General features: G+C 43.9%; 59 protein-coding genes and 1 pseudogene (1 of these 60 only partly in view). 51 read left to right on the forward strand and 9 right to left on the reverse strand.

Annotation, left to right across the window (positions count from 1 at the left end; genetic code table 11):
- From ACRD7P_RS07560 to ACRD7P_RS07570, 3 genes and pseudogenes are all read left to right on the forward strand, one after another.
- Window positions 1-101 (forward strand): annotated as a pseudogene (locus tag ACRD7P_RS07560) (IS982 family transposase); the annotation flags it as partial.
- Window positions 102-2,168: 2,067 nt separating this feature from the next.
- Window positions 2,169-4,370, forward strand: a complete 2,202-nt coding sequence (locus ACRD7P_RS07565; protein WP_430906940.1) for a peptidase domain-containing ABC transporter — start codon at window positions 2,169-2,171, stop codon at window positions 4,368-4,370.
- Between the two features lies 1 nt (window position 4,371).
- Window positions 4,372-5,691 carry an HlyD family secretion protein gene (locus ACRD7P_RS07570; protein ID WP_430906941.1) on the forward strand — a complete coding sequence of 440 codons (1,320 nt, stop codon included), beginning with the start codon at window positions 4,372-4,374 and terminating at the stop codon, window positions 5,689-5,691.
- A gap of 80 nt (window positions 5,692-5,771) precedes the next feature.
- Here ACRD7P_RS07570 and ACRD7P_RS07575 read toward each other — a convergent pair whose 3' ends face one another.
- Window positions 5,772-6,680, reverse strand: a complete 909-nt coding sequence (locus ACRD7P_RS07575; RefSeq protein WP_430906942.1) for a thiopeptide-type bacteriocin biosynthesis protein — start codon at window positions 6,678-6,680, stop codon at window positions 5,772-5,774.
- A complete protein-coding gene (locus tag ACRD7P_RS07580; protein ID WP_430906943.1) occupies window positions 6,661-8,901 on the reverse strand; it encodes a lantibiotic dehydratase family protein in 2,241 nt (746 codons plus the stop codon). Before ACRD7P_RS07580 ends, ACRD7P_RS07575 begins: the two co-directional genes overlap by 20 nt.
- A 640-nt stretch (window positions 8,902-9,541) precedes the next feature.
- Between ACRD7P_RS07580 and rpsL the strand changes: the two genes are divergently transcribed.
- From rpsL to ctlX, 38 genes are all read left to right on the forward strand, one after another.
- Window positions 9,542-9,916, forward strand: a complete 375-nt coding sequence (rpsL, locus tag ACRD7P_RS07585) for a 30S ribosomal protein S12 (RefSeq protein WP_138853415.1) — start codon at window positions 9,542-9,544, stop codon at window positions 9,914-9,916.
- Window positions 9,917-9,989: 73 nt separating this feature from the next.
- Complete coding sequence (gene rpsG, locus ACRD7P_RS07590; protein ID WP_430906944.1) at window positions 9,990-10,466, forward strand: 30S ribosomal protein S7; 477 nt, start codon at window positions 9,990-9,992, stop codon at window positions 10,464-10,466.
- Between the two features lie 6 nt (window positions 10,467-10,472).
- Window positions 10,473-12,599: an elongation factor G gene (gene fusA, locus ACRD7P_RS07595; protein ID WP_430906945.1), complete on the forward strand. Its 2,127-nt coding sequence runs from the start codon at window positions 10,473-10,475 to the stop codon at window positions 12,597-12,599.
- Window positions 12,600-12,609: 10 nt separating this feature from the next.
- Window positions 12,610-12,915 (forward strand): 30S ribosomal protein S10, encoded by a 306-nt coding sequence (rpsJ, locus tag ACRD7P_RS07600; RefSeq protein WP_007094989.1) that lies wholly within the window; start codon window positions 12,610-12,612, stop codon window positions 12,913-12,915.
- A 222-nt stretch (window positions 12,916-13,137) separates the two neighbouring features.
- On the forward strand, window positions 13,138-13,755 hold the full coding sequence (rplC, locus tag ACRD7P_RS07605) for a 50S ribosomal protein L3 (protein ID WP_430906946.1): 618 nt from the start codon (window positions 13,138-13,140) through the stop codon (window positions 13,753-13,755).
- A complete protein-coding gene (gene rplD, locus ACRD7P_RS07610; protein ID WP_430906947.1) occupies window positions 13,755-14,384 on the forward strand; it encodes a 50S ribosomal protein L4 in 630 nt (209 codons plus the stop codon). The genes rplC and rplD overlap by 1 nt, the downstream gene beginning before the upstream one ends.
- Window positions 14,385-14,391: 7 nt before the next feature.
- Window positions 14,392-14,682 carry a 50S ribosomal protein L23 gene (rplW, locus tag ACRD7P_RS07615; RefSeq protein WP_430906948.1) on the forward strand — a complete coding sequence of 97 codons (291 nt, stop codon included), beginning with the start codon at window positions 14,392-14,394 and terminating at the stop codon, window positions 14,680-14,682.
- A gap of 9 nt (window positions 14,683-14,691) precedes the next feature.
- The gene (gene rplB, locus ACRD7P_RS07620; protein ID WP_430906949.1) at window positions 14,692-15,516 is read left to right on the forward strand and encodes a 50S ribosomal protein L2; all 825 of its coding nucleotides are present in this window, start codon (window positions 14,692-14,694) and stop codon (window positions 15,514-15,516) included.
- Window positions 15,517-15,528: 12 nt separating this feature from the next.
- Window positions 15,529-15,807: a 30S ribosomal protein S19 gene (gene rpsS, locus ACRD7P_RS07625; protein ID WP_430906950.1), complete on the forward strand. Its 279-nt coding sequence runs from the start codon at window positions 15,529-15,531 to the stop codon at window positions 15,805-15,807.
- Window positions 15,808-15,810: 3 nt separating this feature from the next.
- Window positions 15,811-16,218: a 50S ribosomal protein L22 gene (rplV, locus tag ACRD7P_RS07630; protein ID WP_430906951.1), complete on the forward strand. Its 408-nt coding sequence runs from the start codon at window positions 15,811-15,813 to the stop codon at window positions 16,216-16,218.
- A 1-nt stretch (window position 16,219) separates the two neighbouring features.
- The gene (rpsC, locus tag ACRD7P_RS07635) at window positions 16,220-16,933 is read left to right on the forward strand and encodes a 30S ribosomal protein S3 (protein WP_430906952.1); all 714 of its coding nucleotides are present in this window, start codon (window positions 16,220-16,222) and stop codon (window positions 16,931-16,933) included.
- A 20-nt stretch (window positions 16,934-16,953) separates the two neighbouring features.
- Window positions 16,954-17,379, forward strand: a complete 426-nt coding sequence (rplP, locus tag ACRD7P_RS07640; RefSeq protein ID WP_430906953.1) for a 50S ribosomal protein L16 — start codon at window positions 16,954-16,956, stop codon at window positions 17,377-17,379.
- Between the two features lie 12 nt (window positions 17,380-17,391).
- Window positions 17,392-17,583: a 50S ribosomal protein L29 gene (rpmC, locus tag ACRD7P_RS07645; RefSeq protein ID WP_430906954.1), complete on the forward strand. Its 192-nt coding sequence runs from the start codon at window positions 17,392-17,394 to the stop codon at window positions 17,581-17,583.
- A gap of 13 nt (window positions 17,584-17,596) precedes the next feature.
- Window positions 17,597-17,854, forward strand: coding sequence for a 30S ribosomal protein S17 (gene rpsQ / locus ACRD7P_RS07650; protein WP_430906955.1), 258 nt, complete (start codon window positions 17,597-17,599; stop codon window positions 17,852-17,854).
- A 2-nt stretch (window positions 17,855-17,856) separates the two neighbouring features.
- Window positions 17,857-18,225, forward strand: coding sequence for a 50S ribosomal protein L14 (gene rplN / locus ACRD7P_RS07655; RefSeq protein WP_013993867.1), 369 nt, complete (start codon window positions 17,857-17,859; stop codon window positions 18,223-18,225).
- A 10-nt stretch (window positions 18,226-18,235) separates the two neighbouring features.
- Entirely contained in the window at window positions 18,236-18,550 is a 315-nt protein-coding gene (rplX, locus tag ACRD7P_RS07660; protein ID WP_430906956.1) for a 50S ribosomal protein L24, read from the forward strand.
- 2 nt (window positions 18,551-18,552) lie between these two features.
- On the forward strand, window positions 18,553-19,104 hold the full coding sequence (gene rplE / locus ACRD7P_RS07665) for a 50S ribosomal protein L5 (RefSeq protein WP_430906957.1): 552 nt from the start codon (window positions 18,553-18,555) through the stop codon (window positions 19,102-19,104).
- 1 nt (window position 19,105) lies between these two features.
- The gene (rpsN, locus tag ACRD7P_RS07670; RefSeq protein ID WP_430906958.1) at window positions 19,106-19,375 is read left to right on the forward strand and encodes a 30S ribosomal protein S14; all 270 of its coding nucleotides are present in this window, start codon (window positions 19,106-19,108) and stop codon (window positions 19,373-19,375) included.
- Between the two features lie 54 nt (window positions 19,376-19,429).
- Window positions 19,430-19,828, forward strand: a complete 399-nt coding sequence (rpsH, locus tag ACRD7P_RS07675) for a 30S ribosomal protein S8 (RefSeq protein ID WP_430906959.1) — start codon at window positions 19,430-19,432, stop codon at window positions 19,826-19,828.
- 19 nt (window positions 19,829-19,847) lie between these two features.
- On the forward strand, window positions 19,848-20,390 hold the full coding sequence (gene rplF / locus ACRD7P_RS07680; RefSeq protein WP_430906960.1) for a 50S ribosomal protein L6: 543 nt from the start codon (window positions 19,848-19,850) through the stop codon (window positions 20,388-20,390).
- Window positions 20,391-20,400: 10 nt separating this feature from the next.
- Window positions 20,401-20,757 carry a 50S ribosomal protein L18 gene (gene rplR / locus ACRD7P_RS07685; protein ID WP_430906961.1) on the forward strand — a complete coding sequence of 119 codons (357 nt, stop codon included), beginning with the start codon at window positions 20,401-20,403 and terminating at the stop codon, window positions 20,755-20,757.
- A 9-nt stretch (window positions 20,758-20,766) separates the two neighbouring features.
- Complete coding sequence (gene rpsE, locus ACRD7P_RS07690; RefSeq protein ID WP_430906962.1) at window positions 20,767-21,291, forward strand: 30S ribosomal protein S5; 525 nt, start codon at window positions 20,767-20,769, stop codon at window positions 21,289-21,291.
- 105 nt (window positions 21,292-21,396) lie between these two features.
- Window positions 21,397-21,576 (forward strand): 50S ribosomal protein L30, encoded by a 180-nt coding sequence (rpmD, locus tag ACRD7P_RS07695; RefSeq protein WP_430906963.1) that lies wholly within the window; start codon window positions 21,397-21,399, stop codon window positions 21,574-21,576.
- Between the two features lie 14 nt (window positions 21,577-21,590).
- Window positions 21,591-22,043 (forward strand): 50S ribosomal protein L15, encoded by a 453-nt coding sequence (gene rplO, locus ACRD7P_RS07700; protein WP_430906964.1) that lies wholly within the window; start codon window positions 21,591-21,593, stop codon window positions 22,041-22,043.
- Between the two features lie 12 nt (window positions 22,044-22,055).
- The gene (secY, locus tag ACRD7P_RS07705) at window positions 22,056-23,399 is read left to right on the forward strand and encodes a preprotein translocase subunit SecY (protein WP_430906965.1); all 1,344 of its coding nucleotides are present in this window, start codon (window positions 22,056-22,058) and stop codon (window positions 23,397-23,399) included.
- A 51-nt stretch (window positions 23,400-23,450) separates the two neighbouring features.
- On the forward strand, window positions 23,451-23,666 hold the full coding sequence (gene infA / locus ACRD7P_RS07710) for a translation initiation factor IF-1 (RefSeq protein ID WP_013305172.1): 216 nt from the start codon (window positions 23,451-23,453) through the stop codon (window positions 23,664-23,666).
- Window positions 23,667-23,763: 97 nt separating this feature from the next.
- Window positions 23,764-23,880, forward strand: a complete 117-nt coding sequence (gene ykgO, locus ACRD7P_RS07715) for a type B 50S ribosomal protein L36 (RefSeq protein ID WP_013305171.1) — start codon at window positions 23,764-23,766, stop codon at window positions 23,878-23,880.
- A gap of 2 nt (window positions 23,881-23,882) precedes the next feature.
- Window positions 23,883-24,257, forward strand: a complete 375-nt coding sequence (gene rpsM, locus ACRD7P_RS07720) for a 30S ribosomal protein S13 (RefSeq protein WP_430906966.1) — start codon at window positions 23,883-23,885, stop codon at window positions 24,255-24,257.
- A gap of 99 nt (window positions 24,258-24,356) precedes the next feature.
- Window positions 24,357-24,749, forward strand: a complete 393-nt coding sequence (gene rpsK, locus ACRD7P_RS07725; protein WP_430906967.1) for a 30S ribosomal protein S11 — start codon at window positions 24,357-24,359, stop codon at window positions 24,747-24,749.
- A gap of 90 nt (window positions 24,750-24,839) precedes the next feature.
- Entirely contained in the window at window positions 24,840-25,445 is a 606-nt protein-coding gene (gene rpsD, locus ACRD7P_RS07730) for a 30S ribosomal protein S4 (RefSeq protein ID WP_430906968.1), read from the forward strand.
- A gap of 19 nt (window positions 25,446-25,464) precedes the next feature.
- Window positions 25,465-26,457, forward strand: coding sequence for a DNA-directed RNA polymerase subunit alpha (locus ACRD7P_RS07735; protein ID WP_430906969.1), 993 nt, complete (start codon window positions 25,465-25,467; stop codon window positions 26,455-26,457).
- 53 nt (window positions 26,458-26,510) lie between these two features.
- The gene (gene rplQ, locus ACRD7P_RS07740; RefSeq protein ID WP_430906970.1) at window positions 26,511-27,044 is read left to right on the forward strand and encodes a 50S ribosomal protein L17; all 534 of its coding nucleotides are present in this window, start codon (window positions 26,511-26,513) and stop codon (window positions 27,042-27,044) included.
- A gap of 94 nt (window positions 27,045-27,138) precedes the next feature.
- Entirely contained in the window at window positions 27,139-28,263 is a 1,125-nt protein-coding gene (gene carA, locus ACRD7P_RS07745; protein ID WP_430906971.1) for a glutamine-hydrolyzing carbamoyl-phosphate synthase small subunit, read from the forward strand.
- 241 nt (window positions 28,264-28,504) lie between these two features.
- Window positions 28,505-29,797: a phosphopyruvate hydratase gene (gene eno, locus ACRD7P_RS07750; protein WP_430906972.1), complete on the forward strand. Its 1,293-nt coding sequence runs from the start codon at window positions 28,505-28,507 to the stop codon at window positions 29,795-29,797.
- Between the two features lie 292 nt (window positions 29,798-30,089).
- Window positions 30,090-31,625, forward strand: coding sequence for a glycogen synthase (locus ACRD7P_RS07755; protein WP_430906973.1), 1,536 nt, complete (start codon window positions 30,090-30,092; stop codon window positions 31,623-31,625).
- A 117-nt stretch (window positions 31,626-31,742) separates the two neighbouring features.
- Complete coding sequence (locus ACRD7P_RS07760; protein ID WP_430906974.1) at window positions 31,743-33,029, forward strand: citrate synthase; 1,287 nt, start codon at window positions 31,743-31,745, stop codon at window positions 33,027-33,029.
- 81 nt (window positions 33,030-33,110) lie between these two features.
- Window positions 33,111-34,022, forward strand: a complete 912-nt coding sequence (locus ACRD7P_RS07765; protein WP_430906975.1) for a dimethylarginine dimethylaminohydrolase family protein — start codon at window positions 33,111-33,113, stop codon at window positions 34,020-34,022.
- A 262-nt stretch (window positions 34,023-34,284) separates the two neighbouring features.
- Window positions 34,285-35,235 carry a citrulline utilization hydrolase CtlX gene (ctlX, locus tag ACRD7P_RS07770; RefSeq protein WP_430906976.1) on the forward strand — a complete coding sequence of 317 codons (951 nt, stop codon included), beginning with the start codon at window positions 34,285-34,287 and terminating at the stop codon, window positions 35,233-35,235.
- A gap of 146 nt (window positions 35,236-35,381) precedes the next feature.
- On the opposite strand, the gene ACRD7P_RS07775 is transcribed toward ctlX, so the two are convergent.
- The 3 genes from ACRD7P_RS07775 to ACRD7P_RS07785 form a co-directional block, all read right to left on the reverse strand.
- Window positions 35,382-36,860 carry a BCCT family transporter gene (locus tag ACRD7P_RS07775; RefSeq protein ID WP_430906977.1) on the reverse strand — a complete coding sequence of 493 codons (1,479 nt, stop codon included), beginning with the start codon at window positions 36,858-36,860 and terminating at the stop codon, window positions 35,382-35,384.
- Between the two features lie 85 nt (window positions 36,861-36,945).
- Entirely contained in the window at window positions 36,946-38,370 is a 1,425-nt protein-coding gene (locus ACRD7P_RS07780; RefSeq protein WP_430906978.1) for an SDR family oxidoreductase, read from the reverse strand.
- A 143-nt stretch (window positions 38,371-38,513) separates the two neighbouring features.
- Entirely contained in the window at window positions 38,514-38,939 is a 426-nt protein-coding gene (locus ACRD7P_RS07785) for a hypothetical protein (protein WP_430906979.1), read from the reverse strand.
- A 293-nt stretch (window positions 38,940-39,232) separates the two neighbouring features.
- Here ACRD7P_RS07785 and argS point away from each other — a divergent pair, with 293 nt between their 5' ends.
- From argS to ACRD7P_RS07810, 5 genes are all read left to right on the forward strand, one after another.
- On the forward strand, window positions 39,233-41,017 hold the full coding sequence (argS, locus tag ACRD7P_RS07790; protein WP_430906980.1) for an arginine--tRNA ligase: 1,785 nt from the start codon (window positions 39,233-39,235) through the stop codon (window positions 41,015-41,017).
- Window positions 41,018-41,065: 48 nt separating this feature from the next.
- Window positions 41,066-41,854 carry a zinc-dependent peptidase gene (locus ACRD7P_RS07795; protein ID WP_430906981.1) on the forward strand — a complete coding sequence of 263 codons (789 nt, stop codon included), beginning with the start codon at window positions 41,066-41,068 and terminating at the stop codon, window positions 41,852-41,854.
- Between the two features lie 114 nt (window positions 41,855-41,968).
- Complete coding sequence (locus ACRD7P_RS07800) at window positions 41,969-42,202, forward strand: thioredoxin family protein (RefSeq protein ID WP_430906982.1); 234 nt, start codon at window positions 41,969-41,971, stop codon at window positions 42,200-42,202.
- A gap of 70 nt (window positions 42,203-42,272) precedes the next feature.
- Window positions 42,273-42,998 (forward strand): hypothetical protein, encoded by a 726-nt coding sequence (locus ACRD7P_RS07805; protein ID WP_430906983.1) that lies wholly within the window; start codon window positions 42,273-42,275, stop codon window positions 42,996-42,998.
- A gap of 356 nt (window positions 42,999-43,354) precedes the next feature.
- Window positions 43,355-43,960: a MarR family winged helix-turn-helix transcriptional regulator gene (locus ACRD7P_RS07810; RefSeq protein WP_430906984.1), complete on the forward strand. Its 606-nt coding sequence runs from the start codon at window positions 43,355-43,357 to the stop codon at window positions 43,958-43,960.
- A 1-nt stretch (window position 43,961) separates the two neighbouring features.
- Here the strand turns inward: ACRD7P_RS07810 and ACRD7P_RS07815 are convergent, their stop codons facing one another.
- The 3 genes from ACRD7P_RS07815 to ACRD7P_RS07825 all read right to left on the reverse strand — a co-directional run bounded on the left by ACRD7P_RS07815 (window position 43,962) and on the right by ACRD7P_RS07825 (window position 47,971).
- Window positions 43,962-46,487, reverse strand: coding sequence for a TonB-dependent receptor (locus ACRD7P_RS07815; protein ID WP_430906985.1), 2,526 nt, complete (start codon window positions 46,485-46,487; stop codon window positions 43,962-43,964).
- Window positions 46,468-47,382 (reverse strand): FecR family protein, encoded by a 915-nt coding sequence (locus ACRD7P_RS07820; RefSeq protein WP_430906986.1) that lies wholly within the window; start codon window positions 47,380-47,382, stop codon window positions 46,468-46,470. Before ACRD7P_RS07820 ends, ACRD7P_RS07815 begins: the two co-directional genes overlap by 20 nt.
- Window positions 47,383-47,464: 82 nt before the next feature.
- Window positions 47,465-47,971 (reverse strand): RNA polymerase sigma factor, encoded by a 507-nt coding sequence (locus ACRD7P_RS07825; RefSeq protein ID WP_430906987.1) that lies wholly within the window; start codon window positions 47,969-47,971, stop codon window positions 47,465-47,467.
- 386 nt (window positions 47,972-48,357) lie between these two features.
- Between ACRD7P_RS07825 and ACRD7P_RS07830 the strand changes: the two genes are divergently transcribed.
- From ACRD7P_RS07830 to ACRD7P_RS07845, 4 genes are all read left to right on the forward strand, one after another.
- Window positions 48,358-49,728 (forward strand): hypothetical protein, encoded by a 1,371-nt coding sequence (locus ACRD7P_RS07830; RefSeq protein ID WP_430906988.1) that lies wholly within the window; start codon window positions 48,358-48,360, stop codon window positions 49,726-49,728.
- 617 nt (window positions 49,729-50,345) lie between these two features.
- Entirely contained in the window at window positions 50,346-51,683 is a 1,338-nt protein-coding gene (ffh, locus tag ACRD7P_RS07835; protein WP_430906989.1) for a signal recognition particle protein, read from the forward strand.
- 157 nt (window positions 51,684-51,840) lie between these two features.
- Complete coding sequence (locus tag ACRD7P_RS07840) at window positions 51,841-52,725, forward strand: bifunctional 5,10-methylenetetrahydrofolate dehydrogenase/5,10-methenyltetrahydrofolate cyclohydrolase (protein ID WP_430906990.1); 885 nt, start codon at window positions 51,841-51,843, stop codon at window positions 52,723-52,725.
- Window positions 52,726-52,808: 83 nt separating this feature from the next.
- The gene (locus ACRD7P_RS07845; protein WP_430906991.1) at window positions 52,809-54,863 is read left to right on the forward strand and encodes a M13 family metallopeptidase; all 2,055 of its coding nucleotides are present in this window, start codon (window positions 52,809-52,811) and stop codon (window positions 54,861-54,863) included.
- Window positions 54,864-54,933: 70 nt separating this feature from the next.
- On the opposite strand, the gene ACRD7P_RS07850 is transcribed toward ACRD7P_RS07845, so the two are convergent.
- Entirely contained in the window at window positions 54,934-55,089 is a 156-nt protein-coding gene (locus ACRD7P_RS07850; protein WP_430906992.1) for a hypothetical protein, read from the reverse strand.
- Window positions 55,090-55,449: 360 nt separating this feature from the next.
- On the opposite strand from ACRD7P_RS07850, the gene ACRD7P_RS07855 reads away from it, so the two are divergent.
- Window positions 55,450-56,889 carry the 5' portion of an alpha/beta hydrolase-fold protein gene (locus ACRD7P_RS07855; protein WP_430906993.1) on the forward strand. 297 nt of this gene lie beyond the right edge of the window, so 1,440 of the gene's 1,737 nt are visible here — the first part of the coding sequence; its start codon is at window positions 55,450-55,452; its stop codon lies beyond the right edge, outside the window.

Genomic DNA, 56,889 nt, shown 5'->3' on the forward strand with positions numbered 1-56,889 from the left:
ACAATATTTTTGCTGCTTTAATAGCATACAGCTTCAAGGATAAAAAACCCTCCCTGAAAAATAACTTCGTGGATACCAAACAACTGTATTTGAACATATAGTTATATCGAACTCACGTTAAATATTTTATAAATAAATTCTTCTCAAAAAACTAATTACTTAATATTGCGTAATACAAATCCTATAATTATAAAAAATGAAAAAAGACAAAAAAATTAGTTTATCGTTGAAAAAAAATGTTATTTCCAAGTTTGATAAATATCATGAAGTAAGGGGTGGACGTAATGTAGCACATGAGCCCTCGGATTGGTGCGCACCCTCTCAATGGTGTGCCCCCAAACAATCTACAACACCTGGTTGTGAGGAATAATTAATGTTGAAAATGAAAAAGTTGCCTATTTCAGAGTTTAGGCTTCCAAATAACATTATAATATTTAGGTGATTGGATTCAGCTAACAAAATTATAGTCTTTGAAAGCACTTAATTCGAAATCATCGAATTACAATCATGGACTACAAAAAAGTGAAAGGAATTAGATGGCTTGGCTTGATTTTGAAGGCTTCCTTTAAGAAGGGAGCCTTCACTTGTGATGGGGAGGTACGTGACCATTTCTCTAAATATCACGTCTTTGTCCAAAAGAAGGTACACAAAAGGTTATTTTGTTTTGACTTATATTTCACAACACAATTCTCAATAACCCGTGCTTTCGATTAAAAAAAGTTTGAAAAGCTTCAATATGAAAAATTAAGAAAGTAGGGTTGTCGTTAAACAAAAAAATTATTTCACAATCAGATAAATGCAAGATTTAGGGGGGCACGAACTTCAGGCAATTGTGGTTCACCTAATTACACGTGGTGGACACCAGATTCTAACAAACCCGATTGTAAACAGTAATCAAGGTTGAAAATCATAAATTTAGATGAATTAACTTGAACATAGAGTTGTCTGTCCATTATATTTTACATATTAGTGTAATTTTAAAAAGGGGTAAGACATTAGGTTTTACATGTTACTCCCAATCTTTTTGTGAAGGTTGGGAATTCTTATTAGTTGTAATCTGTTTGCACCTATCAATCTAGATGGTGCAAACATTTTTTAGACTACCGGAATAATAGATAGTCAACAACTTCACTTGATGTTTATCTCAGATGGAATTGTTGAAAATAAATATCCGGAGTTGCTGCATTTATAAGGACACTAAGTAAAGGCCAAGTTAAATACCTTAACAATATGGATAAGACAAAGAGGAACTACAGCAGGGAGTTCAGGTTTAAAGTAGTTTTGAGGTGTTGAGTGAGCGTTTTAAGTCCAGGAGCTTGGGAGGAATTAGGCCTCATCTGACACAGATAACCAACTTGAAAAGTCAATTTCTGTGCGATAATCGACTTTTGCAGCCGTAACATGGTAGGTTGGTCGCTATCTAATGTGATGACATTGCAGTGATGCAAAAAAACCATGGAGATGGCCATCGAGAAGAATGGCGCATCCGAGATACAGAAAACCGACCATGGTAGTCGATTTACCTCAATCGAATTTACCGACTAACTAACCAAGTAGCGATATATTTGACTTACAGTGGACGGACGTAGTAGGGCTCTGGTCAACGTATTTGTCGAAAAGCTCCGGCGTAGCTTAAAATACGAGTAGGTATACCTGTTTCTTGCAGATGACGGGCTACAATGTTACTTTGGCCTCGGGGAATATTCCGAATATTATGACAATGGGCAGAGGCACCAAAGTTTGGACGACGAGACCCCGCGGGCAGTTAGTGGACAAAGCAAAAGAAAGCGACGTTATTGCACGAAAGGAAAATATAAGGTTTTCAACAAAACTAGCGATTTGCCAGTCTACCCAGCACCCCTCTTTTAAATTCATGATTAGACTTATTTTTTAGAAGTCTTGCCCTAGGGATAGGTGAAATTATAAGGAATGAATAGTTGCAGAAAACTTAACGGTTGTTTTAACATCGTATTAGGTTTTGACGAGTATGGGAATCTTACAGGAATGTTTTAGTTTTGATTTGAAGCCTAGTAATTGTTAGAATTGCGAATTTTTTAAACCATTGTTATTTGAATTATGAGACAAATATTTACTCTTAGCTATCTTTTTTAGGATAATTTGATGATTAAAGCTCACTTGTTCTTCTAAATAGCGACCTATATTTAACCATGCCTTTTAAGCAATTTCCTTTTTACAGACAGCTGGACCAAATGGACTGTGGTCCCACCTGCCTTCGTATGGTGGCCAAATATCATGGAAAGGCATATTCTCTCGATTTTCTTAGAAAGAAGGCCAATATTACACGGGAAGGGGTTTCCATGGGCGGTATCGCGGAGGCGGCCGAAGAAATAGGCTTTCATACCCTTGCGGTCAGTCTGGATTTTGAGACACTGGACGAAGAGGTTCCGTTACCGTGTATCGCCCATTGGCGGCAGCGGCATTTTGTGGTAGTGTATGAGATAAAAAAGGATACCGTATACGTGGCCGATCCCGCGCATGGGCTGGTAAAGTATAAAAAGGCCGATTTTCTGGAAGGCTGGCTGGGCAAAAATGCCGGGGAACGGACCGAAGGCTATTTACTGCTTTTGGAGACCACGCCGCGTTTTTTTGAAAATGATATTGAGGAAAAATCCGAATATGGCTTTAAGTTTTTGTTCTGGTACTTCAAGCCTTATAAAAAGTATATCGGGCAGCTGTTTTTGGGATTATTGGTAGGTAGCTTGTTGCAGCTTATTTTTCCTTTTTTAACGCAAGCTGTGGTCGATTATGGTATCAATTACCAAAACCTGCATTTTATCTATCTGATATTGGCGGCCCAGCTGATGCTGTTTATATCGCAGACCTCGGTCGATTTGATCCGGGGATGGATTTTGCTCCATATGACCAGTAGGATCAATATCAACCTGATTTCCGATTTTTTATTGAAACTAATGCGATTGCCCATTGCGTTTTTCGACTCCAAAAACACCGGTGACATCATACAGCGGATATATGATCATGACCGCATCCAGGATTTTCTGTCCAGTACAACGCTGAACACCTTGTTTTCAGCATTCAATATCGTCATTTTTGGGTTCGTTTTGGCCTATTACGATTGGACGATTTTTGCCATTTTCTTTCTAGGGTCGTTCATTTATATTGGATGGACCTTACTTTTTTTAAAGAAAAGGGAAGAGTTGGACTATAAGCGTTTCGATCAGGCGGCCGATAATCAAAGTAGTATCTATCAATTGATTTCCGGAATGCAGGAGATAAAGCTCAACGGTTCGGAACGACGAAGACGGTGGGAATGGGAGGCCATCCAGGTCAAACTTTTTAAGGTTTCCATCAAGAGCTTGGCATTGTCCCAAACCCAAAATACCGGAGGCCGTTTTTTTAATGAGCTCAAGAATATTCTCATCACTTTCGTAGCGGCGAAATCCGTGATCGACGGTAGTCTTACCTTGGGTATGATGCTTTCCGTACAATACATTATCGGTCAATTGAACCTACCCATCAATAATTTTATCACCTTCATCCAAACCGGACAGGATGCGAAAATTAGTTTGGAGCGCCTGGCCGAGATACATTCCAAGGAAGATGAGGAAGTTTCGGACGACACCCTGCTAAAGGAACTGCCGGAAAAGAAGGGAATAGCCGTTAAGAACCTAGGCTTTAGATATGGGGGAAGTGCATCGCCAATGGTGCTGGATGGCCTGAATTTTGAAATACCTGAAGGAAAGGTGACCGCCATTGTTGGTGCCAGTGGTAGTGGCAAAACCACCTTGATAAAGTTATTGTTGCGATTTTATGAACCGACAGCGGGCGAAATTACGGTGGGTAGTTCCAAGTTACAGTCGTTGGGAGTGTCCTTCTGGAGAAAAAACTGTGGAAGTGTCATGCAGGACGGCTTTCTGTTTAGCGACACCATCGCCAGAAACATTACCGAGTCGGATTCAGAGGGTGTTTTAGATAAAAAGCGACTGTTGCACGCTGTTGACGTTGCCAATATTGAAGATTTTATTACCCAATTGCCTACCGGTTTCAATTCAAAAGTGGGTAGCAGCGGTACCAATGTAAGTGGTGGGCAAAAGCAGCGGATATTGATTGCAAGGGCAGTGTATAAAAACCCGAATTATATTTTTTTGGACGAGGCGACCAGTGCACTCGATGCAAACAATGAAAAAGTGATCATGAACAAATTGGATGAGTTCTATAAAGGTAAAACCGTGGTTGTTGTTGCCCATCGGTTGAGTACCGTTAAAAATGCCGATCAAATTATTGTTTTGGACAAAGGGAAAATGGTCGAAATAGGGAATCATCAAGAACTGACCGCGAAAAGGGGGCTGTATTATACCTTGGTGAAAAATCAGTTGGAACTAGGAAGCTGATATGGAAGAAGAAGTGCCGGACATAGAACAAAAGATAGCGGGGCTCGATGAGCGTTCCGGTCAAGTGAAGGAAATTTTGGGAAAGGCACCCAATTGGGTGGTGCGTTCCGGTATTTCCGTTGTTTTCGTAATCGTATTGGGCGTGGTGACAGCCGCGGCATTGTTAGGGTATAACGATATTATTTCGGCTAACATCGTCATCACCAGTAAGAACCCCCCGGTGTATTTGGAAGCGAATCGAGAGGGAAGATTGACCCAGCTTTTTGTAGCCCCAAATCAAAACGTGACCAAAAACCAGGTGTTGGCCGAAATCGAAAACACCGCAAACTACGAGGACGTGGCTTATTTGCAAGAAAAGATAGCTGGTTTTAATAGTGGAGCGATGTCCTTGGATTCCTTAAAACAAGAGTATCCGCCATATCTGGATTTAGGGCCGGTGCAGCAGGCGTATGGCCGTTTTTTGACGGACTATCAAAACTATATTTTGTTCAACGCGCTGTCCCCAAATCAGAAAGAATCTGCCATGATCCAGCAGCAGTTGACGGAGCAAAGGCGTTTTTTGGAGAAGCAAGAACGACAGATGGGTATTTTCAAGGAGGATCTTCAGCTCTCAAAAAGTAGTTTTGAGCGCAATCAAAAACTATATGAAAAAGGAGTGGTTTCCAAGGCAGAGTTTGAAAATGCCTCAAGGGCCTATCTTTCCGATAAGCAGAACTATGAAGGGTTCTTGACCAGTATGTCCAATACACAGATCGCGATAGCCAATTTTAATAATTTATTGACCAAATCGGACATACAAGGGGCGGAATTTGAAAATAGCTATGCACAAAAATTGAATGAGGCCTTCCAGTTTTTAAAAAATGAACTTACCCTTTGGGAACAGCAATATCTGGTAAAAAGTCCCATAAATGGAAAAGTGACCGTATTCGACATCTGGAACCAATACCAAAACGTAAATGCGGGAGAGGTATTATTTACCGTAGTGCCCGAGAATTTGGATGGAATTGTGGGTAAGGTGACCTTACCGGTACGGAATTCGGGTAAGGTAAAAGTGGGGCAAAAAGTGCTTGTGAAATTGGCGAATTACCCTTTTGAGGAGTGGGGGAGCGTTACCGGTGAAATACAATCGATATCATTGGTGCCCAAACAGGGTGAAGAATCGTTCTATACCCTGTTCGTCAGCTTTGGGGATCTGACCACCTCCTATGGAAAGAAAATTGATTTCAAACAGGAAATGCAGGGTACCGCGGAAATCGTACTGGAAGAGCTCACTGTGCTCCAACGGATTTTCTACCAATTTAGAAAGGCGTTCGAACGGTAGTGTCGGCAACCCCTCGTTACTATTTACGTACTTGCCTTTGGCTTTGCCAAAGAAGAAGACGGGAACTAGGGGTTAACTGCTTATGCCCGCTTTTTTTGAATGGCTGCCGCCGTCCGATAATAGCGGTATAGAAAGTCGTAACAGACCATTTCGTTCAATCGGTTTTTGGATTTGAAAAGACGGTTCATCAGCATGTGTATATAACTGCCCAAAAGACCGTTCATTGGCATTTCCAATCGATTTTGAGCCACAATGGCCATGATGTCGTTCACTATCGGTGCAATGTGGGCGCTCTTGGTTTCCAACACTTCCAAGATCGGGGCGTGGTCCGGATCGGTTTCTTTGGTGAATGCCATAAACGAAGCAATACGAGGGCGGTGCGCGCGGTATTTGGCGTCCAACTGCTTCTTTAAGGGCCTTCCCATTCCAAATTCTGCTCCAAACCCTGTTTTCAAGTGGTCCAACAACACTAGTTTTTCATCCAAAGTGTAAGAGAAATGCGTCAGTAAGTGGTCTATCGATCGCAATCCGAACAACCATCGTAGCGTTTCGCCCTCATCTCCTTCGATCAGGTCCAAAAAAGAAGCGGTTGCCATGCTGTCAAACTGGAACAGACTTTCCGATAGGACAATGGTGTTGGTTCCATAACGCTCCAATTCCCTCTGATACGTATCCAACTGTATTTTCCAAATAAGGTCCCTTTCCAAAAAGAGGTTCAACGATTCGTGTAGGGCTCCCAGAATACTACCGATATCTGATGTTGATGCACTTAAAAACCGTACCCTTAAATGGTGTTCCGGATCGGCATAACGGATAAAAAACCATTTTGTAATACTGCCCGAAGCCAAAAACCGATCTGCAAGCGGTGCAATAACTTCGGTGAGAATGGTGTCGGCCGTTTTGTGTCCGGTGTAGATCTTGTAGTAAACCCACTCACTCCCGATGGCGAAACTACGTTTGGTGTTTTTTTTAGGATGGTCTTTCTTCATTGCTACGTTCGCTGCGGTTATAAAAGGATATGATCATTTGATTGGAATAGTGGCCTTGCGCCGAACTTACCGTTCCTTCTTTTGAAAAAAGGAACTCGGAGAGGGTGAATTGCGATTTGTTTTTTACGCTATCCAATAGCATTTGTACCGATGTGGCGTTGGAAAAATTGATCAGCAATTCGTTATCGCCTTCGGTGAGAACAACATACTGGGGAAGTTTTAGTTGCGATTGCCAAATTTTAATCTTTTGTAATAAGGCCTTTTCATCATCGATAACATTCGATAGGGTGGTAAGCTGTTCCTTATCAATTTTCCAGGTGGCACGATGAAATATAAGGTTACGATAGGTGACCCTTGGTAAAAAAGACCGGTTTTCTCCTAAATAACCATACCTAAAATAAAGTCCGCCCCGCAGGCCTTGGTTTTGTAGGTCGCATAAAAAGTGATATATGGGTAACGCATTGGCCGAAAAGTTATGTGCGTTGGTCAATCTGGGCAGCACCTCCATGTTATTTTTTTTGGAACGGAGCAAGATCCGGTCGTTCCTTATGGAAATGTAGAGGTCACTAATGGGAAGTTGCTTTTCCAAGCTTTTCGCAGACTTGGCGAGATAGGGTATTTCATGGGTCCGAAACGAAGGCCGCGTTAAAATATTACCCACTCTTGATTCGGGAAGATGGACAATTTCCGCTAAAATTTTATCCGGGTTCAGCTGTTCTTCCTTTGCCGTAATCTTTTGGGCTTGGAGCGCTAAGGAAGGGTCGCCATGGCAAAACCGTCCCAAAAGGTTTGCGGCACTCGAACCGCCGACGCCGGGCAGGAGTATTTTCTGCTCCCCGTTTTCTTCAATGACGCTTACCATTGCCGATAACGTGTCGGGAAGGTCGTCCCAGTTGGCCGGCATTTCTTCAAAATCTTTGTCCTCTAGGATTATAGGGGTATTGCCATCTTCATCACTTGTGATCAATTTTCTTTCTAAAACACCAAGCGCTGGGTGCCAGTTTAGGGTTTTGGACTCGGAATTCGAATTCGTTTGAGGGAGTAGCAGGTCGTCCACTAGGGGGTTCACATCTCCGCTGCCGCCCGTTTGAAGATATCCAATGCCCGTTTCCACATCCATAACCTTGGCAAGCGGCATCTCCCGTTCTTCATAGCGCTCCCGAAACGCGTTTTTGAACTTTGTTAGATTGGTTTCCCTGGGTACGGGTGTCATGCGGTTTAAAAGTGTCATTGCCTGCTTTACACTTTTGGCGATGTCGTTTGACAATTGGTTCGAGCGATGCGCTAGTTGGAGGTTCGTTTGAAAGAGATATTGCAAATTATAAGTGGTCGGCCCCGTTTGTAGATGCGTTGCAATATCCAAATACGATTTAGGGTCGTTGCCCATTCGTTGATCGAGTTGTCCGATTCTTTTTTTTGTGGTCTCCAAAAAAAGGGTTTCCCCTTCTACATGTTGTAAGGGAGACAATACGTGCTGAATCTGTTCCAGAAACGCCGGCCCCGATACGGAGGGCTCCAAGGCGCCAACGAGAATTTGGCTGTCGATAAGTTCGTTTAAAAAATCCGTGGCCTGGTCTTTCGGAATGTCTTTTTCGGTCAATATTTTCACCAGATGCTCAAGAGTCGCTCCAGTAATGGCACAGTCTATAATGTTGTTTAGATAGTCCGAAAAGTCCACTTCGATAATATGATGTTGTCTTCGGCTATTCTGATAATAATACTCGATATACCTTAAGGTGTCACCAATGGGGTACATGCTGGAATTTGGATAGAACAGCAGCTGTTCGCGAATTGCTTTCTTCTTGGACAGGTCTTGGGAAAGGGCTACCAAGTAGTTCATGTCCAGGCCAGTATGTCGTTTATAGCTTTGTGGTGAAGACAGCTCAATCTCCGTATGTTCGGCGAAATTTCCGGTTCCGCAGCCCGCAAAAAGACCAAAAGGAGTACATCTGGTGGCCATTCGGGTAAGGTATTTCAATAGGGAAAGGCGTAGCTTTTTCTCTTTTTTTACTTCCGTTGATGCGTTCAGCCACTTTTCTATCTCGGCATATAACGAGGGAGAGGCCAGAAAACAGGACTCCTTAACGATTGGGAGGTCGAAGGCCGCTTTCAATTGCGCTTTCGCGACAACGGGCTGCGAAGTAAGTTTTTCGATAAAATCGATACCGAATATCGGGGTTCTAAGCACATATTGTGGGAAGTGGTCGTAAGGGTTTTTCATTTAAAAGTGCTGTTCATTTTATTGTGGTAAAGGCCACTGTGTTTCAATGGATGTCACTGACAACTTTGAATTTATCTGGATTAACTGTATATGCCAATTATTGGAGCAAAGCCGTACGTAAGAAAGGTAACATGTTCCTTAATAGGAATTTGATGAAGATAAGACATCATGATGAATTCTTGAAAATTTTTGCTTTTGTTTAACCTTGGACTTTTCAAGACGGTTTATTGATAACAGGTCATGGAGTATTTGCCAATAGAAAGCGCATGAAACGGAAAGCCATCATGGACAATGACGATTTAGTGTACTGTAGAAAAGTGTCCTGGGACATTTAGGAATTGTACTATCTATGGGCGGCATCTAAAAATGGTATTTTTTTGTGTTTCGGGCTCGTCTTTTTGGTTCTTTGTCCACATCCAAATGGGAGTTATAATGCTGGGGGCCTATCAATACGAGAAAACGTGAAAAGTGGCTTATTTTTACTTAGGGTGCCCGTTTTGTGCAAAGTGTCCATCAACTTGTTTGGGCAATTATCGAATTCTACTTAAAATTTAATGCTTCTTCATTTGAATTATTCGTAAATATCACTACATTTGCCGACCCTTAAAAATAGAGGGTAAGTTTTATACAATAATATAGTATGCCAACAATTTCACAATTAGTACGAAAAGGAAGAACCACGATTACTAAGAAGAGTAAATCGGCTGCTTTGGATTCGTGTCCCCAACGAAGGGGTGTTTGTACGCGTGTTTATACCACTACGCCTAAAAAACCAAACTCTGCCATGAGAAAAGTGGCCAGGGTTCGTTTGACGAATGGTAAAGAGGTGAACGCTTACATTCCCGGAGAAGGACACAACTTGCAAGAGCACTCGATAGTATTAGTAAGGGGAGGAAGGGTGAAAGATTTGCCAGGAGTTAGGTATCATATCGTAAGGGGTGCACTCGATACCGCAGGTGTCGCGGGCAGAACCCAACGGAGGTCTAAGTACGGAGCAAAACGCCCAAAGAAGTAATTAAAAGATAAAAATGGTTCCACGGCGAAACAGCTTGTGGAAGGTTTATCAAAAAAAACTTTAGAAAGAAGTAATGAGAAAAAAGCAGGCAAAAAAAAGGCCATTGTTGCCCGATCCAAGGTTTAACGACCAATTGGTGACCCGTTTCGTCAATATGATGATGTGGGACGGAAAGAAATCCGTGGCGTTCAGTGTTTTCTACGATGCGATGGATATCGTTGAAGAAAAAAAGGCGGACGAAGAAAAAAGTGCTTTGGAATTATGGAAAGACGCGTTGTCCAACGTTATGCCACACGTAGAGGTGCGCAGTCGGCGTGTTGGGGGTGCTACCTTTCAAATACCGATGCAAATACGTCCCGATCGAAAAATTTCTACCGCTATGAAGTGGTTGATCAGTTATGCAAGAAAGCGTAATGAAAAAGGTATGGCGCTAAAATTGGCCGGTGAAGTTTTGGCTGCGGCCAAAGAAGAAGGTGCTGCTGTCAAGAAAAGGGTCGATACGCACAAGATGGCAGAAGCCAATAAAGCATTCTCTCACTTTAGATTTTAATCGGAAATGGCAAGAGATTTAAAATATACAAGAAATATAGGTATCGCCGCGCATATTGATGCCGGTAAAACGACCACTACGGAGCGTATTTTGTTCTACACAGGGGTCAGTCACAAAATTGGAGAGGTGCACGATGGTGCCGCTACCATGGACTGGATGGCTCAGGAGCAGGAGCGTGGTATTACCATTACTTCCGCAGCTACAACCTGTGAGTGGCAGTTTCCTACCGAGAACGGACAGCCCACCGCTGATGCCAAAGGATATCATTTTAACATAATAGATACTCCCGGTCACGTTGATTTTACCGTAGAGGTGAATCGTTCGTTGCGGGTTTTGGATGGTTTGGTATTCTTGTTCAGTGCCGTTGATGGTGTTGAGCCGCAGTCGGAAACCAACTGGAGGTTGGCCGATAATTATAAAGTGCCACGTATTGGGTTCGTAAATAAAATGGACCGTCAAGGAGCAAACTTCCTGATGGTTTGTAAGCAAGTAAAAGAAATGTTAGGTTCCAACGCGGTGCCTATCGTTCTTCCAATTGGGGATGAGGCCGATTTTAAAGGTATCGTCGATCTTGCAAAGAACAGGGCCATCGTTTGGCATGATGAAAAGTTCGGGTCTACTTTCGATGTTATCGAAATTCCCGACGATATGAAAGCGGAGGTCAAAGAGTACAGAGCTGCCTTGATCGAAGCGGTTGCGGAGTATGACGAAGAGCTGATGGAGAAGTTCTTTGAGGACGAGGATTCCATTACCGAAGAGGAGGTGCACGCTGCATTGAGAGCTGCGGTTATGGACCGTGCCATCATACCTATGGTATGTGGGTCTTCTTTCAAGAATAAAGGTGTTCAGTTTTTGTTGGATGCGGTATGTCGGTATTTGCCTTCACCCGTTGACAAGGAAGCGATTGTTGGTACCGACCCTAACACAGGTGAGGAAATCAGCAGAAAGCCGGATGTGAAAGAACCCTTTTCCGCTTTGGCCTTCAAAATTGCTACCGATCCTTTCGTAGGACGATTGGCTTTCTTTAGAACGTATTCCGGTCGTTTGGATGCCGGTTCTTACATATTGAATAACCGTTCCGGTAAAAAGGAACGTATTTCACGGATCTATCAAATGCACTCCAATAAGCAGAACGCGATCGACTATATCGAAGCGGGAGATATTGGTGCGGCCGTAGGGTTCAAGGACATCAAAACGGGCGATACCATGTCGGCCGAAAAAAGTCCGATTGTTTTGGAGAGTATGGATTTCCCGGATCCCGTTATCGGTATCGCGGTAGAGCCTAAGACCAAAGCGGATGTGGACAAATTGGGAATGTCTTTGGCAAAATTGGCCGAAGAAGATCCGACCTTTCAGGTAAAAACAGATGAAGCTTCCGGACAGACGATTATTTCGGGAATGGGAGAGCTTCACTTGGATATCATTGTGGATCGTTTGAAACGTGAATTCAAGGTAGAGGTAAACCAAGGACAGCCTCAAGTGGAGTACAAAGAGGCCATTACGGCTTCTGCGGACCATAGAGAGGTGTACAAGAAGCAGAGTGGTGGTCGAGGTAAATTCGCCGACATTGTGTTTACATTGGAGCCTGCGGAAGAAGGAAAGAGTGGTCTTGAGTTTGTTTCGGTAATCAAAGGTGGTAACGTTCCCAAGGAATTTATCCCTTCTATTGAAAAAGGATTTAAGATGGCCATGCAGAACGGACCTTTAGCGGGTTACGAGATGGATGCCATGAAGGTGACCTTGCGCGATGGATCGTACCACGATGTGGATTCGGATCAATTGTCGTTCGAGCTTGCTGCCAAACTAGGCTACAAAGCTGCTGCAAAAGCTGCGAAAGCGGTAATAATGGAGCCTATTATGAAGCTTGAGGTGTTGACGCCCGAGGAGAACATGGGTGACATCGTAGGAGATTTGAACCGTAGAAGGGGTCAGGTGAGCGATATGTCCGACCGTGCCGGTGCCAAAGTGATAAAAGCAACAGTGCCGTTGTCCGAAATGTTCGGGTATGTAACTTCGTTGAGAACCCTGTCGTCCGGTAGGGCCACATCTACAATGGAGTTTTCGCACTATGCCGAAACACCGTCAAACATTTCAGAGGAAGTGATTAAAGCAACAAAAGGGGTAACCGCTTAATTGTAAGAAGATGAGTCAGAAAATTAGAATAAAACTAAAATCGTACGACCATAACTTGGTGGACAAGTCTGCCGAGAAAATCGTTAAAACGGTTAAAACTACAGGAGCGGTGGTAACGGGACCAATTCCATTGCCTACCCATAAAAAGATATTTACCGTGTTGCGATCACCGCACGTCAATAAAAAGTCAAGGGAACAATTTCAGTTGAGCTCATACAAAAGACTTTTGGATATCTATAGTTCGTCATCCAAAACGATCGATGCGCTTATGAAGTTAGAGCTCCCAAGTGGTGTTGAAGTAGAGATAAAGGTCTAAGTCAATTTCCGCGAAGGCGGAAATCCCCTATCGAATTCAGATGGGAGGTCGATATAGGTTCCCGCATTTGCGGGGATAAACATGTCCTGAGCTGCGTGCGAGGGAAAAACGGAAAAAGAATACATTCAGGGCTGGATGATATCTTTGCCCTGTTTTTTTGTAATGAATTTTAAAAAAAAAGGCACCTATTGTGCCGGTAATAATTAATAATCAATATATAGTATGTCTGGGTTAATAGGTAAAAAAGTAGGCATGACCAGTATTTTTGACGAGAACGGGAAGAATATGCCCTGTACCGTCATTCAGGCCGGTCCATGTGTAGTTACCCAAGTCAGAACCGAAGAGGTAGACGGGTACAGTGCCCTTCAGCTTGGTTTCGATGACAAGGCAGAAAAGCGCGCGAACAAGGCCGAATTGGGCCATAGTAAAAAGGCGGGCACTTCTCCTAAGAAAAAGGTCGTCGAATTCAAGTCTTTTGAAGGTGAGTTTAAATTAGGGGATACCGTTGGTGTCGATATTTTCTCGGAAGGCGAGTTTGTCGATGTTAAGGGAACTTCCAAAGGAAAAGGATTTCAAGGCGTTGTGAAAAGACACGGCTTTGCAGGTGTTGGGCAGTCCACTCACGGGCAGCACAACAGATTGCGTGCTCCCGGTTCCATCGGTGCAGGTTCTGATCCTTCAAGAGTTTTTAAGGGAATGCGTATGGCCGGTCGAATGGGCGGCGAACGTGTTACCGTGCAGAATTTGCGTGTATTAAAGGTAGTTCCGGAAAAGAACTTGATTGTGGTGAAAGGATGTGTCCCAGGACATAAGAACGCTTACATAACCATTGAGAAGTAATGAAAGTAGCAGTTTTAGATATCAAAGGAAAAGAAACAGGGAGAAAGGTAGACCTTTCTGATGCTGTTTTCGCTATAGAACCGAACGATCACGCCGTTTATTTGGATGTAAAGCAATACTTGGCGCACCAGCGTCAGGGAACCCATAAGGCAAAGGAGCGTGGGGAGATTGCGGGAAGTACGCGCAAGATCAAAAAACAAAAAGGAACCGGTACCGCAAGGGCGGGTAGTATCAAGTCGCCGGTATTCCGAGGTGGTGGACGAATTTTTGGTCCAAGGCCGAAGGATTATAGCCAAAAGCTGAATAAGAACGTCAAGCGATTGGCGCGGAAATCCGCATTGGCAATGAAGTCCAAAGAACAGGCCATAACAGTCCTCGAGGACTTTAATTTTGAGACCCCGAAAACAAAGGATTTTATACAGATTTTGAAGTCGTTGGGGCTTGAAAACAAAAAATCATTAATTGTGTTGGGCGATTCAAATAATAGCGTATATTTGGCTTCGCGTAATTTTAAGCGGTCTGAAGTTATAACTAACTCAGAAATAAGCACTTACAAAATATTGAATGCGAATAATATCGTGTTGCTTGAAGGGTCTTTAGAAGGGCTTGAATCGAACTTAACAAAATAGAGAAATCATGAGCGTGTTGATAAAACCGATTATTACCGAAAAAATGACTGCCCAAGGGGAGTTGTACAATCGTTATGGTTTTGTGGTGGCTACCGATGCAAATAAATTGCAGATCAAAGATGCCGTGGAGGCGACTTATGGAGTCTCTGTAAAAAAAGTTCGAACCATGAATTACGGTCCGGAAAGAAAGACCCGTTTTACCAAAACGGGGGTACAGCATGGAAAGACCAATGCGATCAAAAAAGCGATCGTAGATGTTGCAGAAGGAGATATTATTGATTTTTACAGTAATCTATAAAGACTACAAATGTCAGTTAGAAAATTAAAACCGGTAACTCCAGGACAGCGTTTTAGGGTAGTGAATGGATTTGACGCCATCACCACCGATAAGCCGGAGAAAAGCTTGCTTGCTCCGTTAAAAAAGTCCGGGGGTAGAAACAGTCAGGGAAAGATGACTGTACGTCAAAAAGGTGGCGGTCATAAAAGACGCTATCGTATCATTGATTTTAAAAGGGACAAACAGGATGTTGTTGCCAAGGTGGTTTCCATTCAGTACGATCCTAATAGAACCGCTTTCATCGCTTTGGTGGAGTACACCGATGGTGAAAAGCGTTATATCATTGCCCAGAACGGATTAAAGGTTGGACAGGGAATTTCAGCAGGTAGTAAAGCTGCCCCTGAAATTGGGAATGCATTGCCGTTGTCCGATATTCCTTTGGGGACTATCATTTCCTGTATCGAACTTCGTCCCGGACAAGGGGCGGTAATCGCAAGAAGCGCTGGTACATTTGCACAGTTGATGGCAAAAGACGGTAAGTTTGTAACCGTTAAAATGCCTTCTGGCGAAACAAGGATGATCTTGTCCGGTTGTTTGGCCACTGTAGGGGCCATATCCAATTCCGACCATCAGTTATTGGTCAGTGGAAAAGCCGGTAGAAGTAGATGGTTGGGTAGAAGACCTAGAACGAGACCGGTAGCGATGAACCCTGTCGATCACCCAATGGGTGGTGGTGAAGGAAGGGCGTCTGGAGGACATCCTAGATCTAGAAACGGTATCCCTGCAAAAGGATTCCGTACGCGGTCCAAGACCAAGAACACGAATAGATATATCATAGAACGTAGAAAGAAATAAAAGGAGATAACAATGGCACGTTCACTAAAAAAAGGACCATACGTTCACTATAGTTTGGAGAAAAAAATCCAACAAGGCGCTTCGTCCGGAAAGAAAACGGTAATCAAGACTTGGTCTAGAGCATCGATGATAACACCAGATTTTGTAGGATTTACAATTGCGGTGCACAACGGAAGACAATTTGTTCCGGTATACGTTACCGAGAACATGGTAGGTCATAAACTAGGAGAATTTTCACCGACACGTTCCTTTAGAGGGCATGCAGGTGCAAAGAACAAGGGTAAAAAGTAAGCTATGGGAGTTCGAAAAAGACAAATGGCCGAAAAGATAAAGGCAGAGAAAAAGCAGATCGCTTTTGCTAAATTGAACAACTGTCCTACTTCGCCTAGAAAAATGCGTATTGTAGCCGACCTTATCAGAGGGGTTCAAGTAGAAAAGGCATTGGCGATATTGAAGTTCAATTCCAAGGAGGCGTCAGGAAGATTGGAGAAGTTGTTGCTTTCCGCCATCGCTAACTGGCAGGCCAAAAATGAAGATGCCGATATCGAAGGAGCCGATCTGTTCGTTAAAGAAATCAGGGTCGATAGCGGTACAATGTTGAAAAGGTTGCGTCCCGCTCCTCAAGGAAGGGCACACAGAATACGAAAGCGTTCTAACCACGTAACGTTGGTTTTAGAATCTAACAATAATATAGAGAGCTAGAATGGGACAGAAAACAAATCCGATAGGAAATCGTCTAGGTATTATTAGAGGTTGGGAATCCAACTGGTACGGAGGTAATGATTATGGAGATAAGCTTGCCGAAGACGATAAGATTAGAAAGTACATACATGCCCGTTTGGCAAAGGCCAGTGTTTCTAGAATAATCATTGAGCGCACCTTAAAGTTGATTACCGTTACGGTAACCACGGCAAGACCTGGAATCATCATCGGTAAGGGAGGTCAAGAAGTTGACAAACTTAAGGAAGAGCTTAAAAAAATTACCAATAAAGAGGTTCAGATCAATATTCATGAGATCAAGAGGCCGGAAGTAGAGGCCAATCTTGTTGCTGCGAGTATTGCAAGACAGATCGAAAGTAGAATTTCCTTTAGAAGGGCCATAAAAATGGCGATTGCCGCGGCAATGCGAATGAATGCAGAGGGAATCAAGGTTCAGATTTCCGGTCGTTTGAACGGGGCCGAGATGGCGCGTTCGGAGTCTTATAAGGATGGACGTATTCCACTTTCTACATTTCGTGCCGATATCGACTATGCACTTCACGAGGCGCATACGACTTACGGGCGTTTGGGAATCAAAGTCTGGATAATGAAGGGTGAGGTATACGGAAAAAGAGAGTTGTCCCCATTGGTAGGAATGTCTACCGGTTCAGGAGGAAAAGGAAAGCAAGACGGCCCAAGAAAGCGTCGTAGAAAGTAATACAATAAAGAGACATTACAATGTTACAGCCAAAAAGGACCAAGTTTCGTAAAATGCAGAAAGGCCGTATGAAAGGGCTTTCTACCAGAGGGCACCAACTTTCAAACGGAATGTTCGGTATTAAATCTTTGGATTCGAAATTCATTACGTCAAGACAGATAGAGGCTGCACGTATCGCAGCGACAAGATATATGAAGAGAGAGGGGCAGTTGTGGATAAAAATTTTCCCGGACAAGCCGATTACCAAAAAACCTCTTGAGGTTCGTATGGGTAAGGGTAAGGGTGCTCCCGAGTATTTCGTTGCCGTGGTAAAGCCGGGTAGGGTAATGTTCGAAGTTGCCGGTGTTCCTATGGAAATTGCCAAGGAAGCATTGCGTCTTGCGGCACAGAAATTACCGGTAAAAACGAAATTTATCGTTGCTAGGGATTATGTTGATCAAAATTAATCGATAGAAAGCATGAAAAAACAAGAGGTAAAAGAATTGTCTATCGAAGAGCTTAAAGAAAAGCTTGCCGAGTATACAAAGCAGCATGCAGATTTAAAAATGGCACATTTTGTAACGCCATTGGAAAATCCGCTTCAAATCAGAAAAGTACGAAGAACTGCTGCGCGATTGGCAACGGAATTAACTAAAAGGGAAAACCAATAATTGGTTCTGCTTTATGGAAAAAAGAAACTTAAGAAAAGAGAGAATCGGTGTTGTAACTAGCAACAAAATGGAAAAGTCCATTGTTGTTGCGGAGGTTAAAAGAGTAAAACACCCCATGTACGGAAAATTCGTTTTGAAAACGAAAAAATACGTGGCGCACGACGAGAAGAACGACTGCAAAGAGGGTGATACCGTAAAGATTATGGAGACCCGTCCAATGAGCAAGACAAAGTGTTGGAGGTTAGTAGAAATTTTAGAAAGAGCTAAATAATTATGTTACAGCAGGAATCTAGACTAAAGGTAGCGGATAACACTGGGGCGAAGGAGGTTTTAACCATCCGTGTCCTTGGTGGTACGAAAAGGAGGTATGCTTCCATCGGTGATAAAATTGTAGTTACCGTAAAGGAGGCTACCCCTAACGGAGGTATTAAAAAAGGTGCTGTTTCTACCGCGGTAGTGGTACGCACGAAGAAAGAGGTTAGAAGGCCCGATGGTTCTTATATCCGTTTCGATGATAATGCCTGTGTTCTTTTAAACCCGACAGGGGAAATGAGGGGAACACGTGTTTTTGGTCCGGTTGCAAGAGAGCTTCGTGACAAACAGTTTATGAAGATTGTATCATTGGCCCCTGAGGTACTATAATAGTAGAACAATGAAGAAGTTAAAGATAAAAACAGGCGATACCGTTAGGATCATAGCAGGTGACCACAAAGGAACCGAAGGTAAGGTGATGATGGTGGACAAGGTGAAGAACCGTGCTATTGTGGAAGGAGCCAATATGGTTTCAAAACACGAAAAGCCAAGTGCGAAAAACCCGCAAGGGGGAATCGTTAAAAAAGAGGCCGCGATCCATATTTCCAACCTGGCATTGATCGATGTGAAATCCGGAGAGACCACAAGAGTTGGTTTTGAGGTACGTGACGGTAAAAAAGTACGATTTTCCAAAAAATCCAACGAAGTAATTTAGTTATGGCATACGTTGCAAGATTAAAACAAGAATATAAGGACCGCGTCGTTGAGGCGTTAAAGCAGGAGTTCGGTTACAAGAACGTAATGCAGGTGCCCAAATTGGAAAAAATTGTGGTCAGTAGAGGTGTCGGCGGTGCAGTTGCCGATAAGAAGCTTATCGACCATGCCGTGGATGAACTGACCAACATTACCGGACAGAAAGCCGTCGCTACCGTATCCAAAAAGGATGTTGCTGCTTTTAAGTTAAGAAAGGGCATGCCCATCGGTGCAAAAGTGACCTTGCGTGGTGAGCGCATGTATGAGTTTTTGGATCGTTTGGTTACATCTTCCTTGCCAAGGGTAAGGGATTTTCAGGGAATACGCGCTACCGGTTTCGATGGTAGGGGGAATTATAGTTTGGGTGTTACCGAACAGATTATTTTTCCGGAAATCAATATTGATAAAATCAACAGGATAAGCGGAATGGATATCACTTTCGTTACTTCTGCGGAAACCGACAAAGAAGCAAAATCGTTATTAACAGAATTGGGATTACCCTTTAAAAAGAACTAGTATGGCTAAGGAATCAATGAAAGCCCGTGAGCGTAAAAGGGCAAAGACCGTTGCAAAATATGCTGCAAAGCGAAAAGCGTTGAAGGAGGCGGGTGACTATGAGGCATTGCAAAAGCTTCCAAAGGACGCTTCTCCGGTAAGAATGCATAACCGTTGCAAATTGACCGGTAGACCTAGAGGATACATGAGGACGTTCGGAATATCCAGGGTAACGTTCAGGGAGATGGCCAACCAAGGGTTGATTCCCGGTGTGAAAAAAGCTAGCTGGTAAAGAAAATTATAGTTATTTCTCTCAAGCGTAGGGAAAGGTTTATACTTAGAAAAAATGGTAACAGATACTATCGCAGATTATTTAACTAGGATTAGAAACGCCAGTAGAGCTGGTCATAGGGTCGTTGAGATTCCAGGTTCTAATGTAAAACGGGAAATTACCAAAATCTTGTTCGATCAAGGGTACATTTTAAGTTACAAGTTCGAGGAAGACAAGGTACAGGGCGTGATAAAGATCGCTTTGAAATACGACAAGTCCACAAAAGAGCCTGTAATACGTCAAATTCAGCGGGTAAGTAAGCCTGGATTAAGGAAATACGCCGGATCGGAAGGATTGCCAAGGGTATTGAACGGTTTGGGAATCGCAATCGTATCCACCTCACATGGTGTGATGACGAGCAAGCAGGCCAAGCGTGATAACGTTGGCGGCGAGGTGTTGTGTTACGTATACTAATCGAAAGAAAGTTGTAGAAATGTCAAGAATAGGTAATAATCCAGTCGCGATTTCCGAAGGAGTCACGGTCGATGTAAAAGAAAATCTGATTACCGTAAAAGGGAAATTGGGAGAGCTTACACAGGAATTTTCAGGAGTGGAGATCAAAATAGAGGATGGGAACGTTTTCGTTACCCGACCTTCCGATTCCAAAGAGCACAAGTCCATGCATGGGCTATACCGTTCGTTGGTCAGGAATATGATCGAAGGTGTTTCCAAAGGATGGACGAAAGAGTTGGAATTGGTAGGGGTAGGATACCGTGCCAGTAACCAAGGTCAGAAATTGGATTTGGCCCTCGGTTTTTCACACAACATCGTTTTGGAACTGGCCCCTGAGGTAAAAGTGGAAACGATTTCCGAAAAAGGAAAGAATCCAATAGTAAAACTGACTTCTCATGACAAGCAATTGGTAGGGCAGATAGCCGCCAAGATACGAGGTTTCCGTAAGCCTGAGCCTTACAAAGGAAAAGGAGTGAAGTTTGTTGGTGAGCAACTAAGAAGAAAAGCAGGTAAATCAGCTTAATAATAGTATAATGGGACTGTCGAAAATTCAAAGAAAATCTAGAATTAGAAAAAGAATCAGAAAAGTTTCCTTTGGTACCGAAGCACGGCCAAGGTTGTCCATTTTCCGAAGCAACAACGAGATTTATGCGCAGGTAATCAACGATGACGAAGGAAAGACTTTGGTTGCCGTTTCTTCCCGCGACAAGGCGTTGGCCAAAGAGAAAGGAAGCAAAAGCGAAATCGCTACTTTGGTTGGTAAAGCTGTTGCCGAAAAGGCCAAAAAGGCCGGTATCGATAAAGTTGCCTTCGATAGGGGAGGGAACCTATACCACGGTAGGGTAAAGGCGTTGGCCGAAGGAGCAAGGGAAGCAGGACTTGAATTCTAAATAAAATTTATGTACCAGAAGTATAAAAACGTAGAGACTGTAAAACCGGGAGGTTTGGATTTAAAGGACAAACTAGTCGGCGTACAGCGGGTTACCAAAGTAACCAAGGGTGGTAGGGCTTTCGGATTTTCCGCCATTGTGGTCGTAGGAGACGAGAACGGTGTCGTAGGACACGGTTTGGGCAAGTCCAAGGAAGTTGCCACTGCGATAGCGAAGGCAATTGAAGACGCTAAGAAAAATTTGATCCGTATACCATTGAACAAGCATACCCTTCCGCATGAGCAGAAAGGGAAATTTGGTGGAGCACGGGTGTACATTCAGCCAGCTTCGCATGGTACCGGTGTTATCGCCGGTGGTGCAGTACGTTCTGTTTTGGAATCGGTAGGGGTGCACGATGTACTTTCGAAGTCTCAAGGTTCCTCCAACCCGCACAACGTAGTGAAGGCCACTTTCGATGCACTGTTGCAACTGCGCGATGCCGGAGCGGTAGCGCGACAAAGAGGTGTGTCTCTAGAAAAGGTTTTTAAAGGATAAATTAATAGTAGTATAAAGTACAAAGTAACTGGTATTCGGTAGTGTATTTACAAGTGCCCGCCCATACTACCTACAACATACGAAATACGCAATACTAAATTTGAGATGGCAAAGATTAAGGTAAAGCAGGTTCGTAGCAGTATTAAAAAATTGCAGAACCAAAAGAGAACATTGCAAGCATTGGGCCTTAAGAGAATAGGGCAGGTGGTAGAACATGAGGCCACACCGAATATCCTTGGAATGATAGATAAAGTCAAACATTTGGTTTCTACCGAAGAAGCTTAAGATATTATATAAAGATGGATTTAAGTAGTTTAAAACCGGCAAAAGGTGCTTCCAACAAAGCTGGTAAAATCGTAGGAAGAGGTCAGGGCTCCGGAAAAGGAGGTACGGCTACGCGAGGACATAAAGGTGCGAAGTCACGATCTGGTTATTCCAAGAAAATTGGTTTCGAGGGTGGTCAAATGCCATTGCAACGTCGTGTGCCTAAATTTGGCTTCACCAATATCAACAGAAAAGAATACCAAGGCATCAACTTGGATAAACTACAGGAGCTTGTAGACAAGAAGTTGGTTAAAGATACCGTCACCCACGACGACCTCGTGGCTAACCGGTTGGCACGAAAAAACGATCTTGTAAAGATTTTGGGAGGTGGCGAATTAAAGGCATCCCTAAAAATTTCGGTACATAAATTTACTGCTAGCGCCAAAGCGGCTATCGAAGCGGCCGGTGGCGAAGCAATAAATTTGTAAGGAACAGTTATTATGAAGAAATTTTTTGAGACCATATCCAATATCTGGAAAATCGAAGAGCTTAGAAATAGGATCTTGATTACCTTGGGGCTACTCGTGGTGTATCGTTTTGGTTGTCAAATCGTATTGCCCGGTATCGATTCCAATCAATTGGGCTCGTTGGCCGATGAAACGGGACAGGGAATATTTGGACTCTTAAATGCATTTACCGGAGGAGCTTTTTCCAATGCCTCCATTTTTGCATTGGGTATCATGCCCTACATTTCTGCATCCATTGTGGTGCAGTTAATGGGTATCGCTATACCGTATCTTCAGAAGCTACAAAAAGAGGGTGAGAGTGGTAGAAAGACCATTAATCAGATTACCCGTTGGTTGACCATTGCAATCTGTGTGGTTCAGGCACCGGCATACCTATATGGGTTGGAGGCGTTTGGTGTTCCGAATAGTGCCTTCGTTCTAGGAAAAGGAATCGATTTTATTGTGCCGGCGGTAATCATATTGGTTACAGGCTGTGTATTTGCCATGTGGTTGGGTGAAAAGATTACGGATAAGGGTATCGGAAATGGTATTTCTCTTCTGATTATGATTGGTATTATCGCTACCATGCCCCAGTCTTTTGTGCAGGAATTTGTATCACGTACTGCCAATAACACCGGCGGGTTGATGTTTATTCTTATCGAAGTGATTATTTGGTTCTTGGTAATATTGGCCAGTGTGTTGTTGGTCATGGCGACAAGACAGATTCCGGTGCAGTACGCAAGAAGGACTGCCTCTGGAGGGTATGAGAAAAACGTGATGGGATCGCGACAATATATTCCATTAAAGTTGAATGCCTCTGGGGTGATGCCAATTATTTTTGCGCAAGCAATTATGTTCGTTCCCGGATTGATAGGTGGCGCTTTTGACGAAACCGCTGCCGGTCAGTGGATTCAAGTGCAGTTTAGCGATATTTTCGGATGGGCCTATAACATTCTGTTCGGGTTATTGATTATCATATTCACCTATTTTTATACGGCGATTACCGTTCCTACCAATAAAATGGCGGACGATTTGAAGCGTAGTGGAGGATTCATTCCCGGAATACGTCCGGGTAAGGAAACCGGAGACTATTTGGATAAGATTATGTCGTTGATTACTTTGCCAGGTTCCATATTTTTAGCACTTTTGGCGGTTTTACCGGCGATCGTCGTAAAACTTATGGATGTTCAGGCAGGTTGGGCGTTGTTTTTCGGAGGTACATCACTTTTAATTATGGTGGGTGTTGCCATTGACACCGTACAACAGGTCAACGCTTATTTGTTGAATAGACATTATGATGGATTAATGAAATCCGGTAAAAATAGAAAAGTAGCTTAAGTGAAAAAGAATGCAACGGGTATTTCTAAAGCCTGTTGAAAAGGGAATACTATGGCGAAACAAGCAGCAATAGAGCAAGATGGAAGTATTATCGAAGCATTGTCCAATGCGATGTTTCGGGTAGAATTGGAAAATGGGCATGTAGTTACCGCACATATTTCCGGAAAGATGCGTATGCATTACATAAAGTTGCTTCCCGGAGATAAGGTAAAGTTGGAAATGAGTCCGTACGATTTAACAAAAGCACGGATAACCTATAGGTACTAAGTCGTTTTGTAACCAAAGCGATAGCAAGGATAAAGGATACGGGAGAACAACTACCGGTCCGCAAAAGTAGATAAAGGCAGTAGTAAAATATAAGGACGTGAAAGTAAGAGCATCAGTTAAGAAAAGAAGTGCCGACTGCAAAATTGTTCGCAGAAAGGGCAGGTTGTACGTAATCAACAAAAAGAATCCTAGGTTTAAACAAAGACAAGGCTAGTTATGGCAAGAATTGCAGGTATAGATGTACCAAAACAGAAAAGGGGCGTTATCGCGTTGACTTACATCTTTGGTATCGGGAAAAGCAGGGCAAAGGAAATTTTGGCCGTTGCAAAGGTGAATGAAGATACCAAGGTATCGGATTGGAACGATGATGAGATAGGACGCATCCGTGATGCCGTTGGTTCCTACACCATCGAAGGAGAGCTTCGTTCCGAGACGCAGTTGAACATCAAACGTCTTATGGATATCGGTTGTTACCGGGGTATTCGCCACAGATCTGGTTTGCCGTTGAGAGGACAACGTACAAAAAACAATTCCAGGACAAGAAAAGGAAAACGTAAAACAGTTGCCAACAAGAAAAAGGCTACTAAATAATAAATAGTCATTAGTATTTAGACGTTAGAAGAATCTGTTTGAAATGTAAAAGTCTAGGATTCCAATAACTAAGAACTAACAACTAGAAACTAAAAGAATATGGCAAAGACAAATGCAAAAGCCGCTAAAAAGCGAAAGGTAGTTATCGAATCTGTAGGAGAGGCCCACGTAACGGCTTCTTTTAACAATATCATTATTTCCTTGACCAATAAAAAGGGAGACGTTATTTCATGGTCTTCAGCCGGTAAAATGGGTTTTAGGGGTTCCAAAAAGAATACTCCTTACGCTGCACAGATTGCGGCCGAAGATTGTGCAAAGGTGGCGCACGAAGCCGGTTTGCGAAAGGTAAAGGTATATGTCAAAGGGCCTGGAAACGGAAGGGAGTCCGCAATACGCTCCATACACAACTCCGGAATAGAGGTTACCGAAATTATCGATGTTACCCCAATGCCGCACAACGGGTGTAGGCCTCCAAAGAGAAGAAGAGTTTAAATCACATTAATTTATATTTCAACCGAAGTGTAGTGAACGATTATCGAAGGATAAGCCTTAATTCATAATCACACTTCAAACAATTAGAAAATGGCAAGATATACAGGACCAACTAGTAAAATCGCAAGAAAGTTCGGAGAGGCGATTTATGGAGAGGACAAAGCTTTTGATAAAAAGAGCTACCCACCAGGACAACACGGCCAGAACAGACGTCGTGGAAAACAATCCGAATATTCCGTCCAGTTGATGGAAAAACAAAAAGCAAAGTATACGTACGGTATCCTTGAAAAACAATTTAGAAACCTGTTCGGAAAAGCGAACAGGAGTAAAGGGGTTACCGGTGAAGTGCTCTTACAACTTTGCGAATCCCGTTTGGACAATGTGGTTTTTCGTATGGGAATAGCCCCAACAAGAAGAGGTGCCCGTCAGTTGGTATCCCACAGACACATTACCGTTAACGGAGAGCTGGTAAACATACCATCATACTCTTTAAAGGCCGGTGACGTTGTCGGTGTCCGTGAAAAGTCCAAATCGCTTCAGGCAATCGGAGATGCTCTTTCAGCGAACAGTAAAGTATACGAATGGATCAGCTGGAATTCGGAAAAAATGGAAGGTATTTATATTTCCATTCCCGAAAGAATGCAGATTCCAGAGAATATAAAAGAACAATTAATCGTCGAGTTATACTCAAAATAAACCAACACGGATCCAGATTATGGCATTATTTAATTTTCAGAAACCCGACAAAGTTATAATGATCGATTCCTCAGATTTCAAAGGGAAGTTTGAATTCCGCCCTTTGGAACCTGGTTATGGATTGACTGTTGGAAACGCATTACGAAGGGTATTGCTCTCCGCATTGGAGGGACATGCGATTACTTCGGTACGTATCGACGCCGTGGAACACGAGTTTTCCGTTATTCCGGGAGTCGTGGAAGATGTTACCGAAATGATATTGAACTTGAAACAAGTACGTTTTAAGAAGCAGATAGAAGATTCGGAAGCCGAAACGGTATCCATTTCCGTAAGCGGAAAAAACCAAATGACCGCCGGTGATTTTCAAAAATTCATTTCCGGTTACCAAGTATTGAATCCAGACCTTGTTATTTGTAACATGGATGCCAAGGTGAACATCAACATGGAAATAACCTTGGATAAAGGTCGTGGCTATGTTCCTGCGGAAGAAAACAAAAAGGGTGGTCTTGCACTGGGTACCATTGCTGTAGATTCTATTTTTACACCAGTTAAGAACGTAAAATACAGTATTGAAAACTTTAGGGTAGAACAAAAGACCGATTACGAAAAATTGGTTTTTGAAATCGAGACCGATGGTTCTATACACCCAAAGGACGCGCTTACCGAAGCGGCAAAAGTGTTGATACATCACTTTATGTTGTTCTCCGATGAGCGGATTACCTTGGAGGCTGACGAAATTGCACAGACGGAAACCTATGACGAAGAGTCGTTACACATGCGACAACTGTTAAAGACCAAATTGGTCGATATGGATTTGTCGGTACGTGCATTGAACTGCTTGAAGGCCGCAGAAGTGGACACCCTTGGAGATTTGGTTTCCTTTAATAAAAACGATTTGATGAAGTTTAGGAACTTCGGTAAAAAATCGTTGACAGAATTAGAAGAATTGGTCATCAACAAAGGATTGAGCTTTGGAATGGACCTTTCAAAATACAAATTGGATAAAGATTAATTTATCTTCTATTAGAAGGGAACGTCCCGGACAAGGAAGGCAATAACTAGAAAATGAGACACGGTAAAAAAGTCAATCATTTAGGAAGAAAGTCGGCGCATCGAAAAGCGATGTTGGCCAATATGGCTTGTTCCTTAATTGAACATAAACGAATCAATACCACTGTTGCCAAGGCAAAGGCACTAAAACAGTTTATTGAGCCATTGATTACAAAATCAAAGGCAGAGAACAACGTTACCACTGAAAAGGGAACGCACAACAGGCGTATCGTTTTCAAAAACTTGCGTGACAAGTACGCGGTAAGCGAGTTATTTGGAGCAGTATCGGAAAAAGTAGGTGATCGCCCGGGAGGGTATACCCGAATTATTAAACTGGGTACCCGTTTGGGAGATAACGCCGATATGGCAATGATCGAGTTGGTAGACTTTAACGAGTTGTACAACGCCGACAAGCAAAAGAAGAAAACCACGCGACGAAGCCGTAGGGGCAGCGGTGCCAAAACGCAGACACCACCGGTGGCTGTAGCGGAGGAAAAGACAGCAACTTCTAAAGATATCGAAGCAAAAGCCGATGACTCCGAAGAATAAGATGTCAATAACTAATAATAAATTAAAAAGGATAAGCTTTTAAGCTTATCCTTTTTTTATGTTTTTTTGTGAAATTTTAATAGAGAGATCCCATATGAATTATCAATCGAGAAAAAAAGCATTAGTGTTATTGGCCGACGGCACCATTTTTTATGGTAAATCGGTAGGTGGTAAAGAAGGTACTGCCTTTGGCGAGGTCTGTTTTAATACCGGAATGACGGGATATCAGGAAATTTTTACCGACCCATCCTATTTTGGGCAGATCATGGTGACCACAAATGCCCATATCGGTAATTACGGTACCAATGTTGAAGAGGTGGAATCCGACGGTATAAAGATCGCCGGCCTTATCTGCCGTAACTTTAGTTATGAGTATTCCAGACCGATTGCCGACAGTGGTTTGGAAACGTTTTTAGAGCAAAACGGTCTCTTCGCAATTTCGGATGTGGACACCAGGGCCTTAGTGAGCTACATACGGGATAATGGTGCCATGAACGCGGTAATATCTACGGAAGTCGACGCTATAGAGGAGTTAAAGAAAAAACTTGCCGCCATACCAAGTATGGAAGGCTTGGAACTCGCTTCCAAAGTATCCACTACGGAACCTTATTTTTATGGAGAGGAAAATGCCGCAATAAAAATTGCCGCACTCGATATTGGTATCAAAAAGAATATTTTACGAAACCTTGCTAAGCGGGGCGCCTGTATAAAAGTGTTTCCGTACAACACCCCTTTTGAAGATTTAAAAGCATGGGCTCCCGATGGTTATTTTATTTCGAACGGTCCCGGGGATCCACAGCCGCTTAACGATGCCATAGCTACGGCAAAGCAAATGATTCAAACGGATAAACCGGTTTTTGGAATATGCTTGGGGCATCAAGTGATCGCCCTGGCGAATGGCATCGATACCTATAAGATGCACAATGGGCACCGCGGTATCAATCACCCTATCATGAACCTGTTGACGGGCAAGGGAGAGATTACTTCCCAAAACCACGGTTTTGCGATCAATAGAGAACAAACGGAGGCGCACCCGGATCTTGAGATTACCCATGTACACTTAAACGATCAAACGGTAGCGGGAATACGCATGAAGGACAAAAATGTTTTTTCGGTACAGTACCACCCCGAAGCCAGTCCGGGACCGCACGATGCCGAATACCTGTTCGATACTTTTTTCGACATGATCAAAGCGAACGATTCGGTTGCCGTATCCTAGTTTAAATTAGTGTTATATCACATTTCCAAAGTGTATTGTGCGACCTTGGTTCCGTATCTTTGCGCTTTTTGCACTCAAATTGCGTTTTTTAGCGCATCAGATGTTTCTGGATAAAGGCTTTTTTTAAGCCGCTGAGCTGGGTTACTAAGCTTAAAAGAAATAGTGGTGCAAAAGATAATTTTGAAAAGAATTACAAAAACTCAAGATGAGTTCTTTAAAAACAACTGAAAAAAAATAACAAATGAGTATCATTCTTAGTGTTCATGCAAGACAGATTTTAGATTCTAGGGGAAATCCGACGGTAGAGGTAGACGTTATTACCGAAAATGGAGTAATGGGAAGGGCCGCAGTACCTTCCGGAGCTTCCACAGGGGAGCATGAAGCTGTCGAGTTGCGCGATGGGGGCAATACGTTTATGGGCAAGGGGGTCGCTAAGGCCGTTGCCAACGTAAACACCGCCATTGCAGAGGAAATTTTGGGAATGTCGGTATTTGAACAAAACCTGGTCGATCAGGTTATGATCGATTTGGATGGTACTCCGAACAAATCAAAGCTCGGTGCAAACGCCATATTGGGTGTTTCCCTGGCCGTGGCAAAGGCGGCCGCTAATGAACTGGGAATGTCCCTTTTCCGTTACGTAGGCGGTGTAAGCGCAAATACGTTGCCGGTACCGATGATGAATATCATCAATGGCGGTTCCCATTCCGATGCGCCGATCGCTTTTCAGGAGTTTATGGTAATGCCCGTGAAGGCAAAGAGCTTTTCGCATTCCATGCAGATGGGGACCGAAATATTCCACAACCTCAAAAAAGTATTGCACGATAGAGGTTTGAGCACCGCGGTAGGCGATGAGGGCGGGTTTGCCCCAAACCTTGAAGGTGGTACGGAGGATGCGCTGGATACCATCGCCAAAGCGGTAGACAAGGCAGGGTACAAGTTGGGTGACGATGTTATGATCGCACTGGACTGTGCCGCAGCGGAATTTTTTGTGGATGGAAAATACGATTATACCAAGTTCGAGGGCGATAAAGGAATGGTGCGTACATCGGAAGAGCAGGCACAATACCTGGCCGACCTTAGTGCAAAATATCCGATCATTTCCATTGAGGACGGAATGGATGAAAATGACTGGGACGGCTGGAAAGCCCTTACCGATAAGATCGGTGATAAGGTACAATTGGTAGGCGACGATTTGTTCGTGACCAATGTAGAACGCTTGTCACGAGGGATCGAGAACGGTATCGCCAACTCCATTTTGATCAAGGTAAACCAGATTGGAACACTTACCGAAACCATTGCGGCGGTCAACATGGCCAAAAACGCGGGATATACCTCAGTAATGTCGCACCGTTCCGGTGAAACCGAGGACAATACGATCGCCGATCTTGCCGTAGCATTGAATACGGGTCAGATCAAGACCGGTTCGGCCTCCCGTTCCGATAGAATGGCAAAGTACAATCAGTTGTTGCGCATAGAGGAAGAATTGGGAGCGGTAGCATACTACCCTCAAGAAAAAGCCTTCAAGCTAAGCTAATACCATTTCTGGTGTTAAATTACCCATTAAAAATTGTTCTTTTCCGTGTATGCTTCAAAATAAAATCCAACCATAGCTACTGCTATGCTTGGGTTTTCTTTTTCGCCTACCCAAAAAATTCCTGGTTTTTATTTACGTAATTTAACACCAGAAATGGTATAGGAAGGCGCTTTTCCCGATATAAAAACCTATTCGTTTTCCTGATGGAATCGAATAGGTTTTTTTGGTTTTAGGAGCAACGTGGTAAACGAATTTTGAATATCTTGTAGCGTTTGAACAATAGGAAAACCACATGAACAATTTTTTATTCGTAGCGGCAGAGAACGACGCTATTCCAGATTGTAAAGCAGGAGGTATGGGAGATGTAGTACGCGATGTACCGCGTCAAATTTCCGCTATGGGCGACAAGGTGCATGTTGTTGTGCCATCCTATGGCCGTTTGCACCAGGGGGGTACGTTTAAAACACACCTCAATTTTCCGTTACGCGGTACCACATATACGGCCGATTTTTACGAGGTCATCCCCAAAAAGGAGTTTAAGAACGTACACCACTATGTAATCCACCACCCGGAGATAGAGGAGGGGGATATTGCCCATATTTACCATAACGATCCTACCGAGCCGTTCTACACCGATGCGATAAAGTATTTTATATTTTGTACCGCAGTTGCCGAAGCATTAAAAAAAGAGGCTTTCGGCAAATTGGATGTGGTGCACATGCACGATTGGCATTCGAGCCTGGTACTCTTTTTAAAGAAGTATCACCCTTCCTATAGTTCGTTGAAGAAAATGCGATACGTGTACAGCATTCACAATTTGGCGATACAGGGCATTCGTCCTTTTGAAGATAACTATTCCTCGTTGAGCACGTGGTTTCCCGAGATCAATTATGATGAGAAAGCCTTGATGGATTATCGATATCGGGACTGTATCAATCTGATGGCCGTTGGCATTCGATTGGCCGATGCCGTACATACCGTGTCGCCCTCGTATAAAGAAGATGTACTAAAACCGAGTTCCCCGCCGGAGTTTATCGGTGGCGAAGGGTTGGAGACCGATTTGATAAAAGCGGAGAACGAAGGGCGGCTGTTCGGTATACTGAACGGCTGTAACTACAATAACGTTCGCGTTGCCGATACCGGAAAACTGTATCGCAATACCGTAAAGGCACTTTTCAGATGGTTACAGGAAGAATCTAAAAAATACAAGGCGGACTTCCTGGCCCATACCGGAGAGAAGGTAATGGAGTATGTGGCCAATCATCCAAAGTTTATCGTTTCGAGCGTGGCCCGGTTAACGGAACAAAAGTTCTATTTCTTCAAACGCTCTCCAGAGGCCTTTGAACAACTGTTGCAAAAGCTTGAGGCCGTTGGTGGTATTTTTATGCTGTTGGGTACTGGCGCCCCGGAGTATGAAGCACTTTTTCGGGATATGAGTTATGCGCACCGGAATTTTATTTTCACCAATGGGCAATCGGAAGACCTTATCGATTCGATTTATTTGGAATCCGACCTCTATTTCATGCCCAGCCTTTTCGAACCCTGCGGTATCAGCCAAATGTTGGCCATGCGAAACGGAAATCCTTGTTTGGTGCACCATACGGGCGGTCTTACGGATACCGTTGCACACATGAAAACCGGCTTCGCCTTTGATGGCGATACCTACGACGAAAAAATCCGGAACATGTTGTCCAGTTTCGATATGGCGCTCGATGTTTTCCAGAACGATAAGAAAAAATGGAAGCAGATACAGACGGCGGCCAAAAAGAAGCGGTTTACTTGGGAAAAATCGGTATCGAAGTATTATGAACAACTGTATTTGCTGTAAAGGAAATCACCAGCTTTAAGAGCGTTAATAAATGTCTAAATCAGGGAGTCTGAATTGTTAACGTCCCCTGTTTTTCTTACCTTCGCGACTCACTTAAAAATTAAGTAATCACAACAAATGACAGATAAAGCTACTTTAGAATACAACGGTAAAAAATACGATTTTCCTATTGTCAAAGGAACGGAAGACGAGTTGGCGATCGATATCAAAACATTGCGATCGGCTACGGGTGGTATTACCACTATAGATCCGGGATATAAAAACACTGGTTCTTGTTCCAGTGCAATTACCTTTCTTGATGGGGAAAAAGGAATTTTGAGGTACCGGGGATATTCTATTGAGGAATTGGCCGAAAAGGCCGATTTTTTGGAGGTGGCCTATTTGTTGATTTTTGGAGAATTACCTAATAAGCAGGAGTTGGACAAATTTCACGCCGATATTAAAGAAGAATCGAACGTGGATGAGGAGATGAAGAAGATTTTGGACAGCTTTCCAAAAACGGCCCATCCTATGGGCGTGTTGTCCTCTTTGACCAGTGCCCTGATCGCTTTTAATCCTTCTACGGTAGATGTTTCCTCCGATGAGGCCATGTACCATGCCATAGTACGGATTATGGCCAAGTTTCCCGTATTGGTCGCTTGGACGATGCGAAAAAAGAAAGGCCTTCCGTTGGATTATGGCGACGATACCCTGGGTTATGTGGAGAACATCCATAAAATGATGTTCAAAAAACCGACCCAGACCTATCAAAAAAATCAAATCGTTATCGAGGCTTTAGACCAATTACTGATTTTACATGCCGATCATGAGCAGAATTGTTCTACCTCTACGGTGCGTATCGTCGGATCGTCACATGCAGGGCTGTTCGCTTCGTTATCCGCAGGGATTTCCGCACTGTGGGGACCTTTGCACGGTGGTGCCAACCAAGCGGTTTTGGAAATGTTGGAGGCCATAGAGAACGATGGTGGCGACACCAAAAAGTATATGGCAAAAGCAAAGGATAAAAGCGACCCGTTCCGGCTTATGGGCTTTGGACACCGGGTATATAAAAATTTCGATCCGAGAGCAAAAATCATTAAAAAGGCTGCCGATAGGGTGCTCGGCGATCTTGGCATCAAAGACCCTATTTTGGATATTGCAAAAGGTTTGGAAAAAGAAGCCCTGGAAGACCCTTATTTTGTCGATAGAAAGTTATATCCGAACGTAGATTTTTACTCGGGAATCATTTATAGGGCATTGGGAATACCCACCGAAATGTTTACCGTAATGTTCGCTTTGGGCCGCCTACCGGGATGGATCGCACAGTGGCGCGAAATGCGTTTGAACAACGAGCCCATCGGTCGTCCGCGTCAAGTGTACACCGGAGAAAATTACCGCCCTTTCGTAGGGGTCAACGAGCGATAACAACGAACTGCTTGCATATAATATCGAACCCTTTCATATTCTTGAAAGGGTTTTTTTTACCACTATCCAAAATTGTGATTCATGCTCCATCTAAACGTTAACGACGAAATTTCACGACTTAAGGCGGTCGTGCTGGGAACCGCAGAAAACAATGGACCGGTCCCGAAAGCGGAGGAGGCCTATGATCCAAAATCATTGGAACATATTTTAGCGGGAACCTATCCGAAGGAATCCGATATGATTACCGAAATGAATGCCTTCGATGCGGTACTCAAAAAATATGGCGTTTCCGTTTTTCGGCCCGAGGTGCTCAAGGACTGTAATCAAATTTTCTCTCGCGATATTGCCTTTGTAATCGAAAACAAGTTGGTAAAGGCGAATATTTTACCGGACAGGGAAAAAGAGTTCGAGGCCATCTTTCATGTATTGGAATACATCGATCCCCAACACATTTTAATTCCACCGGAGGAGGTTCATGTAGAAGGAGGCGATGTCATGCCCTGGAACGATCATATTTTTATGGGTACCTATACCGCGGCCGACTATCCCGATCAGATTACCGCACGCACCAATGCGCAGGCGGTACGGTTTATCAAACAACAGTTTCCGAACAAGACGGTAAAAGCCTTTGAATTAAGAAAGTCAAAAAACGCCAGGGAAAATGCCCTTCACCTCGATTGTTGCTTTCAACCTTTGGGAAAAGGAAAGGCGATCCTACATAAAAATGGGTTTTTAGTGGAGGCGGAATACCAATGGTTGGTCGATTTTTTTGGGGAGGAAAACATCTTTGAAATTACTTCCGACGAAATGTACCATATGTTCAGTAATGTATTCTCCATTTCGCCAGATGTGGTCGTTTCCGAACAAAATTTCAAAAGACTGAACAACTGGCTTCGCGAACAAGGGTTTACCGTAGAAGAAATACCGTACTCCGAAATCGCAAAGCAGGAGGGATTGCTTCGTTGTAGTACGTTACCGCTGATTCGAGAGTAATCTTTTCTCAACAAATTAAGGGATCTCTGTGCGCTGATATGAAGCGGAGGTGTTCGTTTTACCTGATTATTTTTCTTTTACGCAAAGCGTGGTGTTCAGCGGCCCCGTTCATCGTTTTTTACTGAAATCTGGATGGGGAAACGTTGAAAAAAATCTAATTTTACAATCCGAAAGAATCCGATTCTTTCGATGTCCTATAATCTGATAGAAGTCGAACCAATCGGTCTTATACCATTTTAACTCGTTCCAATACATACCGTGCATGCAGATTACCAATACCATTTTAATGATTCGTCCCGTCAATTTTCGAATGAACGAGCAAACGGCGGTCAATAATTATTTTCAGGAGCAACTTTCCATTCAAAACGTAGAAATCAATAAAAAGGCACAAATGGAATTCGATGCCTTTGTTGCCGTTTTAAGAACGCATGGGGTCAACGTAATCGTAATCGATGATACCGAGGAGCCCAACACGCCAGATTCCATTTTCCCCAATAATTGGATCTCGTTCCACGCCAATGGAACCATTGCCGTGTATCCAATGTTCGCCGAAAACAGAAGAAACGAACGGCGCGAGGATATTTTTGATGTGCTGGAGGAAGCCGGTTTTCGGATCGATACCGTTGTAGATTATACCGCCGCAGAGGAAGAAGGTTATTTTTTGGAAGGTACGGGTAGTATTTTAAAAGATAGGGTTCATCAAAAAGCGTATTGCGCGCTCTCCGAACGGGCGCATGAAGAACTTTTTATTGAGTTTTGCGAGGACTTTGACTGTTTCCCGGTCATCTTTACGGCCAACCAAACCGTAAACAGTGAACGATTGCCCATTTATCATACCAATGTGATGATGGCCATGGCCGAGCACTTTGCAATCATTAATTTGGATGCCATTGATAATAAAAAAGAGCGCAAGGAAGTAATGCACCACTTAAAGACGGATGGAAAGGAAATCATTCCGATTACCGACGAACAAATGCATCAATTTGCGGGAAACATGCTGCAGGTAGTGGGTGCCGACGACGAAAGGTTTATGGTGATGAGTACCGCTGCATATAAAAGTTTGCGACCCGATCAAGTTACCGCTATAGAAAAGCATTGTAGCATTATCCATAGCCCGTTGGATACTATCGAGACCTGCGGGGGAGGGAGCGCCCGTTGTATGATGGCCGAAGTGTTTTTGCCTTTGCGGAGCGTGCTGAAAACCGCTAAGTAGGGGGGATTCATGGGTTGTAGACGTTGGTTGAAAGGATGCACTTTAACGCAAGGCGTTCCTCCGGGTACCCTGAGCTACAAATTTCTAACCCGTCTTATGCATTAGGAAATGGCGTATTGCCAACTGTTTGCTGCATAACGGTTTGGTTATCGTTTCACCAAGGTTTTGACGAACAACCATGACATTGGTATGATTAGAAGGGCAAAGGGCAAGGAAGTGATGATCAGCAATTTTTGTACGGCGCTCAACACATCTATTTCGGCCTTGGCCGTTCCCAATAGCAATAGCGCCATGGTGGCCAATAGCACGAACACCGACCAAAGGAACCGATGCATTTTAGCGGGTTCCTTTTTTCCGTTGTCCGTAAACATACTTAGCACAAAAACGGCGGAATCGATCGATGTGACCAAAAAACCGATGAGAAGAAAAATGGTAATGCCGCTCCAAAGTGCAGGGAACGGATAGCTTTCAAAAAAGATAAAAATAGAAGAAAATACATTGCCAAATTCTCCTTGATAGGCGCCGCTATCGGCAATGGTTTGAAACGCAGCGGTACCGAATACCGAAAACCAGAAAAAAGTACCCAAAGAAGGAATGAACAACACGCCCAATAATAATTGCCGTAGGGTTCGCCCTTTAGAAATACGGGCAATAAAAATCCCGGTGAAAGGTGCCCAGGCCAACCAAAATGCCCAGTAGTAGAAAGTCCAATCCGTCAAAAAGGCGATACCCGGATCATAGTTGCCCAAGGCCAAACTCATAGGGATAAACTCTACGATATAAGCATACAAGGCCTGTACAAAGTTCAGCAGAATGGTGGAAACATCGCTTAAAAAAAAGATAAGGGCAAGTAAGGTCATCGTAATGAGGATATTTACCTTCGATATGATCTTGATTCCCTTGTCTATTCCTTTCCAAGCAGAGTAAAAGGCGATAAGTGCGATTCCTGAAACCAAGGAAAGGGTAGTGCCCAACCCGAAGTCTACAGAAAACAAATGATCAAGGCCCCCTTTTATTTGCGTGGTCCCAAGACCAAGGGCCGCAATAAGACCAAATACGGTGGTGATGACCACAATGATGTCGATGATACCCAATACCGTTTTATTGGAAATGGAATCGGATACCGTGGCACTGACCAGCACGGCCTTTTTGCGAACGAACAGGGCGTATCCCACAACCATGGCAAATAGCCCATAAAAAGCCCAAGCGGTAAAGCCCCATTGGTAGAACGTAAACTCCAGCGCTAAAATTTCCGGGCTGTGATTGCTAGGAAAAGGTGGGTTTTGCTGCATGAATACCGGTTCTTGAACGGCCCTTAGCAAAATGCCGGCGCCCATTCCTGCACTGTATAGCATAGCGGTCCACGCCCAAAGCGAATGTTCGGGGGTGCTGTCCTTGGCCCCTAGTCTGATGTTTCCGAAAGGAGAGCATGCAATGCCCACCAACAGCAGCACACAGCCAAGCCCCAGATAAAGATAAAAATGGCCAAAATGGTTCCTCACCCATATAGAACCCGTTTCAATGCTTGCATAACTCGCTTCGGTAGCAAAAAAAACGACCGCGGTGAAGGCAAGGATCAAGCCAATTGAAATCGATAAAATGGCATTGTTGAAAAGAATTTTCACCAGCTAAAATGGGTTTGAAAGAAGTTTAACATGCGCCCACGACCGCAGGGAGCTAGGCATAGTTGCTTATAAGCAATTCCCGAAATCATGCTTTTACGATATTCCGGATCATTCCCCCAAAAATAAAATAATGAAGGGGAACAATGCTATACCAGTACAAGCGACCACGAAGTCCTCGGGGCCTGAACGTGGCGGTTTGGTGCAACACGTTGGCATCATCGATACGGAACTCCAGCCAGGCTTCACCGGGCAAACGCATTTCGGCAAAGAGCAAAAGCCGTTTTTCTTTTTTATCGGCCAGGAGTACCCGCCAGAAATCCAAGGCGTCGCCAGGGTATAGCTTGTCCGGATGTGTTCGTCCCCTTCGGAGCCCTACGCCTCCGAACAGCTTATCGATAACGCCCCGTAGTTGCCATAGCCAATTGCCATAGTACCAACCCTGTTGTCCTCCGATTTTCCAAATATTCCTTAATACCCGTTCGGTATCCTTGACCGGTAACTTCTGTTCATCTTTGAGGATCCCATATTTAGGTACCTGTATGTACTTTCCCAAATCTTTTTGAAAGCGGCCGCTGACCATACTGTCTTTCCAACTGCTGACCACCTGGTTTTGTGCGATTTTTTTAAAGGCCATGTCGATGGCCGCCGTATAGGAATGGGTAGTAATTCCAAGAAGGTCTTGGAGCCGTGTATCGTTTGCCACCACTTCGATCTTCATACTGTCAACCAGGTTCATGGCCAGTTTATAGGAAGTAGAGGTAACAAAATAAAGCCAGTAGGAAGATAGTTTGGGGGTCATTACCGGTACCGTAAAAATCCAATTTTTAAATCCTCGTACCGCAGCATACTGATGCATCATTTCCTTATAGGTGAGCACATCGGGTCCGGCAATATCAAAGCCGTCGTTATAGGTTTTTTCATTGCCGAGCACACCGGTCAAAAAGGCAAGTACGTCGCGTATGGCAATAGGTTGTGTTTTGGTGAGCACCCATTTGGGTGTGATCATGAAGGGTAGTTTTTCGCATAGGTCGCGAATAATTTCAAAAGAAGAACTGCCCGAACCAACGATAATCCCTGCTTTGAGTACGGTTAGGGCATAATTTCCCTTGGCCAAGATTTCCTCTACATTTTTGCGCGACCATAAATGTTTGGAAAGGTTTTCATCATTGGAAATCCCACTGAGATAGATAACCTGTTTGGCTTTGGTTTCGGCCAGATAGGCGTTGAAATGGTGGGCGGTAACAGCTTCCATTTCATCGAACTCTTTGGTGGAGGAACGCATGGAGTGAATCAAAAAATAGGCCGCGTCAATATCGTGCGGTACTTTTCCTTTTTGCACCGTTTCCAAAAAATCGATTTCAAGGACCTCGATCCGTGAACGGATTTCGGGATCTATGGAAAGGCGTTCCTCATCGCGTACGGTACACACCAATTGGTGTCCTTGATCCAGTAACAGCGGCAATAGGCGCATACCAATATATCCGTTCGCACCAGTAAGTAGTATTTTCATCTATCGTGTTTACAACATAAGACCATTTCAAAGCTAAAATGGTATACGTCCGTTTGCAGGCCACCGTATGCGTTTAGGGGCAATGGGTTGAAACTCCCTTTAAATTTCATGCTCCCGTTTGGTAGGGCCACTTTTCCTTAGGCTCATAGATCCTCGATTGCCGTTGGGGTATTGTCCGCTTTTTGGTCCAACATTTTTCTAAAGAACTTTTGTATCGCTTTTGTATCGGCGGTCACTTTTACAAAATAATGGTCGCGGTACACGGAGTAAACGGCTAAATCTCCCTTATAGACCGTCAACTTGTAATAGGGAATGACCAGTGCAAAGGTTTCCAACAACGACCGAAAACGCAATATGATTCCTTTGGGCCGCAATTCGATGGAACAACAGTCCCTGTTGTTGTCCAGAAGCAATAGGTTGCGTATTTCTACACTAGTTTCTGTAATGAATAATTTTGGGGAGCCGATACCGCCCATTTTCCAACGCTCTTTTAGCGGGAAGGGCTTGCCAACGGCATCCGTTATCTTATTGGTGACCTTTTTATCGGAATACGAAACGTTTAATAGCATAATATAAATTTCAGTTTTTCGGACCGCTTTGGTGACGTAAGGGCCTGTTTATCCTTTTTTTAAATAGAAAAAAATCGTTATCGGGCACCTTGTTTCGCCTACCGTTCTTACCAACAGTATTTCCGCATGGAAAAAAACGTAATTTGCCTTAAGGGTTCGCGATACCTTTTTTACTCGCATGCAGCGTTAATTCCGTTTTTATAAAGTTAATGAAAACCACTTTTAATTCCGAGGGCAAGGGCCCGAAAGCCTTAAAAAAATGATTAATTTTGCGGCCTTACAATAGGAACGATATGAGTTTACAGGAGATATTGGGTATTCAGGTGAAGAAGGCGACGAACACCTTGTTCGACGTAGCATTGCCGGAAGTCGAGTTTCAGCCGACCCGAAAGGACTTTGAAGGGGATATTACCGTGGTGGTATTCCCAATGCTTCGCCTCATAAAGGGCAACCCGGTACAGATCGGCGAAAAGATCGGAACATTTTTGATGGAACAGGTCGATGTAGTTTCCGGGTACAACGTGATCAAAGGGTTCTTAAATATTGTGGTTTCGGACGCCTATTATGTAAACTTTTTCAATGCTGTTCGCAATGAAGCGCATTTCGGGCATGCCCAAGAAAAGGAACCGGAGGCGATTATGGTGGAATATTCTTCACCCAATACCAATAAGCCTTTGCACTTGGGACATATCCGAAACAACCTCTTGGGCTATTCGGTGGCAGAAATTTTAAAGGCCGCCGGAAAGAAGGTATACAAGACCCAGATCATTAATGATAGGGGCATCCATATTTGTAAAAGCATGCTGGCCTGGCAACGGTTTGGGAATGGAGAAACCCCGGAAAGTACGGGACTAAAGGGCGATAAGCTGGTCGGGAATTATTATGTTGCCTTCGATAAGGCCTATAAAAAGGAGATTGCTGCCTTGGAAGCGGATGGAATGGATACCAAGTTGGCGGAAAAGGAAGCACCTATTTTAAAGGACGCCCAAGGAATGCTCCGAAAGTGGGAGGCAGGGGACGCCGAGATCGTAGCCCTGTGGAAGAAAATGAACGGTTGGGTGTATGACGGTTTTAACGTCACCTATACCAACATGGGAGTCGATTTTGACAAGCTGTATTACGAAAGTGATACCTATCTTTTGGGCAAGGACGTGGTTGCCGACGGCCTGAAGCAAGGTGTTTTTTACAAGAAGGACGATGGTAGTGTTTGGATCGATCTCAGCGATGAAGGGCTGGACGAAAAAATTGTACTGCGATCGGACGGAACCGCAGTGTATATGACACAGGATATCGGCACTGCCATACAGCGGGTAAAGGACTACCCTGATATCGGCGGTATGGTATATACTGTGGGTAACGAGCAAGATTATCATTTTAAGGTACTTTTCCTGATCCTAAAGAAATTGGGTTTTGGTTGGGCGGAAAAACTCTACCACCTTAGCTATGGGATGGTCGACCTGCCAAGTGGAAAAATGAAGAGTAGGGAAGGTACTGTGGTCGATGCCGATGATCTAATGGTCGATATGGCGCTGACCGCTGCCAACATCTCAGAGGAATTAGGAAAATTAGAGGCCTATTCCGAAGCGGAAAAGCAACAATTGTACAAGATTATCGGTCTTGGTGCCCTCAAATACTATATTTTAAAGGTAGACCCTAAAAAACGTATTCTTTTTAATCCGGAGGAGTCCGTGGATTTTCAGGGCAACACAGGTCCCTTCATACAATATACCTACGCGCGGATCCAGTCTATTTTGCGCAAGGCCAATGCTATGGAGGTTCCCATGACGCCGGCCGAAAGCGATATGGCGTTGCATCCCAAGGAAAAGGAATTGATCAAACAATTGCAGCTGTTTCCGGAGACGGTGCAGTTGGCGGCCGAAAACTACAGCCCGGCCCTAATCGCCAATTACACCTATGATCTGGTAAAGGAATTCAACTCCTTTTACCAACAGGTTTCTATTTTGGGCGAGAGCGACATGCAAAAGAAAATACTACGGGTACAGCTTTCTAAAAAGGTGGCGGAGGTCATCAAATCGGCCTTTGCCTTATTGGGAATACAGGTTCCCGATCGTATGTAATGTTCCGGTAGCAACAATTAATTTCTGTTTTTACAGTTGTAGTTCCATATGCACGTACCAAAGATCTTTGCGATTCTCGCGGGAGTCTACATTGTAGGGCAGTTTCTATACATCGTCTACTATGCCATAGGGTTGGTGCAGTTCAATCCTTTTGTGAAGTTAAAACCGCTCACCACTTTGGAGAAGCAGGTGTTGACCGATAATTTTCCCATTTACAGAAAACTTCCGGAGGTGTTGAAAGCGCGTTGCGAGGAGCGCATAAAATGGTTCAGGAGCCGGAAAAAATTCGTGTTTTATGGCGCGGTATCCCGTCAGGAAGATATCAAACTGATATTGAGCGGCAGCTTGGTGCTCATGACCCTCGGGTTAAAAAATTATAAGATGCGGCGCTCTTTAATGCGGGTTATCGTGTACCCTTCCCAATACTATTCCAGGATCAGTCGCCGGCACCATTTAGGGGAGTACAATCCTTTTTTTAAGACCGTTGTTTTTTCTGCCGAACAGTTGTGGGAAGGCTTTCGGATTCCCAATGACAATATCAATTTGGCCATGCACGAATTTGCCCATGCCCTTAGCTATGAAATGAAGCGCAAAGGTTCGTGGGAAGCTATGAAGTTTCGTGTGGGTTTCAGGGAGATCCATGCCTTGCTGGCAGCACCGTTGTTTCGGGAACAAATGGCGGCCACAGGATACTTTAGGGAGTATGGGATGACCAATACGCAAGAATTTTTTTCGGTGGCCGTAGAAAATTATGTGGAAACCCCACAACAATTTGACCAAGACTTTCCAGAACTGTACGGGATTTTAAAGCGAATGTTAAAATTTGAGTTTCGTTAAAATACCATCTTATAGCGATATGCGAATGGTACGATAAGAAAAATAAATACTGCGGAGTATATTTAGTTAGGAATACTAACTATATTTGGATAATCTTAATTTAATATTCATATTATGAAAAAATCTATTTTTTATCACGCAGGCTGCCCTGTTTGTGTAAGTGCGGAAAAGGAAATAATTGAGTTGATTGGTAAGGACAACTTAGAAATCGTTGATATCGGGACCGTAACCACCCGTATTTTAGAAGCGGAGAAGGCCGGGGTAAATTCGGTTCCAGCCTTATTGACTCCTTCGGGACAAGTACTTCATTTAAATTTTGGCGCCTCCTTATCGGCCTTGAAAGCATAATTCTATAATCTATAAAGTTAGGATTCCTAATTAAAAATAGGTGAATCCTAACTTTTCAACTCCAGACAAAATGAAAATAAATCCAATAGTAACTTCCATTATAATGGTTTTGGGTGCATTGACCAGTTCGCGCGCCCAAAAAAATGAATATAACAACGCAGATTTTTCCATTAGAAAAGCAACCGTAACACATCACAAGGCCATCGGGGTGACCGTTTGGCAAATCGATGTCGGTGGTATTGCCGGAAACACCACGCCCGAGCCGATAGGCCAGCTTGATGGGGCAACGGTTTTAGGGTATGTATTTCCCACTACGCTAAACCCCGCGGATGTCGGTTTTGGCAATGTTAAGGGGATGGTTGCTCTTGCACTTACTTCGCATCCGGATTTCGACGATACTCCATTATGGGACGAGAACAATGATCGAGCTTTTGATAATGACGGTGTGGTATGGCATCCCCACTGGGTCATACTCGTAGAAGATAAAAGGGTCTCCGGGGGCTTGAGGGTAAAACAGTTCACAGAGGGGGATACCGCGGTCGTGCTCCCTCCTACCAATCCTGGAATGCCTATGTATATGGATTCACCTGGTTTTCCGGTAACAACTGACAAGGAAACCATTCGGGTTGTGGTGCCCGATTATCGAATCAATAACCAAACGAATTTTAAGTATGATGGCGTTACGGCCCTTCTAAAAGTAAACGGAAGCAAGGACGATTTGCCGTTATTGGGCGTTTATGAAGTATTCTCCGTGGCAAGTAAAGATTTGTCCTTACCGTATTCGGTAACAAAATAAAACAAAAAGTTTGGGTACGAAGAAGTATCCGACCTGACCTTTTGTTGTCGATGGGCATACTTTATTTGACACGCTTTTGGAAAGCGTAAGCCAATAGCATAGCAAAAAAAGCCATGCCCCATGAAGATGGGGCATTTTTGTGCTTCCAAAATTGAAATCGCGAGTGCTACACTGCGCCGAGTTTAACATTTTCGATCCAGCTTTGGGGCATTCCGTTCTGTTGTATAAAAGGGGTTTTCGGGTGCCGGGAAAACAATTACAAACCTAGCGCAGCGCAATTCTTGATATTGAAAGTTTATATAGTCTGACAGGATAACTAACTTTGTCTATCGACACCGATAGCGATACACCAAGTTATGAGCGAATCCCTCTTTGATCCGGCAGCACAGAACGGTAACCTACCCAATAAAATAGTGGCCGGATTGGAAAAGGTTTCCGAGGCCTTTAAGGTATTGTTGTGGGATAAAGGAAAAGAATTAGGGCTGAGCCCTATTCAAATACAATTATTGCTTTTTGTTGCCTATCATGGACCCGAATTTTGTACGGTCAGTAATTTGGCGAAGGAATTCAATGTGACCAAACCTACGATTAGTGACGTGGTGCGGGTTCTGTTGAAAAAACAGTTGATCCAAAAAGATTATTCCAATTCGGACAGTCGTAGCTACGTAATTTTTTTAACGGATTCCGGGGAACAGATGGTTGAAATGACCAAGGATTTTGCCAATCCCATAAAAAAGCAGTTGAGTAGGGACGCGAAAGTGCTACAACCGCTTTTCCATGTTTTGAGCCGCTTGATGTACGGATTAAGTAAGGATGGGGTGCTAGGGGAACTGCGTATTTGTTATGGTTGTCGTTTTTATGTAGAAAAAAAAGGTTCGAGCTACTGTAATCTTTTGGAGCGAACACTTCGAACAAATGACATTCGAATCGATTGTAAGGAATACGAAAGCCAGGATCAATAGTTTAAAAACGAACTCTAAAACTGAGATTGGGGGTCAACCCTAGGGCCACATTTTCCACTTTTTCGATTTCCCCTTCCGTATCGATCCTATAAAATCTGTTGAAAATGTTTTTCCTATCGGTGATGTTAAGCACTGACGCACCTACGGTAGCGGCAATTTCAGGAGTCAGTTCAAAAGCGTACATGGCCGAAAAGTCCGCTCGCAGATACTCGGGGAGTCTACTGCTATTGGCCTCGGCATAATTGATACGGTTTGGAAAAAAGCTGGTATCCAGCGGATCCGTAGCGGCCGGTTCGGTAAACGGTTTTCCGGTCCGGTAGTTGAGTCCCAACGCCATTTTTAAAGGACCTAAGGTATAGGTGCCGGCAAGGGTCGCCACATGGCGGACATCTAGGTTATGCGGAAATTCGGAAGGCATCAGTTCCGGAAAAAAATAAGTGTTCAAATTATAGCTATAACTGCCCCAAACGCTATAATTCTCCGTTTTTCTGTTGATCAACAGCTCTACTCCGCGTATGGTATACTGTCCGATTTCCCCATTGAACTGGTTTTGGTTCTGAAAGCCCTGGGTTGCGGTGCTAACGCCTTTGACCTCCTTAAAAAAGCCCTCTATTCCCGCATAGAATTCCTTTGTATCAAAATTAAGTCCTAAAGAGGCCTGTTTGCTGGTGGTAACGGGAAGTGTTTCGCCATCCGAAATGATCCATCGTCGTTTTTCGACCCCTAAAAAGTTCTGTTCCAAGTCGATGATCTGATTGGTTACCTGGCTCTTGAATTCCCCAAGGCCGACTACCTTCCAGTTTGGGGCAAAGGTATAGTTGAGGTTCAACCGTGGCTCCGGTATAAATTCTTCAAAGCTATCGGGGTTTTGATAATAGTTCAACCGCAGACCGGCGTTGGCAAAAAGCTTTTTGTCTTCCGAGGTATAGGAGAATTCCGAAAAAACCGCATGAGCGCGCATAATTCGTTTTACGTTGCTATCAAAGGGCGGTTGGGTGACCAAGGCCTGGTTGGCAATGCCGGTTTCGGTAAATTGATACCCATTTCTTAAGGTCGCGACGGTTCCTACCTGCAGTTCGGTAATTAGTTTTGCCCCGGTTTCCTCAACCTTGTTCACCTGTACCAACCGTTGTTGGGGATCGGGATAGCTATTGTTGGCGCCCAACTCGTAATCGGTGCGATATACGTTAAGGTCCGTAGAAAAACGGTCGCTCCAGGTGCTCGTAAAATGGCCTCCGAAGGAGGTGTTGGTTTGGTCCAGTTCGCTCTCGGTACTTTCCGCCGAGCCCGTCGTCAGTCGCGAATAGGCAAGCCTGTTGTTGATATTGATGACACTGGCCCGTAGCTGGTGCTTTGTTCCGATGTCATATAAAAATTTACTGCTGAAATCATAGAAATAAAAGTCGGCCTCTTGTTCTACCACTTGGCTGTCCTGAAAAGCGCGACTTGAAAATTCACTGTAGGTCGGGGTATTGAAAAAATCGGTCAACGACCTTCGAGCGGAAAATTGAAACGCCATATCGTCATTGATAGGAAGTTGTCCGTATACATCCCCATTGATCATGTTGAAGCCCGCTCCACCAAAAAAAGCGTTTTCCAGTTTGTTTTTGGTACGCATGTCGATGATGCCGCTTACACCATCACCATAGACCGCACTGGAACCGTTCTTTATTAAAGTTACCTTATCGGTCAAATAGGGATTGAATGCCGAGATCAATCCGAAAAAATGACCGGATTGGTACATTTTTATGCCATCCCATAGCAATAGGTTTTGGTCATTGCTACCGCCACGTATATTAATGTCCGAAACGGTTTCATCAATGCTCTTTACCCCTGGTAACGCCTGTATGGTCTGTAGGATGTCGGGTTCCATGGCACCGGGGAGTATTCCAAATTCGTTCGTGTTCAGCAGTATGCTCGCATCGGCCTGTTGTACCAATCCCGCGGTAAGGAATTCGTACACGACCACCTCTTCCAGCTGGTTGTAGAACGGGGTCAACAAAAGCGTTTGGCATGGGGCGTTCGAAACCAGCTTTTCAGCAGCTACGAACAGCGTTTTGAAACCAAAAAATTTTATTTGCAATATCGACTTTCTGGAAATTCCCGAAATTGAAAAACGGCCCTCACTGTCCGTAACCAACGATTTGCTTCTAGGGAGTACCTCCACAGTTGCACCCGGCACGGTATTTTCTTTAAAATTGTCGAGCACTTGGCCGCAGATAGCTATAAGTTCGCTTTTGGTAAGGGTATAATACCGATCGTTGAGTTTTTCGATACGGAGCTGTGTCTGTTGCGTGATTGCGGAGAGTGCCGTTTCCAGGTCGGTAAATTCGGGAACGGTAATGTTGAGGTCTTGAATATCGGCATCGACATAGGATAATTTAATATCGAACCGTTGTTCCAATTCTTGAAGGAACGAAAAAAGTGCGGTGACGTCTCCCGCTTCTTGCGCCCTACCATAGGAAAAGACGAGAAGTAACAATACGTACAGGAAAACCTTAGGAAGCCTAGGGGGTGTTTTGGGCATAAAACAGCACTTTGTTCCCCTCAAATTTAAACTTTATTTGGGAAGGAATACTAATGCTCTTTAAAGCCAATTCGGTATTATCGTTGCTAAAGGTGCCCGTATATACTTTATCGAGGTCGATCGCTTTGGTAACGACTTCAACATTGTGTTGTCTTTCAAATTCATCCAGCACAAAACGCAGGGGAACACTCTGAAAAGTACTTTCTTTATCGATCCAGGAAGGTTTTCCATTTTTGGTCACGCTAGCTGCCGAAACGGCACCTCTAATAATGGTAAGGGTCTTTCCAGCGGGCAATCGGGTTTCCTCGCCGGCTATGGAAACACTTACGAGGCCTTCGTAACAGCTTACCTTAAAATAACCCTCTCTTTGTACTACATTAAATTGGGTTCCCAGTACGGTAACCGTTCCTGCATCGGTGGCTACGGTAAACTTTTTTCCTTTCGCTACCTTAAAAAAGGCCTCTCCGGATAGAGTGAGGTTGCGTTCGGTATCCCACTGGTCTTCGTCGTAGGATAATTGGGAACCTGCATTTAAAATCACGTTGGAGTTGTCGGGTAAGGTAATTGTTTTATTTTCCGCAAATTGTGTTGCAATATGGGTATTCAAGGAATTCAAATACACAAAGGCACCGCTGATCAGCAGTACAATGGCCGCCGCAACCTTCAAGAACCGGGTGTAGGGTCGTAAGGAGAATACTTTGGTCTCCGCAACGGGCGCCGTACGTTGCCTTATGGCGGCAAAGGCTTGGTCCGTATCAAAATCCGGGGCCGAAAGTCGATCGGAAACCGCTTTTATTTTTTCGTAAGTGGCATAGCCTTCAGAAGCTTTGAATTCCTTTAACTCGGCTTCTGTAAGCTCTTGGTCGATCCACTTTGATAAATGATTCTCTTGCATGATTACTGCCTTTATGCTAAACTTATAACAGTTGGTGTTGTAAAAACCCTACTTGTTTGATTTTGAAGGTACTTCATACTATCTAAATACCGTCAATTTTTGCGCGCAAGGCTTTTAACGCCAAATGCATCCGTTTTTCAATGGCTTTTACGGTCACTCCTTCCATCTCGGCAATTTCGGCATACTTTTTTCGATCGATCCGGTTCAATAAAAAAGTGGTACGCTGGTTTTTCGGTAAACTTTGCAGTGCGCGTTCAAGCTTTTCTTTAAACTCCTTCTCCTCTAATAAAAATTCTGGGGATTCCTGAGTAGTTTTCAACGTTTTATCGGCATACTTCAATCGAACCTTTTCTGCTTTGATGACGTTCAGATACAAATTATTGGCTACGGTGTACACAAACGATTTGGCTTTGGCCGGACTCACTTTCGCACAGTTCTCCCAAAGTTTTACAAATGCTTCCTGTACGGCATCATGGGCCTTTTCTTCATTACCGAATTTATAATAAATATAGTTGAAAACCGTTTTTGAATGAAGGTTGAAGATGTTCGCGAACGTATCATCCTCACATACGGTGTCCTGGTTTTTCATTTTCTGTTGAAAATTAGGTTCGCTTTTTTTCGGTAAAAAACTTTTTTTGAAAGGCTTTTTTGGTAATTTCAAACCAATCGTAAAAAGCCGTTGCGTCGATGATGACGTCTTTTTAGTAACGCTGTTTTGACCAAAGATATTTTAAAAAAGGTTAAGAATTCAAGTAGGGTGTTTTTTTGATCGATTGTTTTACCATTGAACTTGTATATACTTTTTGTTTGGAACCGAGAAAATTGGCTTTTGTGCCGTTATGAAGTTATTTTTAAAAAGCATAGCAGGGCTACGGTTGCTAAAAATTGCAAAATAAGGGTGCAAAATGTGATTTTCGCAGGTAAAAGAAAAAGTGTAAACCAGTTCATTACAATAACATTAAATTCCAAATCATTATGAAAACGTTTTTTAAACCTGTGGCGCGACTTTGCCTACTTTTCGTAGCCCTTACTTTTGTCGGATGTCAGAGCGATACGGTCGATGAGCCCGTGATGAACGATGAAAATACACTGATGGCTTCTTCGGCCACCGCAAAACTGATAGAACGCACCGTTTCCAATGACGGTTCTTTTGATAATATCGTTGACGGTTCCAGTTGTTTCGATATTCAATTTCCTTACACCGTAACCGTTAGTGGTATTGACATAACCATTAATTCGGAATCGGACCTGAGTTTGATCGAAAAGCTGTTCGATGCCGTGGACGACGATACCGATTTGTTAGAAATTCTTTTTCCGATTACCGTGGTATTGGCCGATTATTCGGAGGTAACCATTGACGGTGTTTCGGATTTGAGGGAACTTGCTTCCCAATGTGTGGAAGGCGGCGATGATGCCGATATCGAATGTATCGATTTTGTATATCCCATTACCTTGTTCACTTTTGATACCCGCTCGCAGCAAACGGGGAGTATCGCGGTTTCCAGCGATAAGGAACTGCGACGTTTCTTTGCCGGTTTGGGGCCCAATGATTTGATCGGTGTCGATTTTCCAATAACTTTTGAACTGCATGATGGTAGCAAACTTACCGTAGACGATTATGTAGCCCTTGCCGATGCCATCGAAAATGTAAAGAACAGTTGTGATGAGGATGACGATTCGGACTATAACGATGATGATTTTACGGAAGAGCGTTTGGACGCCCTATTGGTGGAATGCCCATGGGTGCTTCAAAGTATTTTAAGGGAAAACCAAGATTGGATTTCCGATTTTAGGGAAAACGTGCTGACCTTCAATGAAGACGGTACCACAACGATCGAACATGGAGGTGCAATTTTTTCAGGAAGCTGGGAAACAATGATAACCGATTGGAGAGTAGCCCTAAAATTAGAATTTGAAGGCATGACCGATCTCAACCTGGAATGGTTCGTATACGAGATCGATGAGGGCAAGATCAAGCTTTTTACCGATGACGCCAATAAAGTGGTTTTGGAGAAGAACTGTGAATATACCAAACCCTGTGATGATGAGTCCATCACTGCCAATCTATCCGAATGTATATGGATAGTGGCCAATGGTGGGGATAGCTTTTTATCGGAATTGACCATCGATTTTTCAAATTTTAATATCCATGTGTATAATCCAAACGATGTTGCGGTGGACGAGGGCAATTGGTCGCTGGAAGAAGGTGTCCTCAGCTTCAATGATTTAAGTATGGAACTGGCCAATTACATTGGCGAATGGCGCATTACTTCTTGTACCGACGATCGTTTGGAAATCAAGAGAGGTGAAGAACTTTTGGTTTTGGAACGCGACTGCGATAACTAGTATTTACACCAGAAATGGTATAACGAGAACACCCCACAAGTATAGTGCCCCTTATTTTAGGGAACGCCCGTCCACAAAGGACGGGCGTTTTTTTTGGTACTTGTGCGGGGCCACAAAATCGCTTTACCGGTTTCTATACCATTTCTACCTTGAAATTACCCATTTAAATTGCCCTTTTCCGCTTATACTTCAAAATAAAAAACAACCGTAGCTACTGTTATGTTTATACCATATTAACTTTGAAATAGCACTAATAAATCGTTTCTTTTTCCGGTATTCTTCGTTAAAAAAAATAACCGTAGCTACAGCTATGCTTAGGTTTTTCGCCTTGAATGCCGGAAAAATAATCCAATTTCTATACGTACCATTTCAAAGTTAATATGGTATTAATTTTTCTTTTTCGTCCAAGCAAAAAATGACTGCTTTTTATTTGGATAATTTCAAAGCAAAAATGCTAGTAAACAATGAGGTACGCAAAAGAACAATTTTAAGGGATATGTTAACATTAAAAATTGGTATGAACCCCGCTGCGTCGCTAGCGCACAATTTTCGTTCAGTTTCCCCATCTTTACCATGGTTATTATTAAATTTGCTTTTCTTCAAAATTTAGAGATACGATGTTCGATAATTTAAGTGAAAAACTCGATAAGGCATTACATGTACTGAAAGGCCATGGCCAAATAACGGAGATCAATGTAGCGGAAACCACCAAAGAAGTACGCCGTGCGCTACTTGATGCCGATGTCAATTTTAAAATAGCCAAAGAGTTTACCAATCGGGTAAAGGAAAAGGCCCTTGGGCAGAATGTACTGACCACGTTGCAGCCCGGACAGTTAATGGTGAAGATCGTAAAGGACGAACTCACCGAACTGATGGGCGGGGAGACGGAAGGCATCAACCTTTCGGGCAATCCCTCGATTATTTTGATGTCCGGTCTACAGGGGTCGGGTAAAACCACGTTCTCGGGGAAACTTGCCAATTTTCTAAAGACAAAAAAAACAAAGAATCCATTATTGGTGGCTTGTGATGTGTATCGTCCTGCTGCGATCGATCAGCTACATGTGGTAGGCGACCAGATCGGCGTACCGGTATATTCCGATAGGGAAAATAAAAATCCCGTTGCCATAGCGCAGGCCGGTATCGCCCATGCCAAAACCAACGGGCATAACGTGGTGATCATCGATACCGCGGGTCGGTTGGCGGTGGATGAGAAGATGATGGAGGAGATATCGGATATCCACAAGGCCATTCAACCACAGGAAACGCTCTTTGTGGTCGATTCCATGACCGGTCAGGATGCCGTAAATACGGCCAAGGCCTTTAACGATATCTTGAATTTTGATGGGGTCATCCTTACCAAACTGGATGGTGATACCCGTGGTGGTGCCGCAATCTCCATTAAATCGGTGGTGGACAAACCGATAAAGTTTATCGGTACCGGTGAAAAAATGGAGGCCATCGATGTTTTTTACCCTTCCCGAATGGCAGATCGTATTTTGGGCATGGGTGACGTTATTTCCTTGGTAGAGCGTGCGCAGGAGCAGTTCGATGAGGAGGAAGCGCGAAAGATCCAAAAGAAAATTGCCAAGAACAAATTCGGATTCGACGATTTTCTCAGCCAAATACAACAGATCAAAAAAATGGGGAACATTAAGGACCTCATGGGAATGATACCCGGTGCTGGAAAAGCCTTGAAAGGGCTTGATATCGACGATGATGCCTTTAAACATATTGAAGCCATTATCCATTCGATGACGCCCGAGGAACGTTCTACCCCGGCCATGCTCAATGCCAGCCGTAAAAAAAGAATAGCCAAAGGAAGCGGGCGTACCATTCAAGAAGTAAACCAACTGTTGAAACAGTTCGACCAAATGGGGAAAATGATGAAAATGATGCAAGGTGGCGGCGGTAAAAAAATGATGCAGATGATGGGAGGAATGAAAGGCATGCGATAGATGGATTGCACTGCGTGCATAGTCCGTAAAGCATAACAACTATATAAGGAATAGGGGAGGAAACAGGTTCACATAGCCTTTAAAAAAGGCAAGAAGGACTAGCGATGCCCTTCACTATAAACGACGACAAACCGCGATTGCTAATTAAATACTGAAAATGGAATTATTAGACGGGAAAAAGATTTCCAACCAAATAAAAGAGGAGATTACCGAAACGGTGGCGAAAATGAAGGAACACGGTGAAAAAGTGCCGCACTTGGCCGCCATTATTGTGGGCAACGACGGCGCCAGTCTTACCTATGTGGGCAGTAAGGTACGGTCTTGCGAGCGTATCGGTTTCGAGTCTACCTTGGTACAAATGCCCAGCACCACTTCGGAATTGGAGTTGTTGAAAAAAATCGATGAACTGAACAAAAACGAGGCGGTAGACGGTTTTATCGTGCAACTACCGTTACCGGAACAGATCGATACCCAAAAGGTGATCATGGCCATTGATCCCGATAAGGACGTGGACGGTTTTCACCCGACCAATTTTGGTAAAATGGCCTTGGATATGAGCACTTTTATTCCGGCCACGCCTTTTGGTATTTTAGAGCTCTTGGAGCGCTATAAAGTGGATACCAAAGGAAAACATACGGTAGTTATCGGGCGCAGCCACATCGTCGGTCGGCCAATGAGTATTTTAATGGGCCGCAGGGGATGGCCGGGAAACTCTACCGTAACCTTGACCCACAGCCATACCAAGAATATTACACAGATCATTTCCCAGGCCGATATCGTAATTTCCGCACTTGGGGTCCCCAATTTCTTAAAAGCGGAAATGGTGAAGGATGACGCAGTGGTCATCGATGTGGGGATTACCCGTGTACCCGACGAAAGCCGACCAAAAGGGTATTATATCACCGGTGATGTCGATTTTGAAAATGTGAGCAAAAAGGCCTCTTATATTACACCGGTGCCCGGCGGTGTGGGCCCAATGACCATTGCCATGTTGCTCAAAAACACCTTATTGGCACGGGAACGCCACAGGGCCAAAAGTTAATATCCCGATTATCTTCCTGTTAAGTGTAACAAAGAATGCCGTTTTGCATCTAATCGGACGAGAGAACGTTTAAACAAAAGAAAATGAAAAAATCGACTTCGATCGGGCTGTTGTGCCCGATACTATTATTCTGTTTTAATAGTCAACTGGGCTTGGCACAGGAAGATGCCTCGGTATCCATGGAGAAACCCGTGCAATCGGGAATCATCAAGGATAATATGGATCCCTCGGTAAAACCGGGAGATAATTTTACGGCCTACGTGAACGGTAGTTGGATGAAAACTACCGAAATTCCGAATGATAAATCCTCCTACGGAATCGGTACCATACTTCATGAAGAGTCGGAGGATAAGGTAAAGGCCATTATTGAAGAGGCCGCTTCCGGAAATTTTGCGGTCGGTAGCGATGAGCAAAAGGTAGGGGACCTTTACGCATCCTACATGGATATGGAAAAGCGAAATGCCATTGGCACCGTACCCTTGAAATCCGAATTTGAAAAAATAGACGCTATTTCTAATTACGACGAGCTTGCCGTGTATTTTGGTTATGCCAATCGAAAGAATACCAAAGTGCCGCTCGGACTGTTCGTATACCAGGACTTCAAAAACCCGGACGTATATACGGTCTATACCTGGCAGAGCGGATTGGGACTACCGGACAGGGAATATTATATAAAAACGGACGAACGTTCGGAAGAAATAAAAGGTAAATATGTGGAGCATGTTGCCAAAATGTTCGACTTGGCCGGGCTGCCCAATGGGGCCGAAGCGGCCAAAACTGTAATGGCTTTGGAAACCACATTGGCCAAAGAGCACTTGGAAAAGGAAAAAACAAGGGATTTGGTCAGCCTTTACAATATGTTGGAAGTAAGTACCCTGCCCGAAGTGATGCCCGATTTTAACTGGACCGGATTTTTAAAGGAAATAGGCCTGGAAAAGCAAGAAAAGTTGGGAGTGCTCATGATGGACTATACCAAAGCGCTGAACGGTATTATTACGTCCACCGATCTTGACAAATGGAAAGCGTATTTGAAGTGGAGTGTAATCGACGCGAACGCTTCCCGATTGAATACGGCCTTGGACGAGCAGAACTTTGCCTTCTACAGTAAGGAACTTCGGGGAACCAAGGAGCAACGCCCTTTATGGCGTAGGGGAGTTTCCGCGGTAAGCGGTAGTTTAGGAGAGGTCGTCGGTAAGGTGTATGTTAAAAAACATTTTCCGCCAGAAGCAAAAAAACGTATGGAAACCTTGGTCGATAATTTACTGAAGGCCTATGAGGTAAGTATCAAAGAATTGGATTGGATGAGCGATGCCACCAAAAAAGAGGCATTGGACAAGTTGAGCAAGTTTACCCCAAAAATTGGATATCCCGACAAATGGAAATCCTATGATATTGATATAATGGCCGATGACCTATACGGTAATATGCAACGGGTAACGGAAATGGAATATCTCCGCGAGCTGAACAAATTGGGGAAACCGATCGATAAGGAGGAGTGGCGGATGAATCCGCAAACGGTAAATGCCTATTACAATCCTACCATGAACGAGATTGTTTTTCCAGCGGCCATTTTGCAACCTCCGTTCTTTGACCTTGAGGCCGAAGATGCAGTGAACTATGGTACCATAGGTGCCGTAATCGGTCATGAGATCGGTCACGGTTTCGATGATACGGGAAGTACTTTTGACGGCGATGGCGCCATGCGCAACTGGTGGACGGAAAGTGATAAGGAAGAATTCAAAAAACGCACGGGCAATCTGATCGCCCAGTACAATGAATTTGAAGTACTACCCGATTTAAATGTCAATGGGGAGTTTACCTTGGGGGAAAATATTGGTGATTTGGGCGGTTTGAGCATCGCCTTAAAGGCATACGAAATTTCATTGGACGGTAAGGAAGGTCCGGAATTGGACGGATTTACCGCCAAGCAACGGGTTTTTATCGGATGGGCACAAGGCTGGTGCGGAAAGTCACGCGAAGAAGCACTTCGGGTACAGGTGAGTTCCGATCCGCATTCCCCAAGGGATTTTAGGGTGAACGGCGTAGTGCGGAACATTCCAGAGTTTTACGAAGCCTTTGACGTTAAGGAAGGCGATGCCCTATACCTTGCTCCTGAAGAACGGGTGAAAATCTGGTAAACCTTATCATGTTCAATACTATACGGCCCATCCTTTGGATGGGCCTTTTTGGTAATATAGGTCGACGTCCTTATCGATTTACGGGAAAGGCGTAGGCAACGGTTCCGGTTACCGTGCTGTCGGATGGCGCTATAATTTCAAGATCGGTATCTTTTTCATCGTTGATACAACTCGCCATTAAAACAATAGCTCCCGCAAGTACGGTAATGTAACAAAGTTTTTTCATGACTAACATTTATGGGTATAAATAATCATATAGGGTACTATAACGCGAAATTGGGCGATTTTCTTATATCCGCCCCATGTAGTATTGCGGTGAGGGGTTACCACGGTTTGATTCTTTTGCCAAAAACGGTATCTTTTACCATTTCAAAGTTAAAATGGTAATACCCTCGAATGCGTCTTGGGTTTTTGTTTGGAACCGAGAAGGAAAGCTTTTGTGTTATGATAAAGCCATTTTTCGACTGTATAGCTCCCTAGGGTTCGGGACTACGGAAGCTAAAAATGTCGAAATTATGGAGCAAAATGCGACGCCTCGGAGTAGGTAGAAGAAAAACGCAAGACGAGTTCCTTAAAATAGCTACCTATGAAAACGATTTTAATAGCTGTCTTATTCGGTTTTTGCGGCTTGGTCTCCGCACAATCAAAAAAAGAGGAAGCCCCGTCTTTTTCTATTGATGTGGCCATCGCACCTGAAATAGGGCAACCGCCCTATGATGGACGTTTACTTTTAATGCTATCTTCAAACGACGCCAAAGAACCTCGTTTTCAGATCAACGATGGCCTTGACACCCAATTGATCTTTGGAATCAACGTAAACGGTATGAATGCTCATCAAGTACAAACGTTCGACGCATCGGTTTTTGGATATCCCTATGCCAGTTTGGCTTCGGTGCCACCAGGGGACTACCAGGTACAGGCCTTATTGCACGTATATGAAACCTTTGATCTGGCAACAGGGCAAACGGTAAAACTTCCCATGGATAATGGGGAAGGGCAGCAATGGAACAAATCACCGGGGAATCTCTACAGCAAACCGTTTCAGATTACGATAACAAAAAGTGGAATAACCGCAACAACGGTGGTCATGGACCGGATTGTTCCTCCGATAAAAGAGGCCGCGGATACGGAATGGATCAAGCATATTAAAATAAAGTCGGAAAAGCTATCCGCTTTTTGGGGCAGGGATATGTATTTGGGGGCACATGTATTGTTACCAAAGGGTTTTAAAGAACATCCTGAGGCAACCTATCCCTTAATGGTCTTTCACGGGCATTTCCCGACCGATTTTGATGGGTTTCGAACCACACCGCCCGATACGGACACCGAACCGGAATATTCCGATCGGTTTCGGTTAGAGGGCTATAATATCGTACAACAACAGGAAGCCTATGATTTTTACAAACGTTGGAACGAACCCGATTTCCCCCGTTTTCTTATCATTGAAATCCAGCACCCGACCCCGTATTACGATGACTCCTATGCCGTGAATTCGGCAAGTCAAGGCCCTTATGGAGACGCCATAACCTATGAGCTGATTCCCCATATCGAAAAGGAATTTCGTGGTATCGGGGAGGGCTGGGCGCGTTTCCTCTACGGGGGGTCTACCGGTGGTTGGGAAGCTTTGGCCGTACAGGTAAAATACCCGGACGATTATAACGGGTGCTTTGCCGCCTGCCCGGATCCCATCGATTTTAGGGCCTACTGTCTCACCAATATTTATGAGGATTCCAATGCATACTATTACGCTAGCGACCATAAATCCTTGGAAGTGCCGAGCCACAGGAATTATTTGGGCCAAATTCAGTCTACATTACGTCAGGGCAACCATTTGGAGCTCGTTTTGGGCGATAAGAGCCGGTCGGGACAACAGTGGGATATTTGGGAAGCTACCTATTCCCCACAAGGGGCGGACGGCTATCCCAAACGCATTTGGGATAAAAGGAGCGGTGAGATCGATCATCAAGTAGCCGATTATTGGAAGGAGAACTATGACCTGCGCTATGTTCTGGAGCGGGATTGGGAG

It is taken from the genome of Maribacter sp. 2-571 (genome assembly GCF_050589625.1).
In the GTDB taxonomy this organism is placed as follows: Bacteria; Bacteroidota; Bacteroidia; order Flavobacteriales; family Flavobacteriaceae; genus Pelagihabitans.

Excerpts from the sequence above, each read along its gene's own strand:
- ACRD7P_RS07565 (WP_430906940.1), top strand. The coding sequence starts at position 2,169 with ATGCCTTTTAAGCAATTTCCTTTTTACAGACAGCTGGACCAAATGGAC.
- ACRD7P_RS07570 (WP_430906941.1), top strand. The coding sequence starts at position 4,372 with ATGGAAGAAGAAGTGCCGGACATAGAACAAAAGATAGCGGGGCTCGAT.
- ACRD7P_RS07575 (WP_430906942.1), bottom strand. The coding sequence starts at position 6,680 with ATGAAGAAAGACCATCCTAAAAAAAACACCAAACGTAGTTTCGCCATC.
- ACRD7P_RS07580 (WP_430906943.1), bottom strand. The coding sequence starts at position 8,901 with ATGAAAAACCCTTACGACCACTTCCCACAATATGTGCTTAGAACCCCG.
- rpsL (WP_138853415.1), top strand. The coding sequence starts at position 9,542 with ATGCCAACAATTTCACAATTAGTACGAAAAGGAAGAACCACGATTACT.
- rpsG (WP_430906944.1), top strand. The coding sequence starts at position 9,990 with ATGAGAAAAAAGCAGGCAAAAAAAAGGCCATTGTTGCCCGATCCAAGG.
- fusA (WP_430906945.1), top strand. The coding sequence starts at position 10,473 with ATGGCAAGAGATTTAAAATATACAAGAAATATAGGTATCGCCGCGCAT.
- rpsJ (WP_007094989.1), top strand. The coding sequence starts at position 12,610 with ATGAGTCAGAAAATTAGAATAAAACTAAAATCGTACGACCATAACTTG.
- rplC (WP_430906946.1), top strand. The coding sequence starts at position 13,138 with ATGTCTGGGTTAATAGGTAAAAAAGTAGGCATGACCAGTATTTTTGAC.
- rplD (WP_430906947.1), top strand. The coding sequence starts at position 13,755 with ATGAAAGTAGCAGTTTTAGATATCAAAGGAAAAGAAACAGGGAGAAAG.
- rplW (WP_430906948.1), top strand. The coding sequence starts at position 14,392 with ATGAGCGTGTTGATAAAACCGATTATTACCGAAAAAATGACTGCCCAA.
- rplB (WP_430906949.1), top strand. The coding sequence starts at position 14,692 with ATGTCAGTTAGAAAATTAAAACCGGTAACTCCAGGACAGCGTTTTAGG.
- rpsS (WP_430906950.1), top strand. The coding sequence starts at position 15,529 with ATGGCACGTTCACTAAAAAAAGGACCATACGTTCACTATAGTTTGGAG.
- rplV (WP_430906951.1), top strand. The coding sequence starts at position 15,811 with ATGGGAGTTCGAAAAAGACAAATGGCCGAAAAGATAAAGGCAGAGAAA.
- rpsC (WP_430906952.1), top strand. The coding sequence starts at position 16,220 with ATGGGACAGAAAACAAATCCGATAGGAAATCGTCTAGGTATTATTAGA.
- rplP (WP_430906953.1), top strand. The coding sequence starts at position 16,954 with ATGTTACAGCCAAAAAGGACCAAGTTTCGTAAAATGCAGAAAGGCCGT.
- rpmC (WP_430906954.1), top strand. The coding sequence starts at position 17,392 with ATGAAAAAACAAGAGGTAAAAGAATTGTCTATCGAAGAGCTTAAAGAA.
- rpsQ (WP_430906955.1), top strand. The coding sequence starts at position 17,597 with ATGGAAAAAAGAAACTTAAGAAAAGAGAGAATCGGTGTTGTAACTAGC.
- rplN (WP_013993867.1), top strand. The coding sequence starts at position 17,857 with ATGTTACAGCAGGAATCTAGACTAAAGGTAGCGGATAACACTGGGGCG.
- rplX (WP_430906956.1), top strand. The coding sequence starts at position 18,236 with ATGAAGAAGTTAAAGATAAAAACAGGCGATACCGTTAGGATCATAGCA.
- rplE (WP_430906957.1), top strand. The coding sequence starts at position 18,553 with ATGGCATACGTTGCAAGATTAAAACAAGAATATAAGGACCGCGTCGTT.
- rpsN (WP_430906958.1), top strand. The coding sequence starts at position 19,106 with ATGGCTAAGGAATCAATGAAAGCCCGTGAGCGTAAAAGGGCAAAGACC.
- rpsH (WP_430906959.1), top strand. The coding sequence starts at position 19,430 with ATGGTAACAGATACTATCGCAGATTATTTAACTAGGATTAGAAACGCC.
- rplF (WP_430906960.1), top strand. The coding sequence starts at position 19,848 with ATGTCAAGAATAGGTAATAATCCAGTCGCGATTTCCGAAGGAGTCACG.
- rplR (WP_430906961.1), top strand. The coding sequence starts at position 20,401 with ATGGGACTGTCGAAAATTCAAAGAAAATCTAGAATTAGAAAAAGAATC.
- rpsE (WP_430906962.1), top strand. The coding sequence starts at position 20,767 with ATGTACCAGAAGTATAAAAACGTAGAGACTGTAAAACCGGGAGGTTTG.
- rpmD (WP_430906963.1), top strand. The coding sequence starts at position 21,397 with ATGGCAAAGATTAAGGTAAAGCAGGTTCGTAGCAGTATTAAAAAATTG.
- rplO (WP_430906964.1), top strand. The coding sequence starts at position 21,591 with ATGGATTTAAGTAGTTTAAAACCGGCAAAAGGTGCTTCCAACAAAGCT.
- secY (WP_430906965.1), top strand. The coding sequence starts at position 22,056 with ATGAAGAAATTTTTTGAGACCATATCCAATATCTGGAAAATCGAAGAG.
- infA (WP_013305172.1), top strand. The coding sequence starts at position 23,451 with ATGGCGAAACAAGCAGCAATAGAGCAAGATGGAAGTATTATCGAAGCA.
- rpsM (WP_430906966.1), top strand. The coding sequence starts at position 23,883 with ATGGCAAGAATTGCAGGTATAGATGTACCAAAACAGAAAAGGGGCGTT.
- rpsK (WP_430906967.1), top strand. The coding sequence starts at position 24,357 with ATGGCAAAGACAAATGCAAAAGCCGCTAAAAAGCGAAAGGTAGTTATC.
- rpsD (WP_430906968.1), top strand. The coding sequence starts at position 24,840 with ATGGCAAGATATACAGGACCAACTAGTAAAATCGCAAGAAAGTTCGGA.
- ACRD7P_RS07735 (WP_430906969.1), top strand. The coding sequence starts at position 25,465 with ATGGCATTATTTAATTTTCAGAAACCCGACAAAGTTATAATGATCGAT.
- rplQ (WP_430906970.1), top strand. The coding sequence starts at position 26,511 with ATGAGACACGGTAAAAAAGTCAATCATTTAGGAAGAAAGTCGGCGCAT.
- carA (WP_430906971.1), top strand. The coding sequence starts at position 27,139 with ATGAATTATCAATCGAGAAAAAAAGCATTAGTGTTATTGGCCGACGGC.
- eno (WP_430906972.1), top strand. The coding sequence starts at position 28,505 with ATGAGTATCATTCTTAGTGTTCATGCAAGACAGATTTTAGATTCTAGG.
- ACRD7P_RS07755 (WP_430906973.1), top strand. The coding sequence starts at position 30,090 with ATGAACAATTTTTTATTCGTAGCGGCAGAGAACGACGCTATTCCAGAT.
- ACRD7P_RS07760 (WP_430906974.1), top strand. The coding sequence starts at position 31,743 with ATGACAGATAAAGCTACTTTAGAATACAACGGTAAAAAATACGATTTT.
- ACRD7P_RS07765 (WP_430906975.1), top strand. The coding sequence starts at position 33,111 with ATGCTCCATCTAAACGTTAACGACGAAATTTCACGACTTAAGGCGGTC.
- ctlX (WP_430906976.1), top strand. The coding sequence starts at position 34,285 with ATGCAGATTACCAATACCATTTTAATGATTCGTCCCGTCAATTTTCGA.
- ACRD7P_RS07780 (WP_430906978.1), bottom strand. The coding sequence starts at position 38,370 with ATGAAAATACTACTTACTGGTGCGAACGGATATATTGGTATGCGCCTA.
- ACRD7P_RS07785 (WP_430906979.1), bottom strand. The coding sequence starts at position 38,939 with ATGCTATTAAACGTTTCGTATTCCGATAAAAAGGTCACCAATAAGATA.
- argS (WP_430906980.1), top strand. The coding sequence starts at position 39,233 with ATGAGTTTACAGGAGATATTGGGTATTCAGGTGAAGAAGGCGACGAAC.
- ACRD7P_RS07795 (WP_430906981.1), top strand. The coding sequence starts at position 41,066 with ATGCACGTACCAAAGATCTTTGCGATTCTCGCGGGAGTCTACATTGTA.
- ACRD7P_RS07800 (WP_430906982.1), top strand. The coding sequence starts at position 41,969 with ATGAAAAAATCTATTTTTTATCACGCAGGCTGCCCTGTTTGTGTAAGT.
- ACRD7P_RS07805 (WP_430906983.1), top strand. The coding sequence starts at position 42,273 with ATGAAAATAAATCCAATAGTAACTTCCATTATAATGGTTTTGGGTGCA.
- ACRD7P_RS07810 (WP_430906984.1), top strand. The coding sequence starts at position 43,355 with ATGAGCGAATCCCTCTTTGATCCGGCAGCACAGAACGGTAACCTACCC.
- ACRD7P_RS07815 (WP_430906985.1), bottom strand. The coding sequence starts at position 46,487 with ATGCCCAAAACACCCCCTAGGCTTCCTAAGGTTTTCCTGTACGTATTG.
- ACRD7P_RS07820 (WP_430906986.1), bottom strand. The coding sequence starts at position 47,382 with ATGCAAGAGAATCATTTATCAAAGTGGATCGACCAAGAGCTTACAGAA.
- ACRD7P_RS07825 (WP_430906987.1), bottom strand. The coding sequence starts at position 47,971 with ATGAAAAACCAGGACACCGTATGTGAGGATGATACGTTCGCGAACATC.
- ACRD7P_RS07830 (WP_430906988.1), top strand. The coding sequence starts at position 48,358 with ATGAAAACGTTTTTTAAACCTGTGGCGCGACTTTGCCTACTTTTCGTA.
- ffh (WP_430906989.1), top strand. The coding sequence starts at position 50,346 with ATGTTCGATAATTTAAGTGAAAAACTCGATAAGGCATTACATGTACTG.
- ACRD7P_RS07840 (WP_430906990.1), top strand. The coding sequence starts at position 51,841 with ATGGAATTATTAGACGGGAAAAAGATTTCCAACCAAATAAAAGAGGAG.
- ACRD7P_RS07845 (WP_430906991.1), top strand. The coding sequence starts at position 52,809 with ATGAAAAAATCGACTTCGATCGGGCTGTTGTGCCCGATACTATTATTC.
- ACRD7P_RS07850 (WP_430906992.1), bottom strand. The coding sequence starts at position 55,089 with ATGAAAAAACTTTGTTACATTACCGTACTTGCGGGAGCTATTGTTTTA.